This window comes from Actinomadura nitritigenes, assembly GCF_017573545.1.
GTDB classification, from domain to species: Bacteria; Actinomycetota; Actinomycetes; order Streptosporangiales; family Streptosporangiaceae; genus Spirillospora; species Spirillospora nitritigenes.
Genome location: NZ_JAGEOK010000036.1, coordinates 1 through 55241 on the forward strand (window position 1 = coordinate 1; position 55241 = coordinate 55241).

Below are 55241 nucleotides of genomic sequence, written 5' to 3' on the forward strand. Positions count from 1 at the left end.
GCCGGGCGTTGGCCAGGAGGAGGCCGGTGCGGCGCGCGATGTCCTCGACCACGAGCCGGTCGTCGGCGCCGTAGCCGCGGCCGGGACGGGAATGGCCGATCGTCAGCGCGCCGTAGGTCTCCCCGCGGGCCATCAGCGGGGTGATGATCGCGGAACGGGCGTCCATGATCTGGAAGAGCTCGTGCTGGGCCGCGGTCAGCGGCTCGTCGGGATACGGGCGGGCGGCGTCGCCGCCGACGACCAGGGTCGTGCCGCCGTGCAGGACGCGCCCGAGCGGTCCGCGCGGGGTTCGGGGGAGCGGTGGGAGCGGCCCCTCCAGGCGGGCGATGTCGACGGGCGAGAGCGCGCAGTGCGTCACGGCCACCCGTTTGATGTGTCCGTCGAAGGTCAGCAGGTTGACCACGGCCCAGTCGCCGAGGGCGGGCACGACGAGCCGGACCAGCCGCCGCAGCACCTCGTCCTCGTTCAGCGTGGACGACAGCACCGTGGTGATCTTGGCGACCAGCGTCAGGCGGGAGTTGGCCCGCTGGACCTGGGCCATCCGGTCGTGGCGTTCCTGCTCGATCCGGAGCCGCTCGGCGGCGTCCCGCAGGACGATGACCGCTCCGGCCACCGTTCCGGCTCCGGCCTCCTCCGAGGCTGCGGCCGGATCATCGGCGTAGATTGGCGTGGACGACCAGGAGAGCATCACCGGCCGCCCGTCGCGATGAGTGAACGGGTCGCCGTCGGCGTGGTCGGGGGCACCGGTCCGCAGCGTCCGCAGCAGGCGGCAGCTCCGCCCCGCAGGGAGGGCATCCTCGGCGACGCGGTGCAGGAAGCCGCCGATCGGCCTTCCCAGCGCCTCTTCGCGGGTGTACCCCAGCAGTTGCCGTGCCCGGGGGTTCCAGGCGGTGATCCGGCCGGCCGCGTTGACGGCCACGACCCCCGAGTTCATCGCCTCGACCAGGCCCGCATGGCCCGCGCCGGCCCGGCCGTCCGGCTGCCCGCTCATCTGCTCCCCCCGGTCGGATATCAGCAGCCTGCCCATGCGGCGATTCCGAACACCTCCGTCCCGGAGGGGTGAACGCTCCTCCGCCGCCGGACCGCTCCCCGACGGCGTCGGCCCGGCGCCGGCGGACCCCTCCAGCGGCCTCAGGAGACGATCAGGGACACGACGGCGATGACCGCGCAGACGGCGACCAGCGCGATGGCCATCCCCACTGCGAGGCCCTTCAGCAGCATCAGGTATTCGTTCTTCATCGTCATCCGCGCGCATCCGTTCCGATGGCGTTCGATGAGCGGGGACGCCACGGGTGCCGGGAGTTCATGGGGTCATGCCGCGGGCGCAGCCTGGGCGTGCGGAGCCGTCTGGACGACGAAGATCCGGTGCAGGCCCGTTTGGTGAAGGAGCTGGATGAGCTGCCGGTTGGCGGTGCTCAGGCGGACGATGATCCCCAGCGCCGCGGCGCGGTGCTGGACGCCGACCAGGACGGCCAGACCGGCCTCGTCGCAGAACGACACCTCGCCCATGTCGAGGATCAGCAGTCGGCCGCTGGACCGCAGCACGCCCAGCAGGTGTTCGCGCAGCGCCGGCGCGGCGGCAGCGTTCAAGCCGCCGTGCAGAGCGACGATGGTGTGACCGGGTCGCCGGTGGGCGGGCATCCGCACCTCGGCCGGCGCCGTGGCCTGGCCGTCGGCGCCGGGTACGGCGGTCATGAACGTGGTCATCGGTGATCTCCGATCATCGGGCGCCCTCCGGCGACCCGGGAAGCAGTGTGAGCGGCACGGAATCGTGCGGCTCAGGGGCGGGCGATGGCGATGTCGCAGGAGGCCAGGATCTCCTCAGGCGGAACATCGCCCAGCCCACCCTGATGACCCGTCCCGGGGCCGTGATGCGGAGCGGGACGTGCTGCCAGTCGTCGAAGTCGATGGTCAGGCGGGTGGCCATGCCCAGCCGCTCGGTCAGGGCGATCACCAGCTCGGTGAGTTCGGCCGCCGCGTCGCGCGACCGGGGCCACCAGCCGCCGTCCATGATCCCGCGGCCGGTGTCACCCGGCACCAGCCGAAGCCGGGACATCGTCGGCGGTGGAAGCAGGGCCGGCGGCGGAAGCAGGGCCGGCGCGGCCGCGGCCGGGAACGTGTGCGAGTTGAGTGCTGTGGCGGGCCATCTCGAGGGCCCCAATTCTCGGTCGGGCGAGGACCGGGTCGTGATCCCCGAGAACGGCGCCGACATGGCGGCCCGCGCACGAAGTGCCCTCGGTGCCACCAGGCTACGCCACCGGGCACGCCCAGGGCAGGCCATACGCCGGGATCGCACGGCCCGCTCGCGTTCATCGGCGTCTCGCCCATCGCCCCGACGGTGCGCCTCTCTGGCGGCGCCGATGAACAACGCCGATGAACACTGTGGTGCGCCGAGCGGTCGACCGGGCCGCACCACGCTCAGGCGACTTTGCAGGTCGTTGCCCTTGAGCAGGCGCCGAAGCGCGTAACGTCGACGGTGAAGGGGCCATCGCGAGCCGCGTTCGCCCGTCGACGCTCCGCCGACTTCGTTCGCCCGCGATCTGCACCGTGATCGGAGCGACATCGTGAACACGTCGTACACGTCCGAAGGCCATACCGGCACTCATCCGCAGGTGGTGCTCTCGGTGGTGCGCCGCGCCACGTACACGGTCGCAGCCCTGCAGGGCGATCTCGACATGCTGACCGCCCCGGCGCTGCGCGACAGGCTGCTGGAGTTGTTGCACCCAGGGCAGGGGATCCTGGTGCTGGACCTGTCACATCTGTGGTTCTGCGATGCGGCCGGGATAGCCGTTCTGATCAGCGCCTGGCACCGTGCGCTGGCCCTCGGCGTCTCGATGCGTCTCGCCGCCCCTCGCTCCCACGTCGCGAAGATCCTGGACGACGCCGCCTTGGGGCACGGCCTCGCGACCTACCCGACCGTGGCCCGAGCGCTCAAGCAGCCGGCTCCCCCGGCCCTGGAACCGGCCGCGGTCTGACCCGCCCACGGGGATGTCCAATGCCGTAGCCGTTTCCGACCAGCCGAACTTCGGCCGCGCGGCGGGTCGGGAGCACATCGTGCAGGCCGCCGCTCCTTCACGCCGGGCGGCCGGTGGTGTGCGGGTAGTCGGGGGAGCGGTGCTGGAACGCCAGGACGGCGGGGTTCTGGACGACGCCGTCGCGGATCTCGACGGCCCGCCGGATGGTCTTGTCGGCGTCCCAGGCGGCGGGGCCCGCGAGGACGGTCGCCAGATGCGGGATCAGTGCCTGGCTGATCTCCCAGGTCGCGGAGTCCCACAGGTAGGAGGGGCTGTGGTCGACGCCGTAGTGGTGGATGTTGTGGCCGACGGTGAACATCGGATCGGCGAAGGTGGTCGGCCGGGCCCACTCGAAGCCCATTCCCGCATCGCAGGAGACGTCCACGATGAGGGTGCCGGGGGAGAAGACCGGCAGGTCGTTGTTCACCGCGAACATCAATGGGGCGCCCGTGTCCTGCAGGACGCAGTTGACGACGATGTCGTGCCGGGCGAGGAAGGCGGCCGTCGCGATCGGGCCACCGTCGGTGAGGGCGCGGGTGCGGGTGGGCCGCTCCGGGTCGCGGTCGAAGTGGACGATCTGGGCCGAGTGGATGGGGGACGCGACGGCGCTGACGCCCCGGTGGGTCAAGACGTGGACGTCGTGGACGCCGTGGGCGTTGAGGGCCGTGACCGCGCCCCGGGCGGTCGCTCCGAAGCTGATGACGGCGGCGCGCCGCCGCCGGCCGTAGGCGCCGGTGGATCCGGTGAGGGCCAGCGCGTGCAGGACGGAGCAGTAGCCGGCGAGCTCATTGTTCTTGTGGAAAACGTGCAGGTTGAACCCTCCGCCGGCCGTCCAGTGGTTCATCGCCTCGAACGCGATCAGCGTGAGCCGCCCGTCGATGGCGGCCTGGGTGAGTTCCCGGTCCTGGACGCAGTGCGGCCAGCCCCACAGGATCTGGCCGGGGCGCAGTTCTTTGAGGTCGTGGGGCTGCGGCTTGAGCAGCAGGACGACGTCGCAGTCGGCGATGAGCCGGTCGCGGGGGAGCAGCCCGGCGACCTGGGGAGCGAGTTCCTCGTCGGCAATGCCGAAGCCTTCGCCGTAACCGCGTTCGAGATAGATGCGCGATCGCAGGGCCGGATCGATCCGCTGGAGGTGCAGCGGATGGATCGGCTGCCGGTGCTCGTTCTCCTTGGCCGTGCGAGCCAGGACACCGAGGCTCAGATCGGGGCCGGGGTTCAGTGGCGCCACCATGGCGCCTGGGCGGGGCGAGCCGTTCAAGGTCGGCAAGACGTCCCCTCTCGGGGGTGAGCCGGGGACGCGGGTCAGCCTCAGGGCTGGATATCGCGGTTCCCCGGCTCTTCGGACCCTACTTCAGGAATCTCCGGTGGCATCCTCGGAAACCTCGCGGGGTCACCCTGCCCCTGCACCCGGGAACAGAAGAAGACGCTTGCCGGCGGTCAGTCGCCGAACGTCGGCGCGGAGATGATGCGGAACAGTGATGACTTCATCCGAGTTCGGGCCGTCGAGAGCCTCGGCGCTGATCTTCAACGGCTGCGGCGAGTACCTGCTGCACCTGCGCGACGACATCCCCGGCATCGTGGAGCCCGGCGCGTGGTCGCTGCTCGGGGGCGGGCGCGAACCCGGCGACCGTTCCCTGGCCGAGACGATCCGGCGGGAACTGCGAGAAGAGGCGGGGCTCGAAGTTCCCGTTCTGGAGCCGTTCGCGGTGGAAGAAGTGATGGAAAGCGGATTTTCGGCTTTCTCGGTCCAGATCTTCGCCGGCCGGTGGGAGGGTGACCCGTCCGCGCTGACGTTGACCGAAGGCATCATGCTGCACTGGTTCCGCCCGGACGTCCTGCCGCGGCTCAGGATCGCCCCGTCGATCACGCGCCTTGTCCGGCGCCATGCCCGAACGGTCTCCCGGCCATGAACACGGCCAAGCACACCGCGCGGTCCTACCCGGCATCACCGGTGACGGCCTTCGATTCAATCGGTTCGGTGCATTCCGTGCTTGTCGCAGCCCGGTGCGACCGGGTGACTGTCGACGTCACGGTGCCCGAGGTACCGGTCAGCCTTCCACCGGGCGTGAACGACCAGGGTCTCGGTGACGTTCTGCGCTCCTGCGGCTCCGGGCACCGATGACGTTGACGTTGAGAGGCGCCCGCGGAGGTACGAGCGGCTCGGTCTGCATGTCCGCCGGCCGCGAGGCGATGAGAAAAGTTACTTTGTGTCATAGCATTTTGACAGTGGGTGCGCGATATGAGTTCGGGGCCCTCGGCCCGCTGACGGTTCGCCGTGATGGGGAAGACCGGGCCGGACGACCTCGACCTGCGCCGGTTCGACGCGCTCGTCCGGCGCGGACGCGCCGCCCTGCGCGCGGACGCGCCGCCCTGCGCGCGGAGGCGGCGGACCTCGCGGCGGAACAGCTAGGTGAGGCGCTGGGGCTGTGGAGGGGGGAGCCGTTGTCCGACCTGCCGCCCGACCTGTTCCGAGACGTGGCATCAGGTCTGACGGAGCGGAGGCTGGACGTGCTGGAGCTGCGGATCGACGCCGACCTGGCGCTGGGGAGATCCGCCGACGTGCTGCCCGAGCTGCGGGCGCTCATCAGCGAGCATCCGTTGCGAGAGCGGTTCTGGGCGCAGCGGATGCGCGCGCTGTCGCGGTGCGGGCGGCACGGCGAGGCGCTGGAGTGCTATCGAGAGGTCGCCTCGCTGCTCTCCGGCGAGCTGGGCATCGGCCCGGGGGCGGAGCTGCGGAAACTGCACCAGCGCTATCTGGCGGCGCCGGAGCCGTCCGGAACGCCGGAGCAACTGATGCGCGGCACCGGGAACCTGCCCGCCGAGACGACCAGTTTCGTCGGCCGGGAGCGGCAGATGACCGAGGTGCGGCGGGCGCTGGAGGCGTCCCGGCTCGTCACGCTGACCGGCGCCGGCGGAGTCGGCAAGACACGCCTGGCGCTGCGAGTGGCGGCGGGCGCCGCCTCCGACTTCCCCGACGGGGCATGGCCGGCCGATCTCGCGCCGCTCACACCGGGCACCGAGCCCGAGCAGCTCGACCGGGCGGTCGCCGAGTCCCTCGGCCTGAGCGACCACTCCGCCCGTCCCCCGGCCGATGCGGTGACCGGTCTGCTGCGCGACCGGCGGCTGCTGCTGGTGCTGGACAACTGCGAGCATCTGGTGGACGCCGTCGCCGCGCTGGCGTCGCGGCTGCTGCGCTCGGCGCCCGGACTGCGGATCCTGGCCACCAGCAGGGAACGGCTCGGGGTGCTGGGTGAGCACGTCCTGACGGTCCCCTCCCTGACACTTCCGGACGAGGGGGCCTCGGCTGGCGCCTGCGAGGCCGTGCGGCTGCTGCTCGACCGAGCAGCCGCAGCGGCCCCGGCGTTCCTTCCCGCCGACCCCGATCTGGTGGCCCAGCTGTGCCGGCGGCTGGACGGGCTTCCCCTGGCGATCGGGCTGGCGGTGGTGCGCCTGGGCTCGGTCACCATCGAAGAGATCCTCGGCCGCCTGGACGACCGGTTCGGGCTGCTGTCGGGGCTCCAGATCCGCACCGGCGGCCGGTACCAGCGGCCGCTGCGCGGGGTCGTCGACTGGAGCCACGGGCTGTGCACCGAGGACGAGCGGCTGCTGTGGGCGCGGCTGTCGGTCTTCGCGGGCGGCTTCGACCTGGCGGCGGCCCAGGCGGTCTGCGCGGGCCGGAACATCGCCTCCGAGGACGTGCTGAACCTGCTCACCGGGCTCGTCCACAAGTCGATCGTGGTGACCGACCGCGCCGGGGACACGACCCGCTACCGGATGCTGGAGACGATCCGGCAGTACGGGCAGGAGCGCCTGCGAGAACGAGGGGGCGAGACCCGGCTCAGGTTCCGGCACTGCGCGCATTACCGCGACCTGACCGTCCGCGCGGCCGGGAGTCCGCGTCCCGCAGGGCGCGGACGCCGTCGAGGGCGCAGCCGGTGCCGACGCCCTGTGCGAGTTCACCCGCGACGGTGCCGTCTGGCGGCTGAGCTACGGCGGACGCACCGTGCACATGCCGGACGCCAAGGGGCTGCGCGACCTGTACTGCCTACTCGGTGCTCCGGGACAGGACGTTCCTGCCGTCCAGCTGCTGAACCCTCAGGACGCAGCCGTCGCGACGGTCGCCTCCATGGGGGCGGACGCCGTCCTGGACGACGAGGGCGCCGGCGGCTGGTCGCTCGGAAACTCCTCAAAACACCAGACGCCGTCGTGGACGACGAGATCCGCTTGGGCGATGACCCGGCGTAGCCGCTGTTCCGTCTGTTCCGCAGTCTCCGTGCTCACACTGACCATTAGCGAGACTCCTTGTCGCCCTTTCGGCCTTGTTCGGTCTATCCCGGTGCCGGCCTACGATTCGCCGGCCTCGGATGGGGCGAGGTGTTTCAGCAGCGTCTCGCTGATATCACCGAGCTGCCGGACCTGTTCCGGAGAGAGCACGTCGATCAGGTGGCTGCGCACGCTTTCGAGGTGGCTGGGCGCGGCGGTGCGGAGCGCGGAGTGATGGACGGGCAGGAGCTCGGTTTCAGCGAGCTCGTGCGTGGTGGCAGAGCGGCGCCGCGCTCGTCAGGCGGGCCGCCTTTCGAGGCGGAGGACGGAGCGGACGACGAGTCCGGCGATGAGTGCCCAGAAGGCGGCGCTCACCCCGCCGATCGCGATGTCGGAGGCGGCGGTCGCGAAGGTGACGACGGCGGGTATCTGCTCATCCGGCTCTGCGAGCGCCGCCTTCAGGGAGGCGGCGAAGGTGGTGAGCAGGGCGAGTCCCGCCACGGCGGCGATGACCCCGGCCGGAGCCAGGGACACGAGGGCGCCGAATGCCGCGGAGGCGATGCCGAGCCCGACGAGGACGATGCCCGCCGTCACGCTCGCGATCCAGCGCCGCGAGCGGTCGTCGCCCGCCTCCGGTCCGGCCGCGAGGGCCGCGCTGATCGCGGCCAGGTTGATCGCATGCCCGCCGGCCGGCGCGCCGAGGACGGTGCCGACGCCGGTCACGAGCATCGATCGCCGCCATGGCACCTCGTAACCGAGACCCTTCATGACGGCCACCCCGGGGACGTTCTGCGAGGCCATCGTCACGAGGTAGAGCGGCAGGGCGATTCCGACCAATCCGGCGAGCGTGAAGACGGGCGTCGTGATCTCCACCCGCGGTGCGAGTGCCGCGGGGTCGATCGCGGTTCCCGAGGTCGCGACATGGACGCCGATGACGATCGCGGCGGTCAGGAAGGCCAAGGGGGCCGCCCAGCGGGCCAGGAACCGCATGGCGACGAGCCAGACGGCGATGACCGGTGCGACCTGGAGTGGGTTCGTCGCCAGCCCGGTGATCGGTCCGAGGCAGAGGTGGAGCAGCACGCCGGCGAGCATCGCCTGGGCGACCGAGGCGGGGATGCGGGCGATGAGTGCGCTGAGCTTCGGCACGAGCCCGGTGAGCACGATCAGCGCGCCGGTGATGAGGAATGCTCCGACTGCGGCGGGCCATCCTCCCTTCACCGCCCCGGTCGTGGCGAGTAGTGCCGCACCGGGCGTCGACCAGGCAACGGTGATCGGCATCCGGGTCGACCGTGCGAGCAGGATGCAGGACAGGCCCATGGTGACGCTCACCGCGAGCAACCCGCTCGATGCCTGGTCCGGGTCCGCGCCCACGGCTGCGAGGCCGCCCAGGACGATCACGAAGGCGCTCGTGAACCCGACCAGTGCCGACACCACGCCGGCGGAGATCGGCGGGAACGCGCCGCTCGGTGCCGACGCCGCCGTCACGCGACGCCTCCACACGGCGGACCGCCTATCACCATCTGAGCCGCTCGGCGCGGGTCGTTGATCCCGTAAGCGCATGGTGCTCCTCCGGTTCGATGACCGAGGGACACCCAGGCGGTCGATGTCTCTCACACGCTCCACGCCGGTCACATCCGGCTACGCCAGTCGCAACGTCAAGAATAGGGTCCCGCCCGGTCGGGTGTCGCTATCGCGTAGCCGGTCGGGGGCGGACGAGCAAGGGGCGGTTCCGGTGCTTCGCCTCGGCCGCTCAGATCAGTAGTTCGGCGACGGCCTCCGGTGCCTCGCGCATCGCATTGTGGGCGGTCGGGAGTTCGTGGACCTGCCACTCCGGATCGGCTTCGAGCCGAGTGCGGAGTTCAGCGTAGGGAGTGCCCTCCCAGCCGGAGCAGTAAATGAACTCGCGGCAGGGGACCTGGGCGAGCGCACCGGTGAGCCGGATCGATTGCACGAGCGAGGCGAAGGGATGGGGCCGGCGCCGGGGGTCGCGGCCGGGGCGGTCGGGCGGACGGACGGCGTAGCCGGTGCTCGCGGCACCGGTCACGAATGCCCGCCGGTAGGCCTCGGTGGTCGAAGACCAGCACGACTCGCCGTCGGCGGGTACGTAGGCGTCGAGATGCACCAGTCGTGAGACCCGCCCGCCGGCGCGGTCGGCGGCAGCGGCGATCACCATCCCGCCGTAGCTGTGGCCGACCAGCGTCGCGTCGGTGATGCGAGCACGATCAAGGAGCGCCAATACGTCGTCGGCGTGGGTGTCGAGGTTGGCGGCCGCGACCGTCGCGTCGTCGTCATCGGGCCGCAGACCGGTCAGGGTCAGGGCGTGAACGGTGTGCCCGGCACGCTCCAGCAACGGCACCACCGCCTCGAATGCCCAGGCGCCATGCCAGGCGCCTGGCACGAGGATGAACGTTGCCATGAGTTCTCTCCCTACTTGTCCACCGCGCGGTCGTGGCTCGATGCCGTGCGCTTCAGTGGTCGCCGCCTGCGACCCGCAACTGCTCCAGGTCATCAGATCGGTAACGTGGCCGACCACCGATGAGCCGCCAAGCCGTGCCCGATGCCCGCCAGGCACCGCGCACGTTTCGCAGAGCGCGTCTTCCGCGCGTGTTCTGCCGGACGACGCGGGATCGAGGGGTGACCGACGACCGTCGCGGACTCAGGCGCCGGCTGCGTCGCCCTTCGTGGGCGGGCAGCAGGTGCGCAGGTAGTTCTGGAGCTCGGTGAGGGATCGCTCCACCGCCGGGGTGTCGACGCGGTAGCGGACCTGCTTGCCGTCCTTGCGGGAGGTGAGGAGGCCGCCGCGGCGCAGCAGGGCGAGTTGCTGGGAGGCGTTGGACTGGCCGATGCCGAGGCGCTCGGCGACGGTGCCGACGGTCAGTTCGACGCCGCCGGCGAACAGTTCGAGCATCTGCTGGCGCTGCTCGCTGGCCAGGCCCTTGAGGAACTCGCGCAGCTTCTCGCTCGGCGGCTCGACGGCGGCCCCGCAGCCGAGGTCCGGCTCGGGTCGCGAGCTGCTTGCTGCCTGGTCGGGCACCGGTTCCTCCTCTACCCCGCCCCAACATATTAACGTTTCATGAAATGATGTTATGTTGAGAGCGTGCCTCAGCGTTCCGACACCATCATCATCGGGGGCGGCCAGGCCGGTCTCGCCACGGCCCACGTCGCCCGCGGGCTCGGCCTGAGTCCCGTGGTCCTGGAGGCCGCGCAGTCGATTGCCGGGTCATGGCCGCACTACTACGACAGCCTCACCCTGTTCTCCCCGGCGCGGCGCAGCGCCCTGCCGGGCGCTCCGTTCCCCGGCGACCCGAACGGCTACCCGAGCCGCGATGAGGTCGTCGCCTACCTGGCCGGCTACGCCGAACGGCTCGACGCCGACATCCGGACCGGCCACCGCGTGATCAAGGTCGCCGCCGGCTCCGGTGAGGGAGCCGGGCGGGTCCTGGAGGTCGTGACCGAGAGCGGGGAGAGCTTCACCGCCCCGGTGGTGATCGCCGCGACGGGCGCGTTCAGTCGGCCCTACCGTCCCGACCTGCCCGGGCTGGGCTCGTTCACCGGGTCGGTGCCGCACTCGTCGGAGTACCGGCGGCCCGGGGAGTTCGCCGGGCGGCGGGTGGTGATCGTGGGCGGCGGGAACTCCGCGGTCCAGATCGCGATCGAGCTGGCCGAGAACTGCCGGGTCACCCTGGCCACCCGGCACCCGCTGCGGTTCATGCCGCAGCGCGTCGCCGGTGTCGACATGCACATCTGGCTGCAGCGCACCGGCCTGGACGCCGCCGGGTGGGCGCGCCCGCTGCTGACCGGCGGCAAGGGCACGCCGGTGTTCGACACCGGCACCTACCGGGCGCGGATCGCCACCGGCAATCCCGACCGCCGCCCCATGTTCACCGGCCTGGACGGCGATCACGTGGTGTGGGCCGACGGGACCCGCGAGCGCGTCGACGTGGTGCTGCTGGCCACCGGGTACCGGCCGGGCGTGGACTACCTTGCCGATCTGGGCGCCCTGGACGAGGCCGGGCTGCCGCTGCACCGCGGGGGGATCTCCACCACCCGTTCCGGGCTCGGTTACGTCGGGCTGGAGTGGCAGCGCTCGTTCGCCTCGGCCACCCTGCGCGGGGTCGGCGCGGACGCCCGCCATGTCCTCACCCGGCTGCGCCCGTAGACGACCGGTTCAGGCGGGGGTGAGCGCGGGCAGGGCGAAAAGGCCGGACAGCCGGGTGAGCCGTTCGGGTACCACCCGGTAGTAGACCCAGGTCCCGCGGCGCTCACCGTCGATCAGCCCGGCCTGGCGGAGCACCTTCAGGTGGTGGGAGATGGTGGGGGCGGTCAGATCGAAGGAGCCGGTCAGGTCGCACACGCAGGCCTCGCCGTCCTCCGCGGAGGCGATCATGTTCAGCAACCGCAGCCGGACCGGGTCCGACAGCGCCTTGAACACCCCGGCCAGTTCGACGGCCTCCTGCTCGCTCAGGGCGGGGCCGCTCAGCGGCGCGCAGCACGCCGGGTCGGTGACGTCTTCCAACTCCAGCAACTTAGACATAGCTCTAATTTGACATCTATCTATGCAGCGATGCAAACTGGCGCCTGCTTCGAAGAACGTCTAAACAAGGGGTCGTGATGAAGACGCTGCTCACCCGGATCACCGCTCAGCACAGCACCGCACGCTCCGCAGGGCGCGTCACCTTCCGCGACGGCCGCGGAGAGGTCTGCACCAGCGCCTGCCGTGCGGCCGCCCACCGCGACCGAGTGGCCACCGCCGCCAACCGCGCCCGTCTCTGACCCGAACCACCCGTCCCCCAAGGCCACCTAAGCAATGCGGCGAGGAGAGATCATGAGCGAGAACGACCAGTCCCAGGGGCCCGCCGAGCAGGCGGCTGCGGGCAGCTGCTGCGGGGTCAGCAGTTGCTGCAGCGACACCGAGCAGTCCCTGGACCCGGCGGTCACCGTGATCGAGGCCAAGACCGGCGCCGGGTGCGGCTGTGTCGACGACACCGACTCCGGCGACCTGCCGGTGGTGGTCATCGGGGCGGGCCCGGTCGGCCTGGCCGCTGCCGCTCATCTGGCGGAACGCGGCCTGGACTTCGTGGTCCTGGAGGCCGGCGAGGCCGCCGGGGCGGCGATCTCCGAATGGGGACACGTCCGGCTGTTCTCGCCGTGGCGGTACGACACCGACGCCGCCGCCCGCCGCCTCCTGGAGCCCACCGGGTGGACGCTGCCCGACCCGGAGGCGCTGCCCACCGGCGCCGAGCTGGTCCGCGACTACCTGGCCCCGCTCGCCCAGCTGCCTGAGCTGGCCGGACGGATCCGCACCGGTACCCGTGTGATCGCCGTCGCCCGGCGCGGCATTGACGTGACCCGCACCGTCGGACGCGACCAGCAGCCGCTGCTGGTCCGCACCGTCGGCCCGGACGGCGCCGTCACCGACCTGACCGCCCGCGCCGTCATCGACGCCTCGGGCACCTGGGGCCGCAGCAACCCGCTCGGCCACTCCGGCCTCCCCGCCCCGGGCGAGGACCAGGCCGCCCCCTACCTGACCGGTCCGCTGCCGGACGTGCTGGGCCGCGACCGCGACCGCTTCGCCGGCAAGCACACCCTCGTGGTCGGGATGGGCCACTCGGCCGCCAACACCCTCCTCGCGCTCGCCGAACTCGCCAAGACCGCGCCCGGCACCCGCATCACCTGGGCCGTCCGCTCGGCGTCGGTGGCCCGGCTGTACGGCGGCGGCGACGCCGACGGCCTCCCGGCACGTGGCGCGCTGGGCACCCGTCTCAAGGCCGCGGTGGAAGGCGGCGAGATCGAGCTGGTGCGCAGCTTCACCATCACCGGCTTCACCAGCCCCGACGCAGGCCCGGCCGCCGGCCCCGTCAAGGTCGTCGGCGTGACCCCGGACGGCGAGCGCGCGATCGAGACCGACGCCGTGGTGGCGGCCACCGGGTTCCGTCCCGACCTGGACATGCTCCGCGAAGTGCGGGTCGAGCTCGACCCGGCCACCGAGGCGCCGGTCCGCCTCGCGCCGATGATCGACCCCAACTTCCACTCCTGCGGCACCGTCCCGCCGCACGGCGAACGCGACCTCGCCCACCCCGAGACCGGCTTCTACCTGGTCGGGATGAAGAGCTACGGCCGCGCCCCCACGTTCCTGATGGCCACCGGATACGAGCAGGTCCGCTCCGTGGTCGCCGCGCTCGCCGGAGACCGCGCCGCCGCCGACGCCGTCGAACTCGACCTTCCCGAAACCGGCGTCTGCTCCACCAACCTCATCACCGAGGACCAACTGCCCGGCGCCGCCGCGGGCGACGGCTGCGGCACCTCCTGCGGAACCGAGCCCGCCGAGGCGCCGGCCGCGGTCGCCGCGGCGGAGGCCGGAGGCGGCTCGTGCTGCGGTGGATCGGCGCCCGAGCCGGTGTCCATCGGCATCGGCGCCCCGGCCGGGTTGGGCTTCGCGACCGGACGCGTCCACGGCCACTCCGGCGACGCCGAACGCGGCGACAGCTGACCGGTGCCTCAGGAACCATCGATGCCGAAGCCGGTACCGGCGACGGGCGATCCCGCCGCCGGTACCGGCTCCAGCGGAGCGGCCACCCGTGTCCCTCTGATCGCGCTGTGCGTCACCGAAATCACCAGCTGGGGCATCCTCTACTACGCCTTTCCCGTCCTGGCCCCTGACATCAGCCACGACACCGGCTGGTCCACCGGGGCCATCACCGCGGCGTTCTCCGCCGCACTCGTCCTGGCGGCCCTCGGCGGGATTCCTCTCGGGAGGGCGCTCGACCGGCACGGCCCCAGACTGATCATGACCGGCGGCTCCCTGATGGGTGTGCTGGCGGTCGCCGGCCTGGCCGCCGCCCCGAATCCGTTCTGGTTCGCCGCCGCCTGGATGCCGGCCGGTGCCGCGATGAGCGCCGTGCTCTACCAACCCGCCTTCGCCGCGCTCACCCGCTACTACGCGCCCCGTCACCTCGGCGCGCTGACCACCCTCACGCTCGTCGCCGGGCTGGCCAGCACCGTCTTCGCGCCCCTGACCGATGCCCTGGCGGCGCAGATGTCCTGGCGGACCGTCTACCTGGTCCTCGCCGTCATCCTCGCTGTGGTGACCGTCCCCCTGCACTACTTCGCCCTGAGCCGCCCATGGCCACCACTTCACGCGCCCGGTACCGACGGCGCCGCCATCGGACGCGACCAGGTGAGCACGGTGGTGCGCAGCTCACCGTTCCTCCTCCTGGCCACGGCGCTCACCCTGTCGGCGTTCTCCATGTACGCCGTGCTCACCAACCTCATCCCGCTGCTCACCTCGCGCGGCGCCTCCAGCAGCATCGCCGCCTGGGCGCTCGGCCTCGGCGGCATCGGCCAGGTCGCCGGACGCCTCGGCTACGGCACCCTCACCCGCCGAACCACCGTCCGCACCCGCACCGTGCTCGTCCTCCTCTGCTCCGCAGGCACCACCACCGCCCTCGCCGCGCTCCCCGGCCCCGTCCCCGCGCTCATCGCCGTCGCCGTCCTGGCCGGCACCACACGCGGCGTCGCCACTCTTCTGCAGGCCACCGCCGTCTCCGACCGCTGGGGCACCGCCGCCTACGGCTCCCTGTCGGGCGTCCTCGCCGCGCCCGTCACCATCGCCGGCGCCATCGCCCCTGCCGCCGGCGCCGCCCTGGCCACCGGCCTGGGCGGCTACCCCATCCTGTTCACCGCCCTCGCCGCCATCGCGACGCTCGCCGCCGTGCTGGCCGCCGCCAGCGTTCCGCGAGCGCGCACAGAGGCTCTACGCGACCGGGCTGCCACCTGACCAGGCGGTCGGCCTCACGGACGCGGGCGTCAGCAGATGATCGCTTCAGCCGCGGATGTTGGAGGCCCTCAGGCGGTGACGAGTGCGGCCAGGGATTCCTCACCCACAAGGGATTCGGCGTGCCAGGGCAACATCCAGGCGCGGGCGGCGAGGTGCTCTCGGACGCGGTGCACATGCGGGCGTTCCAGGGCGGCGCGCGCACTCAGGACGGGATCGCGGGTTCCGGTACCCGTGAGGGTGGCGTTGATGATCCAGCCGTAGGGTTCGATGCCGGCCCGCCGCAGGTCGTCTTGGAGCGCCGCGGCCTCGGACACCGGCGTCGCTTCGGCGAGCGTGACGATGAGCACGCGCGTGTGGACCGGGTCCCGCAGGCGCATGAGCGGTGTGGTGACACGGCCGCCCACGTGCTCCAGATCGCCCATGACCTGGCGATGGTACGACCCTGTGAGGTCCAGCAGCCGCAGCGTGTGACCGCTCGGAGCGGTGTCCACGATCACCAGTTGGCGCCGCGCTCTGGACAGCAGCGCTGAGAACGCACGGAAGACCGCCATCTCCTGGGTGCACGGGGAACGGAGATCCTCTTCCAGCAGCGCGCGACGTTCAGGGCTCAGGTGCTCGGCGGCGCGCAGCCGTCCGGCGGTGTAGTCGGCCAGTTCGGCGGCTGGGTCGATGCGGCTGAGGGTCAACTGGGGCGGCACCTCCCCGGTGAACAGGTCGCCGGGCCGACCGGCAGGGTCGGTGGTGGACAAGTGCACCGGGTGGCCACGCCGGGCCAGGCCGACGGCAAGGGCCGCTGCGATCGTGGTCTTGCCGACACCGCCCTTGCCCATCACCAGGACCGCTCCTGGCGGACCGGCGCCCAGGTCCTCGACGAGGGCGTCCAGAGCGGGCAGGGGCATCGCCTCACCACCTGCCGGCACGGAGGCGGAGGCACGCGGGGCCGAATCCGCGGGCGGCCGGGACACATGAGGGCTCGGCTCTCCCGTCAGCGCCCGAAGCGCCGGCACGCCGATCAGTTCATGAGCGATCAGGGGAACGGCGGCAAGGGGCAGTGTTCGCAGGCCGGGCGGTCGGTCGTCCAGTGCCGCCCGCTGATGGACGGCGAGCGCTCGTGCGACGGGATCATCGGGTGCCGGCGAGGCGAGCAGGCCATTGACGATCAGCCGTTGGTTGCCGATGCCTTCGGAGGCGAGCTCGGCTCCGGCACGACCGGCCTCACGCAGGGCCCCGGGATCCGGGCGGCTGACCAGGACCAGCGTCGTACGAGTCGGGTCCGCCAGCTGCGTCACAGCTTCCTGGTATTGCTCGCGCTGGGCCTGAAGTCCCGAACGCGGTCCGAGGCAGCCGGCCCCCGCAGAGCTGGTCTTTATGTACTGCGACCAGGCGCTGGGCAGGTTCATCAACCGCAGCGTGTGCCCCGTCGGGGCCGTATCGAACAGCACGTGGTCGTACCGCTGCGCCAGCTCCGGCCGGACGATCAACTGGGTGAAGCGGTCGAACGCCGCCACCTCGACCGTGCATTCGCCCGCAAGCTGCTCCTCGATACCGTGCAGTTCCTGCTCGCTCACCACCCCGCGGTAAGGAGCGATGACCCGTTCCCGGTAGGAGGCCGCCGCTGCTTCGGGGTCAAGGTTCATCGCTTCCAGCCCCGCCACGCCCGGAACCGGGCCGGGGACCGCGCCGACCCTCGCGCCGAGCAGGTCGTCGAGGTTGGACGCCGGATCGGTGCTGACCAGCAACACCCGCTTTCCCGCATCGGCCAAGGCGACCGCCGCCGCACCCGCGACGGTCGTCTTGCCCACCCCGCCCTTGCCCGTGAAGAAGACGAAGGGCGTCTTCCAGGTGCTCCACTGCATCATCGGCAGACCGAACGCTCGCATCGTCAGACAGCCCCGTCACTCGGAGAATGCGTCAGTGCATCCGTGCGCTCCCGGTCCCGGGAGGCACCTCATACATGCCCTCGGGCCAGTGCCGCGACCCGGGATACCGGTGGCTTTTGTCGGCAATCGGGCGAGGTGCCCACGGACCCGAGACGCCCCATCCGGACTGAATGCACGACCGTTGGCCGGCGAGGCTCTAGGTCCGCCTGCTCGCCGTTAAGCGTCACTCCATGACCTGCCCGACGGCGACTTCGGCGGGCCCAGCCCGAGTGGCGCGCAGTTCGGCGCGGGAACCTCGCCCTGAGCGCAGGTCCGGCACCGCGGTCGTCGTGCTAACGTATCAGCTTGTGATGATGTCAGTTAAGACTGATGTGTTGCGGCTGCTCGCCGACCCGTTGCGAGCGCGGATCGTTTCGCTGCTCGCGAGCGAGGCGCTGTGCACGTGTCACCTGGTCGAGGAGACCGGGGCCAAGCAGACCAACATCTCCAACCACCTGCGCGCGCTCCGCGAAGCAGGTCTGGTCGATACCGAGCCGTGTGGCCGCTTCACCTACTACCGGCTGCGCCCAGAGGCGCTGGACGGCCTGGCCGCCCAGCTGACCGGGCTGGCCGAGGCGGCGCGACGGGCGAATCTCGAACAGCGGAAGAGGCCTTGCCCGTGACCGGCACCGCGTCGAAGCCCGCCCCCGCCGATCATCACGAGCCCAAGGTCGTGGCGGGGCTGTCGACCCTGGACCGGTTCCTGCCGGTGTGGATCATCGCCGCGATGGCGCTCGGTCTGGGGCTCGGACGCGCCATCCCCGGCCTCGATGACGCGCTGTCCAAGGTGGAGGCGGGCGGGATCTCGCTGCCGATCGCGCTCGGGCTGCTGGCGATGATGTATCCGGTGCTGGCCAAGGTGCGCTACGACCGGCTCGACACCGTCACCGGCGACCGCCGTCTCATGGTCTCCTCGCTGGTGCTGAACTGGGTCGTCGGACCGGCGGTGATGTTCGCACTGGCCTGGATCTTCCTGCCGGACCTGCCCGAGTACCGCACCGGGCTCATCATCGTCGGGCTCGCCCGCTGCATCGCGATGGTCATCATCTGGAACGACCTCGCCTGCGGCGACCGGGAGGCCGCGGCGGTGCTGGTGGCACTGAACTCGGTGTTCCAGGTCGTCGCGTTCGGGGCGCTCGGCTGGTTCTACCTGAAGGTCCTGCCGGGCTGGCTCGGCCTGGACACCAGCGACCTGCACTTCTCCACCGGCAAGATCGTGGTGAACGTGCTGGTGTTCCTCGGCGTCCCGCTGCTGGCCGGCTACCTCACCCGGCGCTTGGGGGAGAGGGCCCGCGGCCGCGAGTGGTACGAGTCGCGGTTCCTTCCGCGCATCGGGCCGGTCGCGCTGTACGGGCTGCTGTTCACCATCGTGATCCTGTTCGCCCTGCAGGGGAAGACGATCACCTCCCAGCCCGCCGACGTCGCCCGGATCGCCCTGCCGTTGCTGGCCTACTTCGCGCTCATGTGGGGCGGGGCGTTCGCCCTGGGCCGGGGCGTCGGGCTGCCCTACCCGCGCACCGCGACCCTGGCGTTCACCGCCGCCGGGAACAACTTCGAGCTGGCCATCGCGGTCGCGATCGGCACCTTCGGCGTCACCTCCGGCCAAGCCCTGTCCGGTGTCGTCGGACCGCTGATCGAGGTGCCCGTGCTGGTCGGGCTCGTCTACGTCTCGCTGTGGCTGCGCCGCCGCTGACCTGCTCACCACCGTCCCGCTCGCCACTCTCGACCCGTAACGGAGCCCCGATGCCCGACAAGCCCAGCGTGCTGTTCGTCTGCGTCCACAACGCCGGACGCTCGCAGATGGCCGCCGCCTACCTGACCCACTTCGCCGGCGACCGGGTCGAGGTCCGCTCCGCCGGATCCGAGCCCGCCGACCAGGTCAACCCCGCCGTCGTCCAGGCCATGGCCGAAGAGGGCATCGACATCTCCGCCGAGATCCCCAAGGTCCTCACCGTCGACGCCGTCCAAGCCTCCGACGTCGTCATCACCATGGGCTGCGGCGACACCTGTCCCGTCTTCCCCGGCAAGCGCTACCTCGACTGGCAGCTCGACGACCCCGCCGGGCAAGGCGTCGACGCCGTCCGTCCCATCCGCGACGAGATCCGCGGCCGCATCGAGACGCTCACCGCCGAACTCACCGGCCCCGAGCAGGCGTGACCGGCACCCCCTGGTTCTGACCCGTCCTGGATGTGCAGGCTGGACTCCGCCTCGACGTCCGGGAACGGTCCGGCGGGGCCTGGCCGCACTCGTGGGAGGCCCGGGGGGCCGCGAATCCGAACTCGAAAATCCGGTTGACCTGCATGAACAGGGTATATCGCCCGCGATCCTCGATGTGGAGGGAGGAATCGTGGCGGACACCAACCGCGGCGTCGTATACCAGGGACCGGGCGAGGTCACGGTCGAGGACTTGGACTTCCCCAAGCTCGAACTGACCGAGCAGAACGGCCGCCGGCTCCAGCACGGCGTCATCCTGAAGGTACTCGCGACCAACATCTGCGGGTCCGACCAGCACATGGTGCGCGGCCGGACGACCGCGCCCGCCGGGCTCACGCTCGGCCACGAGATCACCGGCGAGGTGATCGAGACAGGCCGGGACGTCGAGTTCATCAAGCAGGGCGACCTCGTCAGCGTCCCGTTCAACATCGCGTGCGGGCGCTGCCGCAACTGCAAGGAGCGCCACACCGGCGTGTGCGAGAACGTCAACCGGGAACGGCCCGGCGCCGCCTACGGCTACGTCGACATGGGCGGCTGGCATGGCGGGCAGGCGCGGTACGCGGTCATCCCGTACGCGGACTTCAACCTGCTGAAGTTCCCGGCCGACCGCGACACGGTGATGGCCAAGCTGCCGGACCTGGCGATGCTGTCGGACATCCTCCCCACCGGCTACCACGGCGCCTACACGGCGGGCGTGACCACCGGGTCGACCGTGTACGTGGCGGGCGCGGGCCCGGTCGGGCTGGCGTGCGCCACCGCCTGCCTGCTGCTCGGCGCGGCCGTCGTGATCGTCGGCGACATGAACGAGGAGCGGCTGGCGCAGGCCCGCGGGTTCGGATGCGAGACGATCAACCTGTCCCAGCACGCGGACGTGGGCGAGCAGATCGAGCAGATCCTCGGCGTTCCCGAGGTGGACGCGGCCGTCGACTGCGTCGGGTTCGAGGCGCGCGGCCACGGTCCGGAGGGGGGAGAGCAGCCCGCGACCGTCCTCAACACGTTGATGGACATCACCCGGGCGGCCGGGCGGGTCGGCATCCCCGGCCTCTACGTGACCGGCGACCCGGGAGCCTCGGACGAGAACGCCCGGGTCGGGCAGCTCGGCCTGAAGATCGGGCTCGGCTGGGCCAAGTCCGAGACGCTCACCACCGGACAGTGCCCGGTGATGGCCTACAACCGGCAGCTGATGATGGCGATCCTGCACGACCGTGTGCACGTCGCCCGCAACGTCAACGCGACGGTCATCCCGCTCGACCAGGCGCCCCAGGGCTACGCCGAGTTCGACCGGGGCGCGGCGCGCAAGTACATCCTCGACCCGCACGGGCTGGTGGGCGCCGCGGCGTGAGCCCCAGGCGGGCGTCGCCGACGAGCGCGCCCGCGGCCCGCGCCGCCGTGCGGCCGGGCCGGCGCCCGTGGCCTCACGGCTTCGGGCGCCCTCGCGGATGCGGCCGCGAACCGTCGCCCGGCCGCGCCGAACTCCTTGAGGGCGCGGCCGGCTCCGCCTGCGGGCCGGTCTCGGGAGGGCGGTGACCGGTCGGTCTCGAATATGCCGCATGACGGTAAGCACTCCGCCATATAGCTGCTGACCTGCTGGAATGCGTGTGTCTCGGCCCAATGCGGGCAGACATCCCGCGCAGGTGGCCCAAGGCCTCGCGAGCCCGAACGGCTGGTCGACCCATCAACGGCACCGCCGCCCGGCTCCAGCCCCCGCACACCCTTGGTTCTTCTGCGGGTCCTGTTGGGTTCTGCGTGGACGGCCGGAGGTCTCATGGCATCGGGTTCGGATACGGCGGTCACGATCAGCGTGGTCCTGCCGGTGTACAACGTGCAGGAATATCTCCCTCAATGCCTGGAATCGCTCTTCCAGCAGGCCACCTCCGGGGTGGAGGTGGTGGCGGTCGACGACGCGTCGCCCGACGACTGCGGACGGATACTCGACGAGTATGCGCGCCGCGACCCGCGCCTGCGGGTGGTGCACCTGGACCGCAACCATGGTCTGGGCGAGGCCCGCAACATCGGCCTCGGCCACGCTCACGGGGACTATGTCTGGTTCGTTGACAGCGACGACTGGGTGACCAGCGGCGCGCTGGCCGCCATCCGCCGCCGGCTGGAGCGTGCCCGGCCGGACGTCCTGGTGTTCGACCACGCGCGTGAGATCGCGCCCGGCCGGCTGGCCCCGAACCCGTGGAGCAGGCTGCTCCGCGAGCCGCCGCCGGATGAGTCCTTCACCCTGGACGAGCGGCCGTCCGCGCTCGGGCTGATGATGACGGCGTGGAACAAGGTGATCCGGCGGGAGTTCCTGCTGGACCTGGGCCTGGACTTCGGCGATGGGTTCTATGAGGACGTGGCGGTCACCTATCCGATCCTGATGGCCGCCGAGCGCATCTCGCTTCTGGACCGCGTCTGCTACGTCTACCGTGTGCGGCGCACGGGTGCGATCACCTCGACGTCCAGCGACCGGCACTTCGAGGTCTTCGACGGGTACGGGAAGATCTTCGCCTTCATGGACGGACGATCGGGCTCGGCCGATCGTCACCGGGCCGCGATGTTCGACCGGATGATCTGGCACTACACCACGATCGCCGAGGACCCTTCCCGGGTACCGGCGGCTTCGCGGCGGCGCTTCTTCCAGCGGGTGTCACAGGAGTTCCGGGCGCACCGTCCGAGCCCCTACCGGTATCCGCGCGGGGCGCGCGGGGTCAAGTTCCGGCTGGTCGAACGCGACCTGTACTGGCTGTTCCGCGGGCTCTGGCCGCTCAACCGGACGCGGCTCGTGCTGCGCGCCGTGGTCCGGCGGGCGGGCGGTATGGCGCGCACCGGCGTCAGGCGCGCCAGGGCCGCGGCGCCCCTCGCCTACTACCAGCTGCAGAAACGGCTGCCGATGGACGCCGGGCTCGCGGTCTACGCGGCGTACTGGTACCGCGGCTACGCCTGCAACCCCAAGGCGATCTACGAGAAAGCCCGGGAGCTGGCGCCGGACGTCCACGGTGTGTGGGTGGTCGGGCCGGAGGCCGCGGGGTCGTTGCCGGCGGGCGTCGACCACGTCGTCGAGGGCTCGCTGCGCTACTTCCGCGTCATGGCCCGCGCGAAGTACCTCGTCAACAACGTCAACTTCCCGCACGCCATGTCCAAGCGCCGCGGCTCCGTGCACATCCAGACACTGCACGGAACGCCGTTGAAGAAGATGGGGCTGGAGCAGGAGCCCTATCCGGTCGGCGCGGGCACCATGAACTTCGCCCGGCTGCGGAAGCACAGCCGGCGATGGGACTACGTCATCTCCGCCAATCCGCTGTCGTCGCAGGTGTGGCGGCGGGCCTATCCCGGTGACTACGAGATCCTGGAGACGGGGTATCCGCGCAACGATCGCCTCTTCCACGCGAGCGCCCAGGACATCGACCGCATTCGCCGTGACCTCGGCATCGCGACGGACCAGACCGCCGTCCTCTACGCGCCCACCTACCGCGACCACCTCGACGAACTGGTGTATCCACTCGACCCTGCCGTTCTGGCGGCGGCGCTCGGCCCCCGATACGTGCTGCTCGTCCGTGCCCACTACCTCACGGGATCGACGCCGCTCCCGGCGCCTTCCGCGGATTCGGCGTCGATGCTGGACGTGTCCGGACATCCCGCCGTCGAAGATCTCTGCCTGGCCGCCGACACCCTGATCACCGACTACTCATCGATCATGTTCGACTACGCCCACCTCGACCGGCCCATCGTCATCCACGCACCGGACTGGGAGACCTACCGCCGCACGAGGGGCGTCACCTTCGACCTGCTCGCCGACCCTCCCGGTCCGGTGACCCGCACCGAGGACGAACTCATCGCGTGCTTCAAGGGCGACGAACCCGGCAGCGCGTCGTCGACCGCCAAGCGCGCCGCGTTCCGCCGCCGGTTCTGCACCTTCGACGACGGCCGCGCCGCCGAACGCATCGTCCGCCGCGTCTACCGCCAGGGCGAGTCCGACGAGCCCATCGGGATCTTCCAAGACGCCATCACCCGGTGACGATGCCCGCGGACGGGCGGCGGGATCCGAGCCCGCGGATCAGGCGCGGAGGGCGTCGATCAGGGCGTCGACGGCGGCGAGCGTGCCGGCCGTGTCGAGTCCGGTGCGGGAGACCAGCGAAAGGCCCTGGACGGTGAACAGCAGCAGCCGTGCCTGGGCCTCGGGGCCGGCGTCCTGCCTGACCTCGCCGTCGGCCTGCGCGCGGCGCAGGGCGTCGGCGACGATCCGGGTGAAGCGGGCGTGCGAGCGGGCCACGATCTCGCTGGCCTCGGCGTCGTGGGGAACGAGTTCGGCGGTGGTGTTGCCGATCATGCATCCCTGCGGAACGCCGAGGTCGGAGGCGTACTCCTGCGCCCGGACCGGGGTGGCGAGCACCTCGCGCAGCGCCGGCAGCACCGGCCCGGTTTCCAGCGCCTCGGTCAGCCGGCGCTCGTAGGTGTCCCAGTAGAGCTGGACGGCCGCCAGGTAGAAGTTCCGCTTGTCGCCGAAGGCGCCGTACAGGCTCCCCCGCTCCAGGGCGAGCGCGTCGACGAGGTCCTGGACGGACGTCGCGCCGTAGCCCCGGGACCAGAACAGCAGCAGCGCGCGCTCCAGAGCCTGGTCCTTGTCGAATGCGCGGGGGCGCCCTGTCCGTGCCATGCCCCCACGTTACGACTTTTTGACCGCGTGCACAAAAGGTCGTACGGTGACGCCCGAGGGACTTTTTGAACGATGACACGGAAGTCGGCGCGCAGGACCGCGACGGCGGACGAGAGGCGGAACGACATGGACTTCGACGGGAAGACGGCACTGGTCACCGGGTCGGGCGCCATCGGCGGGCTCGGGCACGCGACGGCGAGGCTCCTCGCCGCCGGCCGGGCGAACGTGATCATCACGGGCACCGACCCGGACCGCGGCGCCCAGGTCGTGGAGGACGTGCGGAGCGCGGCCGTCGCCGCTGGAGCGGCCGGCACCGTGCGCTTCGTTCCCGCCGACCTGGCCGACCCGCAGGCCGTGCAGCGGCTGGCCGAGGACGCCGGAGCGGTGGACGTCCTCGTCAACAACGCGGGCGTCGTCCCGTTCAGCGCGACCATCGATCAGGACATCGCCGACTACGACGCCGCCTTCGCGGTCAACGTGCGGGCGCCGTTCGTTCTGACCGCCCGGCTCGCGCCGAAGATGGCCGCCCGCGGGGGCGGCAGCATCGTCAACGTCAGCTCCACGGCGGCCGGCCTGGGCATGCCGCTGATGGCGGTCTACGGCGCCACCAAGGCGGCACTGGAATCCCTGACCCGCACGTGGGCGGCCGAGTTCGCCGCGTCGAACGTGCGCGTCAACGCCGTGTCGCCCGGCCCGATGACCACCTCCAAGGTGGTGGCGGCCATGGGACCCGACCTCGGCGGCATGGGCCTGACGACCGCGCTGAAGCGCGCCGCCGACCCGGCCGAGGTCGCCCGGGTGATCGCCTTCCTCGCCGGCGACCAGGCCAGCTACATGACCGGGGCCATCGTGGCCGCCGACGGAGGCCGGACCGCCATCTGACCCGGGCCACCCCCACCACTGCTTCCGGAACCACGCGCCTCGGCGCGAGTGAGGAGAAAGAGTCCGATGGGACGTCTCGCGGGAAAGCACGCACTGATCACGGGCGGGACGGGCGGCATCGGCCTTGCGACCGCCCGCGAGTTCCTCGCCGAGGGAGCGGCCGTCGCGATCACCGGCCGCTCGCAGGAACGGCTGGACGAGGCGGCCCGGCAGCTGGACGGCCCGCTGCTGCCCATCCTCAGCGACGCCGGCGACGTGCCCGGCCAGGCGGCGCTCGCGGCGCGGCTGCGGCAGGAGTGGCCGAAGCTCGACATCCTGATGAGCAACGCCGCCGACGTCACCCACCTCCCGATCAAAGCCTGGACCGAAGAGGCGTTCGACAGGCTCGTCGCGACCAACCTCAAGGCGCCGTTCTTCCTGATCAAGGCCCTGCTGCCGCTCTTCTCGCAGCGGGCCTCGGTCATCCTCGTCGGCTCGGTCTCCGCTTTCATCGGGCACGAGAACGCGGCGGTCTACGGTGCCGCCAAGGCGGGCCTGCTCTCCCTCTCCCGCGGGCTGACCCATGAGCTGAAGGACCGGGGTGTCCGGGTCAACGGCCTGAGCCCGGGGCCGACCGTCACCGACACGTTCAAGCCGCTCGGCCCCGAGCGGCAGGCCGCCATCTACGAGGAACTCCGGCGGACGGTGCCCCTCCATCGCCTCGGCACCGCCACCGAGCTGGCGAAGGCGGCCGTCTACCTCGCCTCGGACGAGTCCGCCTACACCGCCGGCACCGTCCTGCGCGTCGACGGCGGCATCGGAGAACTCGCCTACTGAAGGCCGCCCCACGACGGTGGACGCCCAGAACGCCCGTGGAGTGCGTTCCATCGGACGGGCTCTCTGGGCGTTCCGAGGGGCTTGTGCGGCGTCTGCCGGGGGCGGTTTCAGGGCGAGTGGGTGGGGTTACGGCGGTACGTTGGCCGGGTGGATCGGGAGGTGTTCGCCGCGCGGTTCGCTGCGTCGGCTCGGGGCGCGTGGCAGTTCGCCCAGTCACTGGTCTCGGAAGAGTTGCCGGAGCCGCTGGTGTTCCGTGTACGGCTCAACCAGTCCTATGACGGGCACGCCCCGAAACCCGGCGAGTTGAGGTTTCCGGAGGACGGCACCCATCGCCGGGCCGTCGCGCTGAACCGGTGTGACGCGGACACCGTCGTGGCCGAGTTATGGCGCGACGGTCACGTCCCCGAGTGGGTGAACGTCGCGGTGGTCAGCGAGACGGGCACGGCGACGGTCGTCGAGGTCGTGTGTTGCGGGCGCTTCACGAATGACGATTCCCGCCTCTATCACTCCGAGGAGGGGGCGCCGCCCTTCCATGTTCTCGGTCCGGCCCTGCCGCCTCGGCATGACGGCACCCCGTTCAGCATTCACACGCGTGTCGAGTGCATGCATCCTTCGGACCTCGACCATCTGGCGACGGTCTCCGAAAAGGTGTGGTCGTTCTCCCTGGTGACCGGGGAGTTCGATGATCAACGACTCTCCGCGCTGCCGGATCTTCCCTCCGTTGAGATATTCGAGCACCGGGCGTGCACGATCGGTCCCGAAGCCATGTCGGCCTTCCTTCGATTCCCGAAGCTGCGGGTCCTGCGCCTGCATCTCGGTGAACCGGGTCCCTTCCATGCCGGCGCGGGCGGCGGGCGGCTCGGCGCCCTCACCGATCTGACGGTCTCCGGACTTCCGGCGCGTCCGTGGGGCCAGGGTCTGCTGGCCGAAGCCGCCCCCAACCTGGCGAGCGTGCACCTCAGCGCGACGGACGCTCTCTGGCTGGACGCCGCCTTCTCCTCGTCCCTGCGCAGCGTGAGCCTCAGGGCGGCGAAGGTCGCCGGCTCGGCGAGGCTGCCGGCGAGGCTCGACGCTCTGACCCTCTGCCTCACCGATGCCGTCGATGAGGACGTGGTGGCGCTGCTCGACGGCGTCACGCATGTCAGGTCGCTGAGCCTTCGCGGGACACCGGTCAGCGATGCGATCGTTCCGGTCCTCGAGCGCTACGAGCTCGACCATCTCGACCTCGCCGGTACCGAGGTGACGGCCGCGGCGCTGTCCAGGTTCCGTGCCGGCCATCCCGGAACCAGGCTGATGCCGCATCGGTCCTGAGCCGGCCTTTCTGTCGAACCTGATCGACGAGTTCTTGGTGCACGCGTTCCCTTCCGTCCATGCGGGCGGCCCTGGGTTCGGGCCGAAGGTCCCGTTCCTGGAGGTGGGCGGGCGACGACACTGGAAACGTCAGGACGCGATGCCGGGAATGCCGCCGGGAGGTTCTCGATGAGGCAGACGCTCAGACTGGGCACCGTCATGGGCATCCCGGTCGGCGTGAACTGGTCGGTCGCCGCGGCTTTGATCATCGTCGCCGGCGTGCTGGCCCGGTCGATCCTGCCCGCGGCCTCTCCGGGCGTGTCCGGCGGGATCCGCTGGACCGCGGCGGTGCTCACCGCCGTGATCTTCCTCGCGTCCCTGGCGGCGCATGAGTTCGCCCATGCCGTGGTCGCGCGCCGCTACGGCGTCAAGGTCGTCTCGATCACGCTCTGGATGCTCGGCGGGGTCGCCCAGTTCGAAGGCGAGCCGCCGACGGCCCGCGCCGATCTGCGCATCGCCGCCGTGGGGCCGGCGATGAGCGGTGCGCTGGCCCTGGCGTTCGGCGGTGCCTGGGCGCTGGCGGGCGTGGCCGGAGCCCCGGCCACGGCGGTCGCCTGCCTGGGGTGGCTCGCCGCGACGAACGTCCTGCTCGCCGTCTTCAACCTGCTCCCCGCCGCTCCCCTGGACGGCGGCAGGATCCTGCGCGGGTTCCTGTGGCGGTCCCGCGGCGACCGGGTGAGCGCCGCGCACAGCGCCGATCGGGCCGGGACGGTGCTGGGCTTCGTCATGATGGGCGGCGGTCTGCTGGCCCTGCTGGCCGGCGCGTGGCTCGACGGGATCTGGCTCGCGCTGGTGGGCTGGTTCATCGTCACCGCCGCGAGGGTCGAGGACCGGTGGACCGATCTGCGGGAGGCGGCGGAGGGACGGCGGATCGCCGACGTCATGACGCCCCATCCGGCCCACGGGTGGACCTGGCAGCCCGCCGGGGACTTCGCCGGGACCGTCGCCCGGACGTCCCGCCAACCGGTCTTCCCCGTCGTCGACGCCGCCGGAGACCCGGTCGGCGCGGTCACGATGATCCGCCTGGTCCGGCTGCGTTCCGAGGAGGCCGCGACGGCCCTCGGACGTTTCATGACGCCGCTGGACCCCGACCGCGTCCTCGGCCCGGAGGAGCCCGCTTCGGCCCTCCTGAAGACGACACCGATGCGCGGCGGCCTCATCGCCGTGGTGGCGGCCGACCACAGGCTGCTGGGCATCGTCACGACGGAGGACCTCCAGCGGCTCGTCCGCGGGGGAATCGGCGATTCGCGGAGCACCGCCGCCTGATCGCCGGCATCCCGATCGCGGATGACGGCACTCACTTTGGGTAGTCGCCCTAGTGCTATGGGGAAGCATCGAGAGCAGTGGACCCGGCGGCTCGGCATCGCCACGCGAGCCGCCGCTGACCTGCGACGTCACGCCGCCCGAGGCCGGGCCGGCAGTGCGGCGCCCCGAGCCGGATGAAGTCCGCCGAGCCCGGTTCGCCCCGGGAGCAGCCACCGCCGCGCAAGCCCACGGTCCGCCTGTGGCTGCTGCTGGCCATCACCGTCCTTCTGGTGATCTTCCTGTTCGCCCCGGCGCTCCTGACCTCGCGGCAGCGGCAGAGCGAGAACCTGTCCTACACCGACTTCTCGGCCCGCGTCGACGCCGGCCAGGTGCGCAGCGTCAGCGTCGACAACAAGGGCGCCGTCGAAGGGAAGCTGACCGACGGACGCGCCTTCACCTCCCGCATTCCCACCGCGCTGAACACCTCGGACCTGGCGCAGCGGATGCAGGCCCGGCGCGTGAAGATCACTGCGACCCGGACCGGGGGCAGTCCCTGGGGCGGCCTGCTGCTGTGGCTGCTGCCGCTCGTCCTGATCGGCGGTTTCCTGCTGTGGACGAGCCGGAGGATGGCCGGCCGCGCGAGCGGTCTGGGCGCCTTCAGCCGCTCCAAGGCCAAGGTCATCGAGGCCGAGCGCCCCACCACCAAGTTCGCCGACGTCGCCGGCTACCAGGGCGTCAAGCAGGAGATCAGCGAGTCGGTCGACTTCCTGCGGGCACCCGGCCGGTACGCGATGGCGGGGGCGCGGCCGCCGCGCGGCGTGATCATGATCGGGCCGCCGGGTACCGGCAAGACGCTGCTCGCGCGCGCCGTCGCGGGGGAGGCCGAGGTCTCGTTCCTGTCGGTGACCGGGGCGTCGTTCGTCGAGATGTTCGTCGGCGTGGGCGCCTCCCGCGTCCGCGACCTGTTCACCGAGGCCCGCAAGCGCGCTCCGTCGATCGTGTTCATCGACGAGATCGACGCCATCGGCGGCAAGCGCGGCAGCGTGCTGCCCGGCGGCGGGCACGAGGAGCGCGAGCAGACCCTCAACCAGCTGCTCGCCGAGATGGACGGCTTCGACCAGGAGAGCGGCATCGTGGTCCTGGCCGCCACCAACCGCCCCGACACCCTCGATCCCGCCCTGCTGCGTCCCGGCCGGTTCGACCGGCAGGTGGTCGTCCCGCTGCCCACGCAGTCCGAGCGCGCCGAGATCCTCAGCGTCCACGCCCAGGGCAAGCGCTTCGACACCGGCGCCGACCTGGACCGGATGGCCCGCGCCACGCCCGGCTTCTCCGGCGCCGACCTGGCGAACCTCCTCAACGAGGCCGCCATCAACGCGGCGCGGGACGGCCGCGTCACGATCACCGGGGACGATCTCGACACCGCCCGCGACCGGATCATGCTCGGCCGCCGCGACGCCGCCAACGCCCTGCTGCCCGACGAACGCCGCTCGGTCGCCGTCCACGAGTCCGGGCACGCGATCCTGGCGGCGCTCTGCGAGCACGCCGACCCGGTCACCAAGGTGACCATCCTGCCCGCCGGCCTGTCCCTCGGCTCCACCGAGCAGCTACCGGAGGTCGAACGGCACCTGTACAGCCACGCCTACCTCACCGACCTGCTCACCATACGGCTCGCAGGCCGGGCCGCCGAGCTGCTGGTCTTCGGCCAGGCGTCCACGGGCTCCGCCTCCGACCTGGTCGACGCCACCCAGGTCGCCACCCGCATGGTCCGCGAGTTCGGCCTGTCCGCCGCGCTCGGACCGGTCGGCTACGCCCCCGACGGCCAAGACGGGCTCGGTACCATCGCCGCCGCGCCCTCCCCCTACTCCCCGACCACTCAACGGCTCATCGACAAAGAAGTGTCGCGGCTCCTCCGCGACGCGGAAGCCCGCGCGGTGGAGCAACTGCGCACGCACCGCGCCGCGCTCGACCGGCTCGTCGCGCTGCTCATGACAGAGGAATCCGTGGACGGAAGCGCCGTCATCGCCATCCTCCGCGACGAAGAACCCCAGGAACGCACCTAGTACTTCGTGCAGGGGCGTGTCCGCGCAGCGGGGCCGGTCCCTTACGCAGGCGGACGGTCATCGTCACCATGTCGCGAGCAAGGGGAGGAGGACGGACGCGACGGCGTGGTCGAGTTGGAGCGTGGCGGCGGTCAGCGAGCTGGTGACGAACCCGTTGCCCAGCAGCAGCAGCGGGCCGGTGACGGTGTTCTTGGCGGGCGGGGTGCCGAGCAGCGCCTCGACGCGTTGCACGACCCCGGAATCGGCGAACCCCGCCGCCGGGCCCGGCGCGGGACGGTGGGCGAGCGCGACCCGCGCGATCGTGCGGGCGACCAGGGCGCGGTCGCCGACGGCCTCCGCGGCGTCCTCGTCCGCCCAGCGCTCGACGGCGAGCCGGAGCCGGGCCTCCAGCGGCCGCAGGAACGGCAGGAGCGACGTGGCGACCGTCCCGGCCGCCAGGTAGCGGTGATGGCGGTGCCGGAGGTGCGAGCCCTCGTGCTCGAACACCACCCGCAGTTCCTCGGACGTCAGGTCGCGCAGCAGGCCGCGGGAGACCAGCACCCCGCCGCGCCGCCCCGGGACGGCGACCGCGATCGGAAGCGGCGTCTCCAGCGGACGGCGGGCGTCGTCGCCGGCGGCGCGCAGCTCGCGCGTCCACCGGGCACCGGCCCGGGACACGGCGATCAGCCCGGCGAGCGTCAGCGCGGTCACCGGGATCCCCACAGCGCCCGGCACGGGACGGTCGTCGCCGAACAGCGCCCACTCCGGCAGGTGCGCGGCGGCTCCGGGCGCCAGCGACGCCCCGTAGTTGACGGCGACGAAGACCCCGGTCCCGAGGGCGGCGACGGCGGTCATCGCGCCGGTGGTGGCCAGCAGCCGGGCCGTCCAGACCGGGTGGACGGGCAACCGGGCGAGGCCGAGGACCGCGCTCAGCGCGGCCATCAGGCCCAGGGGCAGGAACGTGAGGACGTTCACGGGTGCTCGTCCAGGCCGCCGAGGATCTCGCGCAGCTTCCGCTCCTCGGCGGCGGTGAGCGTGCGGACGAACCGGCTCAGCACGCCGCCCGGGTCGCTGGCGTGGCGCAGGTGGTCGCGCATGCGGCCGGCCACCAGCTCCGACTCGTCCACAGCCAGCCGGTACCGGTAGTGGCGGCCCACGCGGACACGCGTGACGAGCTCCTTCTCGTACAGCCGGAACAGCACCGTGTTGACCGTCGTGTACGCCAGGCCGGCGTCCAGGTGCGGGAGCAGCTCGGCCGTCCCGGCCTCCCCGCCCCGTCCCGCGAGCGCCGCCAGGACCTCCGCCTCCAACTGCCCGAGCGCCTTACGCGACACGTCACTCACCCCTCGGTTACTACAAGCGTACTAACAACCGAGATCACGGACCGGGCACCTGCCGCTCCGGGACTTGTCACCTACGGCGTGCCGGTCCAGGTCACGCCGCCGGACGGCGCGGTCGACCTCCCCAGGGGAGATGCCCGGCGCGTGACGCCGCGGGGCGCGGGAGCGCTGTCAGGTGCATGCGCCGCTTGAGGCACGGCGGCTTTTCCGCGCGGGCGGGAAACCCGGATGCCTGAGTGGTGAAGATTGCGCTAATTTGCGCGGTTTCCCCCTTTTGGTGATGGAGCGCATGATGACGTCACGTCCGTCCCCCCGCCTTCCCCGGATCGCCGCGACCGTCGCGGTGTCCGCGCTGCTGCTGAGCGCCGCGGCCTGCGGGTCCGAGAAGGACCCGGGGGCGTCCGGGAGCGCCTCGAGGTCGCCCGCCGCGGCGTCGCCGAGTGCCGGCGCGTTCGCGGGCAAGAACCCGAACCAGATCCTGCAGGAGGCGCAGACCGCGCTGCGCGGCGCCAAGTCGTTCCGGGTCGCGGGGGTCATCTCCAACGACGGCGAGACCGTCAAGATCAACCTGGTCACCGACGGCACCCGGGCCAAGGGCGTACTGACCGTGCCGGTCAAGGGCAGCAGCGTCACGATGCAGATCATCAAGGTCGGGTCCCGGTACTACTTCCGCGGCCGCTCGCTGTGGCTGAAGGCCGGCGGCCCCGCGCTCGCCGACCGGATCGGGAACCGGTGGGCGCTCGGCAACGCGCAGATCACGCTGCGGTTCTCGATCTTCGCCACGCCCGCGGGGTGGGCGAAGTTCCTCGACCCGGACGGGCCGATCACCCGGGGGGCCGACGTCGCCCTCCACGGCAAGCCCGCGGTCACCCTGAAGGACGACTCCGAGGGCCTGCTGTGGATCTCCGCGCAGGAGCCGCACTACCCGCTGCGGCTCGGCGGGGGCAATGCCTCCGGCAGCGGCAATCTGAACTTCACCTACAACGTGCCCGTCCAGGTCGCGGCACCCAACAACGCGGTCGACCTGTCCAGGGGGGCCGCGGAACTCTGACACCGGGTCCCCGGGGGAGCGGTGGCGGCGTCAGAGCCGTGCCGCGGCGGTTGCGACCACCAGGCGGCTCGCCGGGATCACCTACAGAGCCACGCGGGGTCGCACCGGTTCAGGACATGATGCAGAACGGGTGCCCTTCGGGGTCGGTCAGGACGGTCCACTCGTCCGCGCCGGGCTGGAAGTCGGGCTTGGCCGCGCCCAGCGCCTCGAACCGCCGGGTCGCCTCGTCGACGTCGGCGACCCTGAAGTCCAGGTGCGCGTGCTTGCCGGCGTCCGGCCAGCCGGGGCCCTTGTAGCCGTCGACGCGCTGGAAGGCGAGCTGGACGGGGCCGTCGCCGAGGTAGGCGCCGTCGTCGTCGCTCTGGGTGATCTCCCAGCCGGTCAGGTGCCGGTAGAACTCGGCGAGCGCCTTGGGGTCGGCGCAGTCGAGGATGATCGTGGTGAGTTCCGTGCGGACGGTCATGTCGGTGGCTCCTTGGTGTCGTCGCCTTGCCCGCTCAGCATCCGTCCCGGGGCGCCGCCGGGTCTTGAAGATCCTTGCGGGCCGTTCCGTCGTACCGGCGGCGTAGCGTCCGCGGTGTGCTGTCAGCCGTGACCCTCGCCGCCCGGCCGCAGTTCGCCGTCACGTCGGTGGACTGCCGCTCCGACCACGTCCGGTGGTCGGAGCCGGAGGCGCACCGGGACCACCGCATGGTGCTCGTCCGGCGGGGCAGGTTCCGCAGGTGGGCCGACGGGGCCGCCGCCGACCTGGACCCGACGGTCGGCTACCTGGGCGCGCCGGGCGCCGAGGAACGGTTCGCGCACCCGGCCGGCGGCGACGCCTGCACCTCGGTGAGCTTCACGCCGTGGCTCGGAGAGGAACTCACGGACAGGCCGACGGGGCACGGGACGACGGTGTACGTGGACGCGCGCGTCGACCTCGCCCACCGTCGCCTGCTCGCCGCCGCAGAGGCCGGCGATGACATCGACTACGCGATGGTGGAGGAGTTGCTCCGCCTCGTCGCGGCGGCGATGGGACGGCCGGCCGAGCGGCCGGGCCCCGCCGACCGGACGCTGGTCGCCGCGGCCCGTGAGGCGATCATCGCGGGGGCGCCGGAGGCGGCGGCGCTGTGCTCGCTGGCCCGGCTCCTGGACGTCTCGCCGTACCGGCTGAGCCGGGCGTTCTCGCGGGACATGGGGGTGCCGCTGACCCGCTACCGCAACCGGGTCCGGGTCGGCCGGGCCATGGACCGGCTGGCGCAGGGCGAATCCCGCCTCGCCGACCTGGCCGCCGACCTCGGCTTCGCCGACCAGGCGCACCTGGCCCGCACCGTCCGCGAGCACCTCGGCCGCACGCCGACCGCGCTGCGTAGGCTGCTCGCCGCCGGTCCCGCGGACGCGGGGCCGGGCGCGGCCGGCGGGCCGGAATAAAACGCGCCCCTCCCTCGGTGTAATGGTGATTACAGCGATGACGGCCAGGCCGGCCGGGCCGCGGTCCGGCGCAGGGAGGGAACGGGAGCCGATGAGCCTTCGCCAGTACGAGTACGCCCTGGCCGTCGCCGAGGAGGGCTCGGTGACGGCGGCGGCGGAGCTGCTGCACGTCGCCCAGCCGTCGGTGTCCCAGCAGATTCGCGGCCTGGAGCGGGAACTCGGCGTGCAGCTGTTCGCCCGCACGCCGACCGGACTGGTGCCCACCGTCGTCGGCCGCGCGTTCCTGCGGGAGGCGGAGGTCGCGGTGACCGCCGCGCGGCGGGCGCGGGCGACGGCGCGGGCCGGCGCCGGAGAGCTCGCCGGTGAGCTGGTGGTCGCCGCGCAGATGGGCTTCGGCACGCGGCAGCTGCCGGGCGCGCTGGGGGCGCTGCGCCGCCGCTTCCCGCGGCTGGAGGTCACCGTCTTCGAGGAGCCGAGCTCCGCCGAGCTGGACCGGCTGTGCCGCCGCGGCGTGCTGGACCTCGCGTTGATGGCGGCGTGCGACCAGAGCCCCGCCCACGCCCACCGCCTCGGCGACGAGGAGTTCGTCGTGGTGCTGGGCGCCGGGCACTCCCGCCTCGCCGCGGACCGGGTCGGGCTGCGCGAGCTGGAGGGGGAGCCGTGGGTGCGGTTCGACCGCGACAGCGCGCTCGACGCCGTGCTGCTGGACGTGCTGCGCCGCCACGACCTGTCCCCGGCCACGGCCGCCCGCGTGTCCCAGACGGCGACGGCCGTGCGCTGGGCCGCGCACGGGCTGGGGGTGACGCTCGTCCCGGCCTCCGCGGTCCCGCCGGGGCACGAGCACCTCGTCCGCCCGGTGGCCCCGGCCGTCACCCAGCCCGTCATCGCCGTCGTCCGGCAGGACGCGGGCCCGGCGGAGACGGCCCTGCTCGACCTCCTGCGGCAGGAGACCTGGTCGGCGCCCGCCTCCCTCCCGGCGGTGCGCTGACGGCCGAGAAGGGGGCGGGCGCCGCCGGATCCTGTCCGCCGGGCGTCCGGGTCGCGGTGCGTCCGGTCGGTGAGGCCGCGGCCGGCGTCAGCCCCGGGGGAACTCGCCGCCGTCCACGAAGAGGTTGCTCCCGGTCAGCCAGCTCGCCCGGCCGGACACGAGGAACAGCACCGCCTGCGCGATGTCGTCGGGCTCGCCGTCGCGTCCCAGCGGGGTGGTGGCGGTGGCGCCCGTCCCCGCGTCCAGGCGCGCCCACTGCTCCCGCGTCGCCTCGCCGCCGGGGGTGGCGACCCTGCCGGGACTCACGGTGTTGACCCGGATCCCGAACGGGGCCAGCTCCGCGGCCAGTCCCCGGCTGTAGTTCTCCAGCGCCGCCTTCGCCGCCGTGTAATGCAGGAACGGCCCGAACGGCGTGAGGACGGCGGCCGAGGAGACGTGCACGATCGTTCCCGAACGCCGTTCCCGCATCCCCGGGACGAGCAGCGAGTCCAGCCGCACCGACGCGAGGTAGTTCAGCTCCAGCGCCTCCTGCCACTCCTCGTCGGGAATGGCCGAGGCATTCTTGAACGGCTGCGCCCCGCCCGCGTTGTGAACCAGGACGTCCACCCCGCCGAGCCTTTCCTGCGCGGCCGCGGCGAGCGCCTCCGCTCCGGCCCTCGTCCGCACGTCGGCCTCCACGAATGCGGCCCCCTCCGGCACCGTGGCCGTCGCCGACCTCGCGGTCGTGAGCACCTCGGCGCCCGCGTCCAGGAACCGGCGCACGACGGCCGCGCCGATCCCGCGAGAGCCGCCCGTGACCAGGGCCCGCTTTCCCGCGAGTTCCCGCGTTATCGCTTCGGTCTCCATCGTGGTCATGCCAATGGTCCTTTCGATGGCTTTCGGCTCGCTCGACGGAAAGAGAAGCGATGCGCGCAGGTCGCGGAAATCGCGGTGAGCACGTCGCCCCGTCGAGCCGTTTCACGGTATGGCCGGAAAGGAACGAGAGGCAAAGACGAAATGACAGCAGAGGCTATAGGGGATTCCTATGGGCGTCCCGGCCGCGCCGCCAGACGACGCGGCCGCCGCGCGCAGAGCCCGGGGCCGGCGGTTCGTCCGAGGGTGCTCGGGCTCCGCCGTCAGGGGGGTCTGCGGGCTGGGGGCGCCTGATTTTAGCTGACTTCGAACTTGTGTTCGATATCTGCCGCATGGTTCTGGGTAGGCTCCCTGCGGAGAGTGGTGGTCGGCGGACGCAGTGTCAACAGGCGGGAGAGGGAAGGTGATCGGGATGAGCAAGCCTCACCGTCGCTGGAACTGGCGGCAGGTCGCGGCCTTCGCCGCCCTCGGGCGTTTCGCGCTCGAGGCCGTGCGGATCGCCTGGGAATGGCTGAACGACGACGGTCCGGGCCCGTCCCTCTGACGGGGGCCGGCGCGCGGATGGCGGACCATCGGCATGGCCGCCTTCCGGATGCGCACGCCGAGGCCGCACAGGCCGCGGGGGTGGACGCCGCCTCCGACGACGGCTGAGACTGACGAGGGTGCGACTCGAACTGATCACCATCGTCGTGGACGACTACGACCGGGCCATCGCGTACTTCACCGGGGCGCTGGGGTTCGACCTGGTCGAGGACTCGCCCTCGCTGACCAACGACGGGCGTCCGAAGCGGTGGGTCGTCGTCCGGCCGCCGGGGGCCGAGACCGGTGTGCTGCTCGCCCGCGCGGACGGCCCGCGCCAGGCCCGAGCCGTCGGGGACCAGGTCGCCGGGCGGGTGGGCTTCTTCCTGCGCGTCGACGACTTCGACGCCGCCTACGAGCGGATGGCGGCCGCGGGCGTCGAGTTCGTCACCGCGCCTCGCAGCGAGCCCTACGGGCGGGTCGCGGTGTTCCTCGACATCGCCGGGAACCGCTGGGACCTGCTCGGCCCTTCGGACGGCTGACGAGGACGGCCGACGAGGACGGGGGTCACCCTCGAGCGGGCATGGCCGGGCATGGGCGAGGCCCCTCGCGGAGTGCGCGAGGGGCCTCCGAGGCCAGGACGGGTCAGGGACGGGTGGGGGTGAGGTTGAACATCGGCTTGCCGACGAAGAGCGCCGTGCGGCCGAGCATGCCGTTGATGACGCCCGCGGCGGAGGTGTACCAGGCGACCAGGGCGGTGATCACCCCGAGGTAGCCGCCGATCTTGATCGTCGTCTCGTTGGTGGAGAAGTTCCCGATGAACAGGAGGATCTCGGTGATCTCCAGGGTGAGGAAGACGCCGAAGACCGCGAGGTTCACCTGAGTGCTCCACAGGAGCATGTACGTGTTGAAGATCGCGAAGGCCAGCAGGATCCAGCCGAGGTCGTTCGCGACCTGGTCGGCGTTGCCCTCCTTGGCGACGAGCAGGATGTAGAGGCCGAGGCCGATCCAGAAGCCGCCGTACGAGGAGAAGGCGGTCGAACCGAACACGTTGCGGTTGCGGAACTCCCACATGCCGGCCAGGAGCTGGACGAGGCCGCCGTAGCCGAGCGCGTAGCCGAGCCAGGCGTCGGTGCCGTCCGTCCACTGGGCGTTCTTGGCGGAGAGAAGGAACGTGGTGAGGGCGAACGCGGCCAGCCCGAGCGGGGCGGGATCGGCGGCCGCGGGCGGGGTCTGAGGAGTGGACTCTTGCTCGACGTAGGTCATGTTGCCTCCTCGCTGGAGTCCCCACGTCGCGGCTTGCTCGGGAGCAGGCGGGGATGGACGAGGGAACGCGGGAACAGACGTTCGGAAAGGCCGCACCGGCGGAGCAGGGACTCGCCATGCCGCATGCTGGTCCGACCTCACCGTCATGCCGTGCATCTGGCGCGAGGTTGGACGCGCGTCAGATGCGCCCAGTAACTGCGGAGACCCGTAGTGTCGCTGGCCTCGAGGCGATCATAACTCCGCATGTGTCTCAGGTCACTGTCCTGTTTCACGTCGCTTCACCAAAGAATCGCCAGAAGATGACGGACCCCCGCCGCCCGATGCGGCGTTCGGGCGGCCATGCGCTGAACATCGCGGAACATCGGTGGTCGTGGCGGTTCGCGGGGTGTTGCCTGCCTTCGACTGACCCCGGGGAAGGGACGGCGGGATGAGCGTGTTCGGTGTCGACTACGCGTGGGGACGCCCGGGTGCGTCCGCGCTGCGCAAGGCGGGGGCGGTCTTCGTCTGCCGCTACCTCTCGCACGACACGATCGGCAAGAACCTGACGGCCGCCGAGGCGCGCGAGCTGTCCGCGGCCGGCCTGTGGCTGGTCGTCGTGTGGGAGAGCACGGCGTCGCGGGCGCTCTCGGGGCGGGACGGCGGCGCCGCCGACGCGCGGGACGCCGCGGCCCAGGCGAAGGCCTGCGGGATGCCCGCGGACCGGCCGGTCTACTTCGCGGTCGACTTCGACGCGACGCCGGAGCAGCAGGCGGCGATCAACGCCTACGCGGACGGCGCGGCGTCCGTCCTCGGGCGCGGGCGGGTGGGCCTGTACGGCGGGTACTGGCCGGTCAAGCGGGCCTTCGACGCCAAGAAGATCACCTTCGGGTGGCAGACGTACGCGTGGTCGGGCGGCAACTGGGACTCTCGCGCGCAGCTCCGGCAGTACTCGAACGACCACCGGATCAACGGGGTGGGGGTCGACTACGACCGGGCCGTCCACGACGACTACGGGCAGTGGAAGGCGGGCGGCGTCTCCGCACCGCACGCCCCCGCGTGGCCCGGCCGGTACATCACGCAGCCGCCCGTCATGCGCGGCGACGACGTGCGGACGTGGCAGGCGCGGATGCGGGCGCGGGGCTGGTCCATCGCGGCGGACGGCGCCTACGGCCCCGCGTCGGAGGCGGTGTGCCGGTCGTTCCAGGCCGAGAAGGGGCTCGGCGTGGACGGGGTCGTCGGCCCGGCGACCTGGAGGGCCGCGTGGGAGTCGCCGGTCACCTGACGGGCGGGGGCGGCTCGGGCGGGGGCGGCTCGGGAAGGGTGATGCGGACGGTCGTCCCGCCCGACGGGCGGGAGCGGAGTTCGGCGCGCCCGCCGTGGGCGGCGGCGATGGCCGCGACGATGGGCAGGCCCAGGCCGGTGCCGGTGCCGCCGTGCCCGGCGCGGTGGAAGCGCTCGAACGCGCGGGCCGCGTCCTCGGGCGCCATCCCGGGGCCCTCGTCGGCGACCTCGATGACGCCGGGCGCGAGCCGGATCGTCGCGGGCGTCCCCGGCGGGGTGTGCGCGGCGACGTTGGCGAGGAGGTTCGCGAAGACCTGCCGGATGCGGGCCTCGTCGACGTCCGCCATGAGCTCGCCGGGCGCGTCGAGCCGGACGGGATGGCCGGGCGAGGCGGCGGTCGCGTCCGCCACCGCGTCCCTGGCCAGCGCGACGAGGTCGGTCGGCGCGGGCCGGACGGCGGCCTCCCGGTCGAGGCGGGCGAGTTCGAGCAGGTCGGTGACCAGCCGGTTCATCCTTCCGGCCTCGTCCTCGATGCGGCGCATCGCGTCGGGCAGCTCGTCCGGGCCGAGGGCGCCGTGCCGGTACAGCTCGGCGTAGCCCTGGATGGTGGTCAGCGGGGTGCGCAGCTCGTGCGAGGCGTCGGCGGCGAACGCGCGGACGCGGGCCTCGGAGCGGCTGCGGGCCCAGAACGCCTGCTCGATCCGGTCGAGCATGACGTTGATGGCGGTGGCGAGCCGGGCGGTCTCGGTGCGGTGGCCGGGGCCGGGCATGCGGGCGCGCAGGTCGCCGCCCGCGGTGATCGCCTGCGCGGTCGCGGCCATCCGGTCCAGCGGCAGCAGCCCGCGGTGGATCAGCCACCGGCCGAGCAGGGCGAGCAGGGCGAGCAGCAGCGCGCCGGTGGCGACCTCGGTGAGGACCAGGTTCCGGACGGCCGAGTGGATCTCGTCCAGCGGGGAGGCGACGACGACGGTGCCGTTGCGCCAGGGGCGGGCGACGGCGCGCAGCCCGGGCAGGGAGAACGGTTCGAGCGACCGCGCGCGGGCGGCGAGGCCGGCGGTGCCGAGGTGCTCGACCTCGCTGACCGCGTGGTCCGGCGCCGGCGCGTCCCCGCTGAGCACCCGCACCCGCCCGTTCGGCCCGACCGCCAGCACCACGAACCGGGCCGGCGCCACGCCCTGCTCGGGCAGCCCCGGCCGGACCAGCCGCGCGACCGCCCGGTCGCGGGTGGCCTGGAGCTGCCCGTCCACCCGGTGCATCAGGTACCCGTGCAGGACGAGCGCGCTGACCAGCCCCATGACCGTCAGCCCGGCGAGGGTGACGGCGATCAGGCCGGCGAGCAGCCGGGCGTTGAGCGTCATGGCCGCAGCGCGTACCCCACCCCGCGCTGGGTGTGGATGAGCGGCGTGCCCAGCGGGTCGAGCTTGCGCCGCAGGTAGCTGATGTAGGTCTCGACGACCTGCGGGTTGCCGTGGTCCCAGCCCCAGACGCCCTCCAGCAGCTGGGCGCGCGACAGCACCATCCCGGCGTTGCGCATCAGGTGCGCGAGCAGCCGGAACTCCGTCGGGGACAGGTCCACCTCGACGCCGCCGCGGCGGACCGTCCACTGCCCCTCGTCGAGTTCCAGGTCGGCGACGCGCAGCACCCCGCCGGCGGGTGGCGCGGCCCGCCGCAGCACCGCCCGCACCCGGGCGATGAGCGCCTCGATCGAGAACGGCTTGGTGACGTAGTCGTCGCCGCCGAGGGTGAGCCCGGTGACGGTGTCGGACGGGGTGTCCCGCGCGGTCAGGAAGATCACCGGGACCTGGTCGCCGCCCGCGCGGAGCCGCCGGCACACCTCGAACCCGTCGAGGTCGGGGAGCATGACGTCCAGCAGGACGAGGTCGGGCCGCTCGCCGGCGGCCGCGCGCAGCGCGTCCTCCCCGGACGCGGCCGTTACGGTGGCGAAGCCGTGGAAGCGCAGCGCGACCTCGATGAGGTCGCGGATGTTGGCCTCGTCGTCCACGACGAGCACCCGTCGGTTCTCGCTCATGCGCTCCCGCCGTCGGCCTCCGGCCGGGCACCGCGCCCGGCCGCCGTCCCTGCCCCGAAACTACCTTCCGCCGGCGCCTTCCCAGGCCGGAGCGCTCGCCCCGCCCGCGCGGCCCGGCCCGGCCGGCCCGCCCGGCCCGCCCGGCCCGTGAAGGTCAGAGCTTCGCGGCCCGGGCGAGCCAGCCGGCGAACAGGTCCGGGTCGATGTCGTCCAGGGTGCGCAGCTTCACGGACGCCATCCTGCGGCTGTTCGGTTCGAGCCGGCCGGACGGGTCGTCGACGTCCTGGCCGCGCCACAGCCCGAGCGTCACGTGGTTCGGGTACGCCTTCACGAAGCAGAGCGGGTCCCGGCCGGGCGCGCCGCCGCGGCTCCAGGTCGGCTGCCCGTGCCACAGCGCCGCGTCCAGGCCCGGCAGCGCCGCCCCGACCACTGCGGCCGCCTTCTCCGCGACGTCCCTGAGCTGCGCCGGGACGGCCTCCATGTACTCCTGCACGCTGGTGAACTTCGGCATCGCGATCTCCTCTCGTCACCAACGCGTCGTCCGGCCCCGGCGCGGATCGACATCCTCCCCGGAACTTTTTCCGGGGAGTTCTCAGGAGTCAGTCCTTCTTCGGCTGGCGGACGAACTTGGCGGTGCGGGTGTCGCCGGAGCGCTCGCCGAGCACGAACACCTGTGCGCCGCTGGTCAGCGCGGACAGCGTCGACTTGCCGCCGTCCTTGCGGACGCGGGTGTCGCCGTTGGTGGTCCAGGTCCAGGTGGCGCCGTCGGCGCTGCGGACGGTGAGGGTCGTCCCGGAGATGCCGGTGATCTTTCCGCGCTGCCAGTCGGCGAGGTGGAAGCCGTCCTTGCCGCGGACGGTGGCCTCGCCGTGCACGCCGCGGACGCGGCGGAGGGCGGCCAGGCGCCTGCCGTGGCCGGGGTGCGCCTTCGGCGCCGCGGTCGTCGCGGAGGGGGAGGGGGACGGGGCGGAGTTCGCGGCGGCGGGGACGGCGAGGTACAGGCCGAGCCCGAGCAGTCCGGCGGCGCCGGCCCCGGCGGCGATGGTCTTCCTGTTGGTTCGCATGGTGGCCATTGAAGCGGGGGCGGCTGGTAGGAGCCCGGCGCGGATCCTGGGAGAACCCTGGGAATCGGCTGTGCGTCTCCTGCCGGTGCGTCTTCGGACCGCTCAGTGGAACGTGCGCACGCCCTTCAGCATCGCGGCGACGAGCTGGACGGCCTGGTCGCGGGCCTGCGCGGGGTCGGCGGCGTCGGCGATGGTGAGGGCGAGCTCGGTGAGCGCGCCGTACAGGGCGGCGGCCGTGAGGGGCAGCGAGTGGGCGGGGGCGGCGCCGAGGATCGCGGTGAGGCCGTCCTCCAGGAGGGCGCCGAGGTAGCGCTGGTCCAGCTCGCGCCAGCGCTGCCAGCCGAGCGCGATGGGGCCCTGGAGCAGGACGATCTGGCGGTAGCCGGGCTCGGCGCAGATGTCGAGGAACGCCCGGATCCCGGCGATGCCGCGGTGCCACGGGTCGCCGCCCGCGCCGGCCACCGCGGCGGCGATGCGCTGGGCGGCCTCGTCCTCGTACTCCTCGAAGACGGCCTCGAACAGGCCCTGCTTGCCGTTGAAGTGGTGGTACAGGGCTCCGCGGGTGAGTCCGGCGGCGCGGACCAGCTCCTCGGCGGAGACGTCGGCGAAGCCGCGCTCGGTGAAGTGGCGGCGCCCGGTGTCGAGGAGGGCCGTCCGGGTGCTCTCGACGTACTGCTCGCGCCGGCTCTTGACATGCTCCACGCGGCATGTATAACACATACAAGACGTATGTGAGATGCGGTACGTATGGGGAGGCGCCATGGAGGCCGAGGTCGCGATCGTCGGAGCGGGCGCGGCGGGGCTGGTCGCGGCCCGCGACCTGGTCCGGGACGGGCATGACGCCGTCGTCCTGGAGGCCCGCGACCGGGTCGGCGGGCGCCTGCTGAACGGCGAACTCCCCGGCGGCGAGCCGATCGAGGTCGGCGGCCAGTGGGTCGGGCCCGGGCAGGACGAGGTGCTCGCGCTGATCCGCGACCTCGGCCTCACCACCTACCCGACGTACGACCAGGGACGGCACATCGCCGAGTTCGGCGGGCGCCGCAGCGAGTACAAGGGACGCGTTCCGCGCCTCTCCCCGGCCGCGATCCTCGACATCGGCCAGGGCTCCGCACGCCTCGACCGGCTCGCCCGCCGCATCCCGGTGGACGAGCCGTGGGCCGCCGCGCACGCCGCGCGGCTCGACGGCCGCACCTTCGGCACCTGGATCCGGCGGAACCTGCGCACGCGCGCGGGCCGCTCGTTCATGCGGCTGATCACGCAGGCGGTGTTCGCGGCGGAGCCGGACGACATGTCCGCGCTGTGGGCGGCCTTCTACGTCGCGTCCGCCGGCGGCCTCGACCCGCTGATCGAGACGACCGGCGGCGCGCAGCAGGACCGCGTCTCCGGCGGCTCCCAGCGGATCGCGCTCGCCCTGGCCGACGAGCTGGGCGACCGGGTCGTCCTGGACGCGCCCGTCACCGAGATCGCCTGGACGGACGGTTCCGTCCGGCTCCGCGCGCCCCGCGCGGAGGTGCGGGCCCGGCGCGCCGTCATCGCCGTCCCGCCGCCGCTCGCCGCCCGCATCCGGTACGCGCCCGGCCTGCCCGGCGACCGCGACCAGCTCGCCCAGCGCCTGCCGATGGGCCGCGTGATCAAGGTGAACGTCGTGTACGGCGAGCCGTTCTGGCGCGCGGACGGCTTCAGCGGCCAGGCCAACAGCGACCGCCGCGGGTTCGCCGTCGTCTTCGACAACACCCCGGAGAGCGGGTCGCCGGGGGTGCTCGTCGGGTTCCTGGAGGGACGGCACGCCGACGCCGCCGCGCGGCTCGACCCGGCGTCGCGCCGCGAGCGGGTCCTCGCCGACCTCGCCGGGTACTTCGGCCCGCGCGCCCGCGACCCGATCGCGTTCATCGAGCGGGACTGGGCGGAGGAGGAGTACTCGCGCGGCTGCTACGGCGCGTTCGCCACGCCCGGCACCCTGACGCGGTTCGGTCCCGCCCTGCGCAGGCCCGTCGGGCCGCTGCACTGGGCCGGCACCGAGACCGCCACGCGCTGGGCCGGGTACATGGACGGCGCCGTGGAGTCCGGCCACCGCGCCGCCCGCGAGGTCGCCGCCGCCCTCACCTGAGGGATCAGGGCGTGGCGAGGGTTCAGGCCGTTTCGGCGAGGGTCTCCAGGACCTGCTCGCCGTACTTCGCGAGCTTGTTCTCGCCGACGCCGCTCACCTTGCCCAGCTCGGCGAGGGACGACGGCCGCGCCGTCGCGATCTCGCGGAGCGTCGCGTCGTGGAAGATGACGTAGGCGGGGACGCCCTGCTCCTTGGCGGTGGCGGCGCGCCAGGCGCGGAGCCGCTCGAACAGCGGCGCCGCCTCGGCGGGCAGCTCGACGGGCGCCTTGCGGTCCTTCGCGGCCTTCGCCGCCTTCGGCGGGGTCCGTTCGGGTTCGCGGCGCATCGGCACCGTGCGCTCGCCGCGCAGCACGCCCGCGCTCGCCTCGGTCAGGACGAGCGTGCCGTGGTTGCTCTCGACCGCGACGAGGCCCTGCGCCAGCAGCTGCCGGACGACGCCGCGCCACTCCGCCTCGCGCAGCTCCGTGCCGATGCCGAACGACTTCAGCGCGTCGTGGTCGAACTGGATGACCTTGGCGTTCTTCTTGCCGAGCAGGATGTCGATGATGTGGCCGGCGCCGAACTTCTGCCGCCGCTCCCGCTCCAGCCGGACGATCACCGAGAGCACCTTCTGCGCCGGGACGGTCGCGTCCCACGTCTCGGGCGGGGACAGGCACGTGTCGCAGTTGCCGCACGGCTCGCCGGGCTGCCCGAAGTAGTTCAGCAGCTGGACGCGGCGGCACTCGACGGTCTCGCAGAGCGCCAGCATCGCGTCCAGGTGCAGGGACTGGCGGCGGCGGAACGCGGCGTCGCCCTCCCCGGAGTCGATCATCTTGCGGAGGTTGACGACGTCCTGCAGCCCGTAGGCGAGCCAGGCCGTGGACGGCAGCCCGTCGCGCCCGGCGCGCCCCGTCTCCTGGTAGTAGCCCTCGACGGACTTGGGCAGGTCGAGGTGCGCGACGAACCGGACGTCCGGCTTGTCGATGCCCATGCCGAACGCGATCGTCGCGACGATGACGAGGCCGTCCTCGCGCAGGAACCGCGCCTGGTTCGCGGCGCGCGTCCCCGCGTCGAGGCCCGCGTGGTACGGGAGGGCCTCGATGCCGTTCTCGGTGAGGAACGCGGCGTGCTTCTCGACCGAGTTGCGGGACAGGCAGTACACGATGCCCGCGTCGCCCTGGTGCTCGGTCTGCAGCAGCCGGAGCAGCTGCCGCTTCGCGTCGGTCTTCGGCTCGATCCGGTACTGGATGTTCGGGCGGTCGAAGCTCGCGACGAAGTGCCGGGCGTCCTCCAGCCGGAGCCGGGACGCGATCTCGGTGCGGGTCGCCTCCGTCGCGGTCGCGGTCAGCGCGATGCGCGGCACGTCCGGCCAGCGTTCGTGCAGGCCGGACAGCATCAGGTAGTCGGGCCGGAAGTCGTGCCCCCACTGCGACACGCAGTGCGCCTCGTCGATCGCGAACAGCGCGACGTCGCCCCGGTCGAGCAGCTCGACCGCCGCCGGGACGCGCAGCCGCTCCGGCGCGAGGTAGAGCAGGTCGAGCTCGCCCGCGAGGAACTGGGCCTCCACGACGCGGCGCTCGTCGAGGTCCTGCGTGGAGTTGAGGAAGCCGGCGCTGACGCCGAGCGCGCGCAGCGCGTCCACCTGGTCCTGCATGAGCGCGATCAGCGGCGAGATCACGACGCCGGTGCCCTTCCGGACCAGCGACGGGATCTGGTAGCACAGCGACTTGCCGCCGCCGGTCGGCATCAGGACGAGGGCGTCCCCGCCCCCGACGACGTGCTCGATGATCTCCCGCTGCCCGTCCCGGAACGCGTCGTATCCGAACACGCGCCGCAGCGTGTCCAGTGTCTCCGGGGTCTCGAGGAAGTCGGGGGAGGCCATCGGCCCATCCTATGAGCGCCCGCCGACAGCCGTCCCCGGGACGGGTTCACAGGGCGGTGAGCAGGGCGGGCGTCAGCTCGTCGAGGTCCTTCGCGACGTGCGCGGCGAGCGCGAGCGCGTCGTCCGAGGGCGGGTGCGCCTCGCGCGGGACCGCGATCACCGTCATCCCGGCCGCGTGCGCGGAGCGCAGGCCGTTGCTCGAGTCCTCGACCGCGACGCAGTCCCCGGGCGGGACCCCCAGCTGCGCGGCCACGGCGAGGTAGCCGTCCGGCGCGGGCTTGCCGGCGTCGACCTCCTCCGTGGACAGGGTCGCGCGGAACAGCGCGTCCACCCTGAGATGCCCGAGCACCAGGTCGATCAGCGCGGGCGGGGACGAGCTGGCGAGGCCGAGCGGGCGGAACGCGGCGAGCCGGCGGACGGCGTCCTCGGCGCCCGGCAGCAGCGGCGGCCCCGCCGCGTACCGCTGGGACATCTCGTCGATCACCGCGTAGGCGACCTCCTCCGCGGTGACGCCGTCGACGAGGTCGGCCGCGATGTAGCGGGCCCACTCCACGGTGCTCATGCCCATGAGGCGCTGCTGCGTGTCGGGCAGCCACCGCCCGCCGCGGGACGCGACGTAGCCGCGCCGCACCTCCTCCCACACCGGTTCGGAGTCGATCAGCACGCCGTCCAGGTCGAAAACGATGGCCTCCAAGGGCATGGTTCCTCCCGGGAATCGGCACCGCCTACGGCAACGATCATTACCCACCGCGCTCGGTGGGCAACCTCGGGTCGCCAATCGGACTAAAGCCCTCTGACCTGGATTTATCCGACGAATTCGACATGATCGGCTTCCCGTCTGGCATGGTGGTGGGCCTCCGAACCCCCTCCGGAGTCACCGCAGAGGAGATCTGCACATGGCGTTCATCGGACTGCTCCTGCTCGCCGCGGCCGCCGCGGTCGCCGCCGGGATCATCATGGACAACACCGACCCCTCCCACCTCACCGCCTTCGGCCAGGCCATCCCCGGCATCCACAACGAGTGGCAGGTCTTCCTCGCCGGCGCGGCCGTCGCCGTCGTCTTCGTCGTCGGCACGATGCTCACCTTCGCCGGCGCCGGCCGCCTCCTGCGCGCCCGCCGCGACCTGCGCTACCTGCGCGAGGAGCACGAGGAGTCGCTGACCACCCTCGAGATGGAGAAGCGCCGGCTCCAGCGCGAACTCGCCCGCGCCCGGCAGAACGGCGGCCCCGCGCCGTCGGCGCCCGCTGCCGCGGGTACGCCGCCGCTGTCGCGCCAGGGCGCCGCCGCGCCGTCCGCCCCCGCCCCCGCCGCGCCCGCCCCCTCGCCTGCCGCGTCCGCGCCGCGCGCCCCCCGTGGCGGACCCCGCTCCCAGGTCTCCGCCCGCTCCCCGTTCTTCGACCGGGCCGACTGACGCCCGTCCGCCGGGCCGACCCCGGTCGTTCCGGATGATGAGCCGCACCGGTGGCGAATCGCCGCGCAGAGGGATGAATTTCGCGACCTTCCCCTACGATCCTCGTGGTGTGCGCATCCTCATCAAGGTCGTCATCACCGCGATCGCCCTCTGGGCCGCCACCGCGCTGATCGACGGCATCACGCTCACCGGCCGGGACACCGCCCACCGCGCGCTGACACTGCTCTGCGTCGCGGTCATCTTCGGCCTGGTCAACGCCGTCATCAAGCCGATCGTGAAGACGCTCGGCTGTGCCTTCTACATCCTCACCCTCGGCCTCATCGGCCTCGTCGTGAACGGCCTGCTGCTCTGGCTGACCAGCGCCGTCGCCGGCCGCCTCGACCTGCCGTTCCACGTCAGCGGGTTCTGGCCCGCCTTCTGGGGCGCGATCGTCGTCGGCGTCGTCGGCTGGCTCCTGCACGTCCTCGTCCCCGGCGACGACGATGACGACGACCGGGACTGACTAGCCTCCGTCCTCCACCAGCCGGGGTGCGGCGACCGCGCAGCGCGCGAACGTCCCGTGCCCCGGCTGCTCGTCGCCGGGTGGGCCCACGAGGATCCAGCGGGCCGCCCTGACGGCGCCGACCAGGAAGTCCGCGTCGTCGAGCACGCCCACCGCGACCAGCGCGCCGAACCGCTCGCCCGGCACCGCCGCCCCCACGCCCACCGGTGTCCCGACCACCAGGTCCGCGGCGGGCAGCAGCGCGGCGCCGTCCGCCTCGCCGCCCCCCAGGAGCCCGCCCAGCTCCTCGATCCGGGCCATCGCCGCCCGCCGGTGCTCCCCGAACACCTCGGGATCGTCCGCCGGGTCCGCCCCGAACACCTCCCGGACCTTCTCCCGCGACCGCGCCTCCGTCTCCGTCGCCGCCTGCACGTCGGCCTCGGCGGCGGCCGTCTCCGCCTGGCCCTCCGCGCCGCGCCGGTCGAGCTCCGCCCGGCCCTCCGCGGCGCGCGCCACCGCCGCCTCCGTGTCCGCGCGCGCCCGTTCCATCGCCGCGAGAGCCTCCTCCCGGCCCGTCCGCGCGGCCTCCACCCGCTCCTCGATCGCCCGCGCCGCCTGCTGCGCGGCCCGCGCCTCCAGGCCCGCCTGCGTCGCCCGGTCCACCGCCTCCGCCGCGCGCCGCGCCTGCTCCTGGTGCTCCGCGCCCGCCGTCTCCCGCTCCGTCGCCAGCCACGCCAGCTCCGTCGTCAGCCGCTCCTGCGCCTCCCGCGCCGTCGCCAGCCGCGGCCCGCTCTCCGCCACGAACGTCGCGAGGCCCTGCCGGTGCGCCTCCGCCCGCTCCGCAGCGTCCTTCGCCTCCTGCGCGCGCTTGGCCGCCTCGTCGGCCTCCCGTGCCCGCGCCCGTACCTCCGCCCGGACGCTCCGCAGGTTCGACGGCGGCGCCGCCACATGCAGCCGCTGCGTCAGCGTCATCTTCCGCCGCACCGCCGCCAGCGCCGACTCCGCCGACACCAGCCGGTAGTAGGCCGCGTGCCCCTCCGCCGACGCGTCGGCGTCCACGGCGGCCAGCCTGTCCGCCTCCTCCATCGCCGCCGGCAGCGCCGCCTGCGCGCGCGCCAGCTCATCCTTCAGCGACGCCTCCACCTGCTGTGCGTCCCGCAACTCGTTCTGCGCCTCATGGGCCCGCTGTTCCAGCTGCATGCACCGCGCGAACGCCTCGTCCGCCACCCGCGTCAGCTCGCTCGCCTCGACGCCCGCCGCGTCCGCGATCGCCTGCAACCGCTCCGCCTCCGCGCGCGGGCCGGCCAGTTCCTCCTCCGCCTCCCGCTGGACCACGACCAGCCGTTCCGCCTCGGCCTCCGCCTCGGCGGCCCGCTCCTCCGCGCTCTGCGCCCCGTCCCGCGCCTCCTCGATCGCGCTGGCCAGGCGCGCCAGCTCCGCGTCCAGCGCCTCCTTCCGCGCGGCCGCGTCCGCCCGCACCGCCGCCAGCGCCTCCACGTCCCGGGGCCACTGCTCCAGCAGCATCAACCCGCGCCGCAGCGCGCCCGCCTCGGCCCGCCACGCCCGCGGCCACCCCTCGCCGGCGGCCCGCAACGCGGCCCCCACCGCCCCCGCCTCCGCGGCCTCCGACGCGCCCTCCATGCGCTCATAGACCTCATCGGCCTGCCCGGACAGCGCCGAGCCGTCCTCCGCCGGTGCCGCACCCTCCGAGTGCGCGCCGGTCTCCCAGACCACATCTTCGGGCGCATCGCTCAGCGTCGCCTCTGCGGCTCCTCCTCCGGTCGGGACGTCAGGACGCGCCCCGGCCTCGCCGTGCTGGGCTTCCGCCGGCGCCGCGCCAGGGCTCCCCTCCTCGGCCGCCTGGACGGGGAGGGCCAGGGTCTCCGTGGAGTCCGGGGCACTCGCACCACCGGACGGGACTCCAGCGTCGTCGCCCGGTCGTCCGGGCAGCGCATGGGCCGCCGTCGCCTCCGCCGAGATCGGGACGTCCGCGCTCGCGCCGGGTTCGGGACGTTCGGGCACTGCGGGCTGCTCGCCGTCCGCCAAGGGGCCGGGAAGCGCCTCCGCGCGCGTCGCGTCCGCGCTGGACTGGAGGTCGTCTTCTGCGAGGGCGGGCAGCGGTTCGGCTCGCGTCGCGTCCGCGGCGCCCGCCTCGGGCATGCCGTCAGCGAGCGCGCCGGGGAGGGGCTCAGCGCGCGTCACTCCCGCGCCGGGGTCGGGGAGGCCGGTCACCGGCTTGAACTCGACGGTCCCGTGGGAGCCGAAGTCGTCTCGGACCGGCGCCGCGGTGGCCTCCTCCTGCGGCTGGACGGCCTCGGGGGCGGTGGGCTCCGCTGGGACGGTGGGCTCCGCTGAGGTGGCGGCGGGCGGTTCGTCGGGGAGCGTCGGAAGCTTGAGGGTCTCGTCGGACCCGGCGGGCCGGACGGGAGCCGGAGCGGGCGGCGCGGACGGGGGCACGGACGGCGGCACGGACGGCGCGGGCGGCACGGACGGCGGCGCGGACGGCGGCGCGGGCGGCCGGGGCGGCTGGGTCTCGATGAGGAGGGTGAGGATCTCCGGGGCCTCCTGGACGGCGTCGAGGAGCTCGGCGGCCTTCTCGGGGGTGGGGGCGAGCAGCAGGGTGCGCTCGCCGGCGGCCTTGAGGTCCGCGATGAGGGCCCGGACGCTCTCCGCCTCGTCCCCCGTCCGGACGAGGCGTACCGCACCGGTCTCTTCAAGGGCGCCCGGCTCTTCGAGGGTGCCGGGGGCGACGAGGAGGCGGGCAAGGGTCTCCCAGTCGCCGGCGACGCGTCCGCCCCGGAGGGCCCGGAGCGCGTCGAGCTGGGCCGTCCAGCCGAGCGCGTCGTCCTCGAGCCCTGACTGGAGATGCTCGTACTTCTCCGCCAGTGGCGCGTAGACGTTCTCGACGAGTTCGGGACCGCCCCAGGAGACCTCCTCCACGCCGAGGGCCGGCGTCTCCTCCGCCGGGGCCTCGGTCAGCGGCAGCGTCTCCAGGTCTGGACGGGCGTCGAGCTCGGGCTCCGGCGCGCCGTCCGGCTCGTTGGGTTCCGTTGAGTGGTTCACCTACGCCATCCCGTCCCAGATCGACCCGGGGCCGTATGTGTCCCCTTTTGCCCGCGTCTAACGTCTCACATGGAAACGATCACCCGTGGCCCGCGCGGAGGCGCGTGATGATCTTCACCGGTCAGTGCGGGTTGGTGGCGAGGAGCTCGGCCAGGAGGTCGTCGAGGGTGACGATCCCGGCGAACCCGCCCCGGTCGCCGTTGACGACGGCGAGCTGCGCGCGGGCGCGGCGCATCCGGCTGACGGCGTCGAGGACGGTGGTCTCCGCGGTGAGGGCCGGCGCCGGGTAGGCGAGCTCGCCGGCGGGCCGGTCGCCGTCCGGTTCGGTGATGGCGGCGCGGACGTGCACGATGCCGGTCGCGGTGCCGTCCGGGCCGCGGACGAGGAGGCGGCTGTGGCCGCTCGCGGTCGCGGTGCGGCGGATGTCGGCGGCGGACGCGCCCGCGTCGATCGTGGTCACCGACGAGGCGGGGATGACCAGGTGCCGGACGGTGGCCTCGCGCGCGGAGATCGCGCGGCGGAGCAGCTCGTGGTCGTGGCGCCCGATGAGGCCGAGGCGGCGGGACTCGCCGACCAGGTGGCTGAGCCGGGCCGGGTCGGTGTGGCTGTCCAGCTCGTCGCGGGGCGTGACCCGGACGAGCCGCAGGAGCCCGTTGGTCGTGGCGTTCAGCGCGGCGAGGATCGGCCGGGACACCTTCGCGAACCCGCGGAACGGCAGCGCGAGCAGGACCGCGGAGCGCTCCGGGTTCACGATGGCCCAGGACTTCGGCGCCATCTCGCCGACGACCATGTGCAGGAAGGTGATGACGCCGAGGGCGCAGGCGAGGGCGGCGGCCTTGGCGCCGGCCTCGGGGACGCCGATGGCGTGCAGGGGCGGTTCGAGGAGGTGCTCGAACGCGGGCTCGGTGACGATCGCGAGCCCCAGCGAGCACATCGTGATGCCGAACTGCGCGCCGGCGAGCATCAGCGACAGCTCGCGGACGCCCGCGACGGCCGCCGCGGCGGGGCGGCTGCCCTTGCCGGCGGCGCGTTCGAGCTGGGACCGGTTGGCGGCGACGAGCGCGAACTCCGACGCGACGAAGAAGCCGTTCCCGATCAGCAGCAGGACGGTGACGAGCAGGGAGGTCAGCGGGTCCATGACACCTCCTCGGCGTCCGGGGACGGCGCGGCGGCGCACGGCGGGTCGGAGATCTCCGGCCGGCCGGACGGCGCCGGGGCCGCGGCGGTGCGGATCCGGATCTTCTCGGCGACGCGGCGGGCCACGCTGACGACCTCCAGCTCGGCGTGCCCGGACGCGCCGTCCAGGGCGACGGTGAGGCGGTCGCCGGGGCAGGGGAGGCGGCGCAGCTCGGCCATGACGAGGCCGCCGAGGGTGTCGTAGGCGTCGCCCTCGGGCAGGTCGAGGCCGGTGAGGCGGCCGACCTCGTCGATGCGCATGCCGGCGTCGACCAGCCAGGACCCGTCGGGGCCGCTGGTCGGGGCGTCCTCGCGGGCGTCGGTCTCGTCGGCGATCTCGCCGACGAGCTCCTCGGCGACGTCCTCGAAGGTGAGGATGCCGGCGAGGCCGCCGTACTCGTCGACGACGCAGGCGAACTCCTCGCCGGACTCGCGCATCCGCTCGATGACGCCGTACAGCGGCTGGCTGCCGGGGACGAGCAGCGCGGGCCGGGCGATCCTCCCGACCGGGGTGGACGGGTCGAGGGCGTCGTCGGCGACCTCGCGGACCCCGGCGACGCCGATGACGTCGTCGACCTCGCCGTCGTACACGGGGTAGGCGCTGTGCCCGGTCTCGCGGATCAGCGCGACGAGGTCGGCGGCGGGCGCGGTGGAGGGCAGCGTGCTGACCTGCGGGCGCGGGACCATGACCTCGTCGGCGGTGAGGTCGCCGAACGACAGGGCGCGGTCGAGGAGGCCGGACAGGTCCGCGGGCAGGTGGCCGGAGCTCTGCGACTTGCCGATGATGTCGCCGAGCTCCTCGAGGGTGGCGCCGCTGTGGAGCTCGTCGACGGGTTCGACGCCGACGAGGCGCAGCAGCCGCTCGGCGGCGCGGTCGAACAGCCGGATCAGCGGGCCCGCGACGGTCAGGTAGACGAGCGTGGACCCGGCCAGCGCGCGCGCCAGCGACTCGGCACGGGCCAGGGCGAGGTTCTTGGGGAACAGCTCGCCCAGCAGCATCTGGATCAGCGTGGCCAGCACGAACCCGGCGGCCAGCGCGATCGCGCCGGTGGCGCCCTCGGGCACGCCCGCGGCGTCCAGCAGCGGCCGGATCAGCTCGGCCAGGGCGGGCTTGGCGATGAACCCGACGACCAGCGTGGTCATCGTGATGCCGAGCTGCGCGCCCGACAGCATGAACGACAGCCGGCCGATGACCTTCACGGCCCGCCGGGCGGACGCGTCGCCGCGCGCGGCGGCCTGCTCGAGGGACGCGCGGTCGGCGGCGACGTAGGCGAATTCCTGGGCGACGAAGTATCCGGTGGCTGCGGTGAGAACGATCACCGCGAGCAGTCCCAGCGCCGCGCTCAGCATGGGGCACCGGGTCTATGACTGGGGTCCGACACCGCGGACTCACCACTCCTTTCATCTGGGCCTACCTGCGTAACGCCGCCTCGGGCGGCGAGGTTCCCGGCGCACCAGGGTAAGGTCCCGCGCCGATCGTCCCACCGGCGCGGTGGCCTGTCCCGCGGGGACAGGCGCTTGTGTCGCCAAGTGTCACGGATCACACTTGTTGGAGAGAGCGTGCCCGATACTTGAGCGGTCCTTTGCTCCCAGGCCGCCGGAACGAGGGTGCGCACGGGGACCGAGAGAACCGAACGCGGGGCTGAGGTGGACGAGAGCGGGGCCGGGGCCGCCGCGCCCATGAGCCGGGAGGGGGTCGACCATGCCCTCAGGACGCTCGGCGCGGAGCGGGAGCGGATCGCGGCGTCCCTGCTGGAGCTCGACGGCCACACCGGCGTCCGGCTGCTGAAGGGCGCCCGGCTCACCGGGGAGACGTGGCGGCGCTGGGAGAAGGTGGGAGCCAGGCTGACGCTGCTGTGGCAGGTCTTCGACGCCTACCAGCGGGTGCTGGACGCGGCGTGCGCGCTGCGCGGCCGGTCGCCGCGCCCGGACGTGCCGACGCTCGTGGAGCTCACCGGGATGCTGTCGGGGCGGTCGGTGGAACTGCCGGACGGTGAGATCCCCCTCGAAGACCGGACGCTGCTCGGCCCGCAGGAGAAGCGCGCGACGCTGGACGAGGCGGTCGGGATGATGTCCGACGCGTTCGCCTTCGTGGCGAAGGAGGTCGCGGCGGCGGACGCGGCGTGGTCGGCGCTGCTGAAGCCGCTGGAGGAGGCGGAGGAGAGCTGGCAGCGGACGGCGCGGCTGGCGCACTCCCTCGACGGCACCCGGCATCCGGAGCTGGACCGGCTGGGCCGCGAGCTGACGGCGCTCGGCCGGCTGGTCCGCACCGATCCGCTGTCGCTGTGCCCCGGCGGCCGTCCCGATACCGTGCGGCTGGACCGGGTCCGCGCGTCGCTGCGGTCGATCGGCGACGAGCTGGCGGGGGTGGCGCGGCTCCGCGACGAGTACGCCGAGCTGGTCGCGGGCCTCGGCGAGGCGATCGAGCGGGTCGAGGACACCGAGCGGCGGGCCCGCGAGGCGCACGCGACGGTGCTGCTGAAGATCCACGCGCCGAACGTGCCGGCGCCGTCGCGGGGGCTCGGGGAAGGGCTGCGGGACCGGCTCGCCGCCCTGGAGCGGCTGCGGGAGGCGGGCCGCTGGGTGGAGATGGCGGGCCGGGTCGCGGCGCTGGAGAGCGCGGCGGCGCAGGCGCTGGAACGGGCGCGCGACGATCTGCGTCTCAGCGAGGGGCTCCTCGACCGGCGGGGCGAGCTGCGCGGGCGCCTGGAGGCGTACCGGGCGAAGGCGGCGCGGCTCGGCCTCGCCGAGGACGAGGCGCTCACGGCACTGCACGGGCGGGCCCGGGACGTGCTGTGGTCGGCGCCGTGCGACCTGCGCCGTGCGACCGCGCTGCTGGCCGAGTACCAGCGCGCGATCAGGGCGCGCGAGAACGACGGGACGGGGACCAGATGACCCGATGCACCCAGCCCGGCTGCACCGGCGAGGTCGGCGAGGACGGCTTCTGCGACGTGTGCGGGATGGCGCCCCTCGCGGAGCCGCCGCCCGCGGACCCGGGCGGCTCCGTGCCGGTGACCGGCCCGCCGTCCGCGCCGCCTGGGCCGGTGACCGGGCCATCGTCCGCGCCGCCGTCCGGGCCGGTGACCGGGGCGCCCGGCGGGCTCCCGGCCGGGCCGCCTTCCGGCAGGTCCGGGCCGGTCGTGCCGGTGGCGGCGGTCGCGCCGGCTCCGGTGACGGTGGTGAACGCGCCGGCGACGTCGG

At 73.0% G+C, this 55241-nt stretch carries 54 protein-coding genes, 1 pseudogene and 1 riboswitch (1 of these 56 running past the window's edge); of the genes and pseudogenes, 28 read left to right on the plus strand and 27 right to left on the minus strand.

The window, feature by feature from the left end; translation table 11 throughout:
- The 3 genes from J4557_RS39825 to J4557_RS39835 all read right to left on the minus strand — a co-directional run.
- A partial coding sequence (locus J4557_RS39825) for a GAF domain-containing protein (RefSeq protein WP_208272007.1) occupies nucleotides 1-1027 on the minus strand: 1027 nt, incomplete at its 3' end.
- 284 nt (nucleotides 1028-1311) lie between these two features.
- Nucleotides 1312-1707 carry an STAS domain-containing protein gene (locus J4557_RS39830; protein WP_208272008.1) on the minus strand — a complete coding sequence of 132 codons (396 nt, stop codon included), beginning with the start codon at nucleotides 1705-1707 and terminating at the stop codon, nucleotides 1312-1314.
- Between the two features lie 13 nt (nucleotides 1708-1720).
- The gene (locus J4557_RS39835) at nucleotides 1721-2056 is read right to left on the minus strand and encodes a DUF5994 family protein (RefSeq protein WP_208272009.1); all 336 of its coding nucleotides are present in this window, start codon (nucleotides 2054-2056) and stop codon (nucleotides 1721-1723) included.
- Nucleotides 2057-2564: 508 nt separating this feature from the next.
- Between J4557_RS39835 and J4557_RS39840 the strand changes: the two genes are divergently transcribed.
- Entirely contained in the window at nucleotides 2565-2975 is a 411-nt protein-coding gene (locus tag J4557_RS39840) for an STAS domain-containing protein (RefSeq protein ID WP_208272010.1), read from the plus strand.
- 97 nt (nucleotides 2976-3072) lie between these two features.
- On the opposite strand, the gene J4557_RS39845 is transcribed toward J4557_RS39840, so the two are convergent.
- A complete protein-coding gene (locus tag J4557_RS39845) occupies nucleotides 3073-4245 on the minus strand; it encodes a N(5)-(carboxyethyl)ornithine synthase (protein ID WP_208272011.1) in 1173 nt (390 codons plus the stop codon).
- A 247-nt stretch (nucleotides 4246-4492) separates the two neighbouring features.
- On the opposite strand from J4557_RS39845, the gene J4557_RS39850 reads away from it, so the two are divergent.
- From J4557_RS39850 to J4557_RS39855, 3 genes are all read left to right on the plus strand, one after another.
- Nucleotides 4493-4924 carry an NUDIX domain-containing protein gene (locus tag J4557_RS39850; protein WP_208272012.1) on the plus strand — a complete coding sequence of 144 codons (432 nt, stop codon included), beginning with the start codon at nucleotides 4493-4495 and terminating at the stop codon, nucleotides 4922-4924.
- Nucleotides 4925-5292: 368 nt separating this feature from the next.
- Complete coding sequence (locus tag J4557_RS51250; RefSeq protein ID WP_279576355.1) at nucleotides 5293-5424, plus strand: hypothetical protein; 132 nt, start codon at nucleotides 5293-5295, stop codon at nucleotides 5422-5424.
- Complete coding sequence (locus J4557_RS39855; RefSeq protein ID WP_243777114.1) at nucleotides 5385-7259, plus strand: ATP-binding protein; 1875 nt, start codon at nucleotides 5385-5387, stop codon at nucleotides 7257-7259. The genes J4557_RS51250 and J4557_RS39855 overlap by 40 nt, the downstream gene beginning before the upstream one ends.
- On the opposite strand, the pseudogene J4557_RS52315 reads toward J4557_RS39855, so the two are convergent.
- The 4 genes and pseudogenes from J4557_RS52315 to J4557_RS39870 form a co-directional block, all read right to left on the minus strand.
- Nucleotides 7221-7304: pseudogene (locus J4557_RS52315) on the minus strand (DUF6196 family protein); the annotation flags it as partial. The gene J4557_RS39855 and the pseudogene J4557_RS52315 sit on opposite strands and share 39 nt — an antisense overlap.
- 270 nt (nucleotides 7305-7574) lie before the next feature.
- Nucleotides 7575-8762: a benzoate/H(+) symporter BenE family transporter gene (locus tag J4557_RS39860; protein ID WP_208272013.1), complete on the minus strand. Its 1188-nt coding sequence runs from the start codon at nucleotides 8760-8762 to the stop codon at nucleotides 7575-7577.
- 98 nt (nucleotides 8763-8860) lie between these two features.
- Nucleotides 8861-8938, minus strand: a riboswitch (ZMP/ZTP riboswitch).
- Between the two features lie 89 nt (nucleotides 8939-9027).
- Entirely contained in the window at nucleotides 9028-9693 is a 666-nt protein-coding gene (locus J4557_RS39865) for an alpha/beta fold hydrolase (RefSeq protein WP_208272014.1), read from the minus strand.
- 240 nt (nucleotides 9694-9933) lie between these two features.
- Entirely contained in the window at nucleotides 9934-10311 is a 378-nt protein-coding gene (locus J4557_RS39870; RefSeq protein WP_307800482.1) for an ArsR/SmtB family transcription factor, read from the minus strand.
- Nucleotides 10312-10374: 63 nt separating this feature from the next.
- Here J4557_RS39870 and J4557_RS39875 point away from each other — a divergent pair, with 63 nt between their 5' ends.
- The gene (locus J4557_RS39875) at nucleotides 10375-11436 is read left to right on the plus strand and encodes a flavin-containing monooxygenase (protein ID WP_208272015.1); all 1062 of its coding nucleotides are present in this window, start codon (nucleotides 10375-10377) and stop codon (nucleotides 11434-11436) included.
- Nucleotides 11437-11445: 9 nt separating this feature from the next.
- Here J4557_RS39875 and J4557_RS39880 read toward each other — a convergent pair whose 3' ends face one another.
- Nucleotides 11446-11811, minus strand: coding sequence for an ArsR/SmtB family transcription factor (locus J4557_RS39880; RefSeq protein ID WP_208272016.1), 366 nt, complete (start codon nucleotides 11809-11811; stop codon nucleotides 11446-11448).
- Nucleotides 11812-11888: 77 nt separating this feature from the next.
- Between J4557_RS39880 and J4557_RS39885 the strand changes: the two genes are divergently transcribed.
- From J4557_RS39885 to J4557_RS39895, 3 genes are read left to right on the plus strand one after another with little or no spacing between them, the layout of a single operon-like run.
- Nucleotides 11889-12050 carry a hypothetical protein gene (locus J4557_RS39885; protein WP_208272017.1) on the plus strand — a complete coding sequence of 54 codons (162 nt, stop codon included), beginning with the start codon at nucleotides 11889-11891 and terminating at the stop codon, nucleotides 12048-12050.
- A gap of 52 nt (nucleotides 12051-12102) precedes the next feature.
- Complete coding sequence (locus J4557_RS39890) at nucleotides 12103-13767, plus strand: NAD(P)-binding domain-containing protein (RefSeq protein ID WP_208272018.1); 1665 nt, start codon at nucleotides 12103-12105, stop codon at nucleotides 13765-13767.
- Between the two features lie 21 nt (nucleotides 13768-13788).
- The gene (locus J4557_RS39895) at nucleotides 13789-15054 is read left to right on the plus strand and encodes an MFS transporter (protein WP_208272019.1); all 1266 of its coding nucleotides are present in this window, start codon (nucleotides 13789-13791) and stop codon (nucleotides 15052-15054) included.
- 68 nt (nucleotides 15055-15122) lie between these two features.
- Here the strand turns inward: J4557_RS39895 and arsA are convergent, their stop codons facing one another.
- Nucleotides 15123-16913, minus strand: a complete 1791-nt coding sequence (gene arsA, locus J4557_RS39900) for an arsenical pump-driving ATPase (RefSeq protein WP_208272020.1) — start codon at nucleotides 16911-16913, stop codon at nucleotides 15123-15125.
- Between the two features lie 395 nt (nucleotides 16914-17308).
- On the opposite strand from arsA, the gene J4557_RS39905 reads away from it, so the two are divergent.
- The 5 genes from J4557_RS39905 (at nucleotide 17309) to J4557_RS39925 (ending at nucleotide 23190) form a co-directional block, all read left to right on the plus strand.
- Nucleotides 17309-17596 carry an ArsR/SmtB family transcription factor gene (locus J4557_RS39905; protein ID WP_243777105.1) on the plus strand — a complete coding sequence of 96 codons (288 nt, stop codon included), beginning with the start codon at nucleotides 17309-17311 and terminating at the stop codon, nucleotides 17594-17596.
- A complete protein-coding gene (arsB, locus tag J4557_RS39910) occupies nucleotides 17593-18666 on the plus strand; it encodes an ACR3 family arsenite efflux transporter (RefSeq protein WP_307800483.1) in 1074 nt (357 codons plus the stop codon). Before J4557_RS39905 ends, arsB begins: the two co-directional genes overlap by 4 nt.
- 50 nt (nucleotides 18667-18716) lie before the next feature.
- Nucleotides 18717-19130: an arsenate reductase ArsC gene (locus J4557_RS39915; protein ID WP_208272021.1), complete on the plus strand. Its 414-nt coding sequence runs from the start codon at nucleotides 18717-18719 to the stop codon at nucleotides 19128-19130.
- A 190-nt stretch (nucleotides 19131-19320) separates the two neighbouring features.
- On the plus strand, nucleotides 19321-20529 hold the full coding sequence (gene fdhA / locus J4557_RS39920; RefSeq protein WP_208272022.1) for a formaldehyde dehydrogenase, glutathione-independent: 1209 nt from the start codon (nucleotides 19321-19323) through the stop codon (nucleotides 20527-20529).
- Nucleotides 20530-20952: 423 nt separating this feature from the next.
- Nucleotides 20953-23190, plus strand: a complete 2238-nt coding sequence (locus tag J4557_RS39925; RefSeq protein ID WP_208272023.1) for a bifunctional glycosyltransferase/CDP-glycerol:glycerophosphate glycerophosphotransferase — start codon at nucleotides 20953-20955, stop codon at nucleotides 23188-23190.
- A gap of 39 nt (nucleotides 23191-23229) precedes the next feature.
- On the opposite strand, the gene J4557_RS39930 is transcribed toward J4557_RS39925, so the two are convergent.
- Nucleotides 23230-23829, minus strand: coding sequence for a TetR/AcrR family transcriptional regulator (locus tag J4557_RS39930; protein ID WP_208272024.1), 600 nt, complete (start codon nucleotides 23827-23829; stop codon nucleotides 23230-23232).
- Nucleotides 23830-23901: 72 nt separating this feature from the next.
- On the opposite strand from J4557_RS39930, the gene J4557_RS39935 reads away from it, so the two are divergent.
- The 5 genes from J4557_RS39935 to ftsH all read left to right on the plus strand — a co-directional run bounded on the left by J4557_RS39935 (nucleotide 23902) and on the right by ftsH (nucleotide 30182).
- Nucleotides 23902-24711: an SDR family NAD(P)-dependent oxidoreductase gene (locus J4557_RS39935; protein ID WP_208272025.1), complete on the plus strand. Its 810-nt coding sequence runs from the start codon at nucleotides 23902-23904 to the stop codon at nucleotides 24709-24711.
- A 66-nt stretch (nucleotides 24712-24777) separates the two neighbouring features.
- On the plus strand, nucleotides 24778-25527 hold the full coding sequence (locus J4557_RS39940) for an SDR family oxidoreductase (RefSeq protein WP_208272026.1): 750 nt from the start codon (nucleotides 24778-24780) through the stop codon (nucleotides 25525-25527).
- A 147-nt stretch (nucleotides 25528-25674) separates the two neighbouring features.
- The gene (locus J4557_RS39945; protein WP_208272027.1) at nucleotides 25675-26838 is read left to right on the plus strand and encodes a hypothetical protein; all 1164 of its coding nucleotides are present in this window, start codon (nucleotides 25675-25677) and stop codon (nucleotides 26836-26838) included.
- Nucleotides 26839-27006: 168 nt separating this feature from the next.
- A complete protein-coding gene (locus tag J4557_RS39950; protein ID WP_208272028.1) occupies nucleotides 27007-28143 on the plus strand; it encodes a site-2 protease family protein in 1137 nt (378 codons plus the stop codon).
- Nucleotides 28144-28316: 173 nt separating this feature from the next.
- Nucleotides 28317-30182, plus strand: coding sequence for an ATP-dependent zinc metalloprotease FtsH (gene ftsH, locus J4557_RS39955; protein WP_208272029.1), 1866 nt, complete (start codon nucleotides 28317-28319; stop codon nucleotides 30180-30182).
- Nucleotides 30183-30245: 63 nt separating this feature from the next.
- Here ftsH and J4557_RS39960 read toward each other — a convergent pair whose 3' ends face one another.
- Both J4557_RS39960 and J4557_RS39965 read right to left on the minus strand, forming a co-directional pair.
- Nucleotides 30246-31136, minus strand: coding sequence for a M56 family metallopeptidase (locus tag J4557_RS39960; protein ID WP_208272030.1), 891 nt, complete (start codon nucleotides 31134-31136; stop codon nucleotides 30246-30248).
- The gene (locus J4557_RS39965) at nucleotides 31133-31504 is read right to left on the minus strand and encodes a BlaI/MecI/CopY family transcriptional regulator (protein ID WP_307800484.1); all 372 of its coding nucleotides are present in this window, start codon (nucleotides 31502-31504) and stop codon (nucleotides 31133-31135) included. The genes J4557_RS39960 and J4557_RS39965 overlap by 4 nt, the downstream gene beginning before the upstream one ends.
- 286 nt (nucleotides 31505-31790) lie before the next feature.
- Here J4557_RS39965 and J4557_RS39970 point away from each other — a divergent pair, with 286 nt between their 5' ends.
- Nucleotides 31791-32552, plus strand: coding sequence for a hypothetical protein (locus J4557_RS39970; RefSeq protein ID WP_208272031.1), 762 nt, complete (start codon nucleotides 31791-31793; stop codon nucleotides 32550-32552).
- A gap of 109 nt (nucleotides 32553-32661) precedes the next feature.
- On the opposite strand, the gene J4557_RS39975 is transcribed toward J4557_RS39970, so the two are convergent.
- Nucleotides 32662-33015: a VOC family protein gene (locus J4557_RS39975; RefSeq protein WP_208272032.1), complete on the minus strand. Its 354-nt coding sequence runs from the start codon at nucleotides 33013-33015 to the stop codon at nucleotides 32662-32664.
- A 116-nt stretch (nucleotides 33016-33131) separates the two neighbouring features.
- On the opposite strand from J4557_RS39975, the gene J4557_RS39980 reads away from it, so the two are divergent.
- Nucleotides 33132-33962, plus strand: coding sequence for a helix-turn-helix transcriptional regulator (locus J4557_RS39980; RefSeq protein WP_208272033.1), 831 nt, complete (start codon nucleotides 33132-33134; stop codon nucleotides 33960-33962).
- 91 nt (nucleotides 33963-34053) lie between these two features.
- Nucleotides 34054-34950 (plus strand): LysR family transcriptional regulator, encoded by an 897-nt coding sequence (locus tag J4557_RS39985; protein ID WP_208272034.1) that lies wholly within the window; start codon nucleotides 34054-34056, stop codon nucleotides 34948-34950.
- Nucleotides 34951-35037: 87 nt separating this feature from the next.
- Here the strand turns inward: J4557_RS39985 and J4557_RS39990 are convergent, their stop codons facing one another.
- Complete coding sequence (locus J4557_RS39990) at nucleotides 35038-35805, minus strand: SDR family oxidoreductase (protein ID WP_243777106.1); 768 nt, start codon at nucleotides 35803-35805, stop codon at nucleotides 35038-35040.
- Nucleotides 35806-36214: 409 nt separating this feature from the next.
- Between J4557_RS39990 and J4557_RS51255 the strand changes: the two genes are divergently transcribed.
- Together J4557_RS51255 and J4557_RS39995 are read left to right on the plus strand one after the other, a co-directional pair.
- Nucleotides 36215-36346 (plus strand): hypothetical protein, encoded by a 132-nt coding sequence (locus J4557_RS51255; RefSeq protein WP_279576350.1) that lies wholly within the window; start codon nucleotides 36215-36217, stop codon nucleotides 36344-36346.
- A 118-nt stretch (nucleotides 36347-36464) separates the two neighbouring features.
- On the plus strand, nucleotides 36465-36863 hold the full coding sequence (locus tag J4557_RS39995; RefSeq protein ID WP_208272035.1) for a VOC family protein: 399 nt from the start codon (nucleotides 36465-36467) through the stop codon (nucleotides 36861-36863).
- A 103-nt stretch (nucleotides 36864-36966) separates the two neighbouring features.
- On the opposite strand, the gene J4557_RS40000 is transcribed toward J4557_RS39995, so the two are convergent.
- Nucleotides 36967-37587 carry an acetate uptake transporter gene (locus J4557_RS40000; RefSeq protein ID WP_208272036.1) on the minus strand — a complete coding sequence of 207 codons (621 nt, stop codon included), beginning with the start codon at nucleotides 37585-37587 and terminating at the stop codon, nucleotides 36967-36969.
- A gap of 427 nt (nucleotides 37588-38014) precedes the next feature.
- Between J4557_RS40000 and J4557_RS40005 the strand changes: the two genes are divergently transcribed.
- The gene (locus J4557_RS40005) at nucleotides 38015-38848 is read left to right on the plus strand and encodes a glycoside hydrolase domain-containing protein (protein WP_243777107.1); all 834 of its coding nucleotides are present in this window, start codon (nucleotides 38015-38017) and stop codon (nucleotides 38846-38848) included.
- Here J4557_RS40005 and J4557_RS40015 read toward each other — a convergent pair.
- The 5 genes from J4557_RS40015 to J4557_RS40035 all read right to left on the minus strand — a co-directional run bounded on the left by J4557_RS40015 (nucleotide 38841) and on the right by J4557_RS40035 (nucleotide 42642).
- Entirely contained in the window at nucleotides 38841-40205 is a 1365-nt protein-coding gene (locus J4557_RS40015) for a sensor histidine kinase (RefSeq protein ID WP_208272037.1), read from the minus strand. The two genes, J4557_RS40005 and J4557_RS40015, sit on opposite strands and share 8 nt — an antisense overlap.
- On the minus strand, nucleotides 40202-40876 hold the full coding sequence (locus J4557_RS40020; protein ID WP_208272038.1) for a response regulator transcription factor: 675 nt from the start codon (nucleotides 40874-40876) through the stop codon (nucleotides 40202-40204). The genes J4557_RS40015 and J4557_RS40020 overlap by 4 nt, the downstream gene beginning before the upstream one ends.
- Nucleotides 40877-41030: 154 nt before the next feature.
- A complete protein-coding gene (locus J4557_RS40025; protein ID WP_208272039.1) occupies nucleotides 41031-41387 on the minus strand; it encodes a DUF1801 domain-containing protein in 357 nt (118 codons plus the stop codon).
- Between the two features lie 88 nt (nucleotides 41388-41475).
- A complete protein-coding gene (locus J4557_RS40030) occupies nucleotides 41476-41940 on the minus strand; it encodes a DUF5666 domain-containing protein (protein ID WP_208272040.1) in 465 nt (154 codons plus the stop codon).
- 102 nt (nucleotides 41941-42042) lie between these two features.
- Nucleotides 42043-42642: a TetR/AcrR family transcriptional regulator gene (locus J4557_RS40035; RefSeq protein WP_208272041.1), complete on the minus strand. Its 600-nt coding sequence runs from the start codon at nucleotides 42640-42642 to the stop codon at nucleotides 42043-42045.
- Between the two features lie 58 nt (nucleotides 42643-42700).
- On the opposite strand from J4557_RS40035, the gene J4557_RS40040 reads away from it, so the two are divergent.
- On the plus strand, nucleotides 42701-44047 hold the full coding sequence (locus J4557_RS40040; RefSeq protein ID WP_208272042.1) for a flavin monoamine oxidase family protein: 1347 nt from the start codon (nucleotides 42701-42703) through the stop codon (nucleotides 44045-44047).
- A gap of 22 nt (nucleotides 44048-44069) precedes the next feature.
- Here J4557_RS40040 and recQ read toward each other — a convergent pair whose 3' ends face one another.
- Together recQ and J4557_RS40050 are read right to left on the minus strand one after the other, a co-directional pair.
- A complete protein-coding gene (recQ, locus tag J4557_RS40045; RefSeq protein WP_208272043.1) occupies nucleotides 44070-45908 on the minus strand; it encodes a DNA helicase RecQ in 1839 nt (612 codons plus the stop codon).
- Nucleotides 45909-45954: 46 nt separating this feature from the next.
- Nucleotides 45955-46608, minus strand: a complete 654-nt coding sequence (locus J4557_RS40050; protein ID WP_208272044.1) for an HAD family hydrolase — start codon at nucleotides 46606-46608, stop codon at nucleotides 45955-45957.
- Nucleotides 46609-46804: 196 nt separating this feature from the next.
- Here J4557_RS40050 and J4557_RS40055 point away from each other — a divergent pair, with 196 nt between their 5' ends.
- Nucleotides 46805-47320, plus strand: coding sequence for a hypothetical protein (locus tag J4557_RS40055; protein WP_208272045.1), 516 nt, complete (start codon nucleotides 46805-46807; stop codon nucleotides 47318-47320).
- Nucleotides 47321-47429: 109 nt separating this feature from the next.
- Nucleotides 47430-47822 carry a phage holin family protein gene (locus J4557_RS40060; RefSeq protein ID WP_307800485.1) on the plus strand — a complete coding sequence of 131 codons (393 nt, stop codon included), beginning with the start codon at nucleotides 47430-47432 and terminating at the stop codon, nucleotides 47820-47822.
- Here the strand turns inward: J4557_RS40060 and J4557_RS51260 are convergent, their stop codons facing one another.
- The 3 genes from J4557_RS51260 to J4557_RS40075 all read right to left on the minus strand — a co-directional run bounded on the left by J4557_RS51260 (nucleotide 47823) and on the right by J4557_RS40075 (nucleotide 53390).
- Nucleotides 47823-50864 (minus strand): hypothetical protein, encoded by a 3042-nt coding sequence (locus J4557_RS51260; protein WP_208272047.1) that lies wholly within the window; start codon nucleotides 50862-50864, stop codon nucleotides 47823-47825. It abuts the gene before it with no gap.
- A 121-nt stretch (nucleotides 50865-50985) separates the two neighbouring features.
- Nucleotides 50986-52002 (minus strand): hemolysin family protein, encoded by a 1017-nt coding sequence (locus tag J4557_RS40070; RefSeq protein WP_208272048.1) that lies wholly within the window; start codon nucleotides 52000-52002, stop codon nucleotides 50986-50988.
- Nucleotides 51990-53390 (minus strand): hemolysin family protein, encoded by a 1401-nt coding sequence (locus J4557_RS40075; protein WP_208272049.1) that lies wholly within the window; start codon nucleotides 53388-53390, stop codon nucleotides 51990-51992. Before J4557_RS40075 ends, J4557_RS40070 begins: the two co-directional genes overlap by 13 nt.
- Before the next feature lie 297 nt (nucleotides 53391-53687).
- Here J4557_RS40075 and J4557_RS40080 point away from each other — a divergent pair, with 297 nt between their 5' ends.
- The gene (locus J4557_RS40080; protein WP_307800486.1) at nucleotides 53688-54935 is read left to right on the plus strand and encodes a hypothetical protein; all 1248 of its coding nucleotides are present in this window, start codon (nucleotides 53688-53690) and stop codon (nucleotides 54933-54935) included.
- Here J4557_RS40080 and J4557_RS50245 read toward each other — a convergent pair.
- Nucleotides 54898-55241: the 3' portion of a hypothetical protein gene (locus J4557_RS50245; protein WP_243777136.1), read on the minus strand. The gene runs 286 nt beyond the window's last position; only the last 344 of its 630 coding nucleotides appear in the window; its start codon lies off the right edge, out of view; its stop codon occupies nucleotides 54898-54900. The genes J4557_RS40080 and J4557_RS50245 overlap by 38 nt on opposite strands.

What these genes read in the sequence shown, in the direction of transcription:
- J4557_RS39830 (WP_208272008.1), bottom strand. Translation starts at nt 1,707, where the DNA reads ATGACCACGTTCATGACCGCCGTACCCGGCGCCGACGGCCAGGCCACG.
- J4557_RS39835 (WP_208272009.1), bottom strand. Translation starts at nt 2,056, where the DNA reads ATGTCCCGGCTTCGGCTGGTGCCGGGTGACACCGGCCGCGGGATCATG.
- J4557_RS39845 (WP_208272011.1), bottom strand. Translation starts at nt 4,245, where the DNA reads ATGGTGGCGCCACTGAACCCCGGCCCCGATCTGAGCCTCGGTGTCCTG.
- J4557_RS39850 (WP_208272012.1), top strand. Translation starts at nt 4,493, where the DNA reads ATGACTTCATCCGAGTTCGGGCCGTCGAGAGCCTCGGCGCTGATCTTC.
- J4557_RS51250 (WP_279576355.1), top strand. Translation starts at nt 5,293, where the DNA reads ATGGGGAAGACCGGGCCGGACGACCTCGACCTGCGCCGGTTCGACGCG.
- J4557_RS39865 (WP_208272014.1), bottom strand. Translation starts at nt 9,693, where the DNA reads ATGGCAACGTTCATCCTCGTGCCAGGCGCCTGGCATGGCGCCTGGGCA.
- J4557_RS39880 (WP_208272016.1), bottom strand. Translation starts at nt 11,811, where the DNA reads ATGTCTAAGTTGCTGGAGTTGGAAGACGTCACCGACCCGGCGTGCTGC.
- J4557_RS39885 (WP_208272017.1), top strand. Translation starts at nt 11,889, where the DNA reads ATGAAGACGCTGCTCACCCGGATCACCGCTCAGCACAGCACCGCACGC.
- J4557_RS39890 (WP_208272018.1), top strand. Translation starts at nt 12,103, where the DNA reads ATGAGCGAGAACGACCAGTCCCAGGGGCCCGCCGAGCAGGCGGCTGCG.
- J4557_RS39895 (WP_208272019.1), top strand. Translation starts at nt 13,789, where the DNA reads ATGCCGAAGCCGGTACCGGCGACGGGCGATCCCGCCGCCGGTACCGGC.
- arsA (WP_208272020.1), bottom strand. Translation starts at nt 16,913, where the DNA reads ATGATGCAGTGGAGCACCTGGAAGACGCCCTTCGTCTTCTTCACGGGC.
- J4557_RS39915 (WP_208272021.1), top strand. Translation starts at nt 18,717, where the DNA reads ATGCCCGACAAGCCCAGCGTGCTGTTCGTCTGCGTCCACAACGCCGGA.
- J4557_RS39925 (WP_208272023.1), top strand. Translation starts at nt 20,953, where the DNA reads ATGGCATCGGGTTCGGATACGGCGGTCACGATCAGCGTGGTCCTGCCG.
- J4557_RS39930 (WP_208272024.1), bottom strand. Translation starts at nt 23,829, where the DNA reads ATGGCACGGACAGGGCGCCCCCGCGCATTCGACAAGGACCAGGCTCTG.
- J4557_RS39935 (WP_208272025.1), top strand. Translation starts at nt 23,902, where the DNA reads ATGACACGGAAGTCGGCGCGCAGGACCGCGACGGCGGACGAGAGGCGG.
- J4557_RS39940 (WP_208272026.1), top strand. Translation starts at nt 24,778, where the DNA reads ATGGGACGTCTCGCGGGAAAGCACGCACTGATCACGGGCGGGACGGGC.
- J4557_RS39950 (WP_208272028.1), top strand. Translation starts at nt 27,007, where the DNA reads ATGAGGCAGACGCTCAGACTGGGCACCGTCATGGGCATCCCGGTCGGC.
- ftsH (WP_208272029.1), top strand. Translation starts at nt 28,317, where the DNA reads ATGAAGTCCGCCGAGCCCGGTTCGCCCCGGGAGCAGCCACCGCCGCGC.
- J4557_RS39970 (WP_208272031.1), top strand. Translation starts at nt 31,791, where the DNA reads ATGATGACGTCACGTCCGTCCCCCCGCCTTCCCCGGATCGCCGCGACC.
- J4557_RS39975 (WP_208272032.1), bottom strand. Translation starts at nt 33,015, where the DNA reads ATGACCGTCCGCACGGAACTCACCACGATCATCCTCGACTGCGCCGAC.
- J4557_RS39985 (WP_208272034.1), top strand. Translation starts at nt 34,054, where the DNA reads ATGAGCCTTCGCCAGTACGAGTACGCCCTGGCCGTCGCCGAGGAGGGC.
- J4557_RS39990 (WP_243777106.1), bottom strand. Translation starts at nt 35,805, where the DNA reads ATGACCACGATGGAGACCGAAGCGATAACGCGGGAACTCGCGGGAAAG.
- J4557_RS51255 (WP_279576350.1), top strand. Translation starts at nt 36,215, where the DNA reads ATGAGCAAGCCTCACCGTCGCTGGAACTGGCGGCAGGTCGCGGCCTTC.
- J4557_RS40000 (WP_208272036.1), bottom strand. Translation starts at nt 37,587, where the DNA reads ATGACCTACGTCGAGCAAGAGTCCACTCCTCAGACCCCGCCCGCGGCC.
- J4557_RS40005 (WP_243777107.1), top strand. Translation starts at nt 38,015, where the DNA reads ATGAGCGTGTTCGGTGTCGACTACGCGTGGGGACGCCCGGGTGCGTCC.
- J4557_RS40015 (WP_208272037.1), bottom strand. Translation starts at nt 40,205, where the DNA reads ATGACGCTCAACGCCCGGCTGCTCGCCGGCCTGATCGCCGTCACCCTC.
- J4557_RS40020 (WP_208272038.1), bottom strand. Translation starts at nt 40,876, where the DNA reads ATGAGCGAGAACCGACGGGTGCTCGTCGTGGACGACGAGGCCAACATC.
- J4557_RS40025 (WP_208272039.1), bottom strand. Translation starts at nt 41,387, where the DNA reads ATGCCGAAGTTCACCAGCGTGCAGGAGTACATGGAGGCCGTCCCGGCG.
- J4557_RS40030 (WP_208272040.1), bottom strand. Translation starts at nt 41,940, where the DNA reads ATGCGAACCAACAGGAAGACCATCGCCGCCGGGGCCGGCGCCGCCGGA.
- J4557_RS40040 (WP_208272042.1), top strand. Translation starts at nt 42,701, where the DNA reads ATGGAGGCCGAGGTCGCGATCGTCGGAGCGGGCGCGGCGGGGCTGGTC.
- recQ (WP_208272043.1), bottom strand. Translation starts at nt 45,908, where the DNA reads ATGGCCTCCCCCGACTTCCTCGAGACCCCGGAGACACTGGACACGCTG.
- J4557_RS40050 (WP_208272044.1), bottom strand. Translation starts at nt 46,608, where the DNA reads ATGCCCTTGGAGGCCATCGTTTTCGACCTGGACGGCGTGCTGATCGAC.
- J4557_RS40055 (WP_208272045.1), top strand. Translation starts at nt 46,805, where the DNA reads ATGGCGTTCATCGGACTGCTCCTGCTCGCCGCGGCCGCCGCGGTCGCC.
- J4557_RS40070 (WP_208272048.1), bottom strand. Translation starts at nt 52,002, where the DNA reads ATGGACCCGCTGACCTCCCTGCTCGTCACCGTCCTGCTGCTGATCGGG.
- J4557_RS40075 (WP_208272049.1), bottom strand. Translation starts at nt 53,390, where the DNA reads ATGCTGAGCGCGGCGCTGGGACTGCTCGCGGTGATCGTTCTCACCGCA.